The organism is Pseudotabrizicola sediminis (assembly GCF_004745575.1).
Lineage (GTDB): Bacteria > Pseudomonadota > Alphaproteobacteria > Rhodobacterales > Rhodobacteraceae > Pseudotabrizicola > Pseudotabrizicola sediminis.
Genome location: NZ_RPEM01000004.1, coordinates 114,531 through 171,329, shown reverse-complemented (window position 1 = coordinate 171,329; position 56,799 = coordinate 114,531). Strand labels below are relative to the sequence as shown.

53 protein-coding genes and 3 pseudogenes (2 of these 56 running past the window's edge) are annotated in these 56,799 nt (G+C 62.5%); 37 read left to right on the top strand and 19 right to left on the bottom strand.

Annotated elements, in window-relative coordinates; all coding sequences use genetic code 11:
* The 7 genes and pseudogenes from EEB11_RS07685 to EEB11_RS07660 all read left to right on the top strand — a co-directional run.
* On the top strand, nucleotides 1-665 hold the 3' portion of the coding sequence (locus tag EEB11_RS07685; protein ID WP_135429921.1) for a TonB-dependent receptor plug domain-containing protein. It extends 136 nt beyond the left edge of the window; the window shows 665 of its 801 coding nt (coding positions 137-801); the start codon falls outside the window, past its left edge; its stop codon occupies nucleotides 663-665.
* A 112-nt stretch (nucleotides 666-777) separates the two neighbouring features.
* The gene (locus EEB11_RS07680; protein WP_167852692.1) at nucleotides 778-942 is read left to right on the top strand and encodes a TonB-dependent receptor; all 165 of its coding nucleotides are present in this window, start codon (nucleotides 778-780) and stop codon (nucleotides 940-942) included.
* Nucleotides 943-967: 25 nt separating this feature from the next.
* Complete coding sequence (locus EEB11_RS20305; RefSeq protein ID WP_354002086.1) at nucleotides 968-1,165, top strand: hypothetical protein; 198 nt, start codon at nucleotides 968-970, stop codon at nucleotides 1,163-1,165.
* A gap of 142 nt (nucleotides 1,166-1,307) precedes the next feature.
* Complete coding sequence (locus EEB11_RS20300; RefSeq protein WP_354002085.1) at nucleotides 1,308-1,757, top strand: ABC transporter substrate-binding protein; 450 nt, start codon at nucleotides 1,308-1,310, stop codon at nucleotides 1,755-1,757.
* A complete protein-coding gene (locus EEB11_RS07670; protein ID WP_135429917.1) occupies nucleotides 1,754-2,740 on the top strand; it encodes a FecCD family ABC transporter permease in 987 nt (328 codons plus the stop codon). Before EEB11_RS20300 ends, EEB11_RS07670 begins: the two co-directional genes overlap by 4 nt.
* Nucleotides 2,737-3,472 (top strand): annotated as a pseudogene (locus tag EEB11_RS07665) (ABC transporter ATP-binding protein). The gene EEB11_RS07670 and the pseudogene EEB11_RS07665 overlap by 4 nt, the downstream one beginning before the upstream one ends.
* Complete coding sequence (locus EEB11_RS07660; RefSeq protein WP_135430173.1) at nucleotides 3,472-4,140, top strand: adenosylcobinamide amidohydrolase; 669 nt, start codon at nucleotides 3,472-3,474, stop codon at nucleotides 4,138-4,140. Before EEB11_RS07665 ends, EEB11_RS07660 begins: the two are co-directional and overlap by 1 nt.
* Here the strand turns inward: EEB11_RS07660 and EEB11_RS07655 are convergent.
* Together EEB11_RS07655 and EEB11_RS07650 are read right to left on the bottom strand one after the other, a co-directional pair.
* Nucleotides 4,123-5,154 carry a LacI family DNA-binding transcriptional regulator gene (locus EEB11_RS07655; protein ID WP_135429915.1) on the bottom strand — a complete coding sequence of 344 codons (1,032 nt, stop codon included), beginning with the start codon at nucleotides 5,152-5,154 and terminating at the stop codon, nucleotides 4,123-4,125. The two genes, EEB11_RS07660 and EEB11_RS07655, sit on opposite strands and share 18 nt — an antisense overlap.
* A 43-nt stretch (nucleotides 5,155-5,197) precedes the next feature.
* Nucleotides 5,198-6,100 (bottom strand): GntR family transcriptional regulator, encoded by a 903-nt coding sequence (locus EEB11_RS07650; RefSeq protein WP_135429913.1) that lies wholly within the window; start codon nucleotides 6,098-6,100, stop codon nucleotides 5,198-5,200.
* A 150-nt stretch (nucleotides 6,101-6,250) separates the two neighbouring features.
* On the opposite strand from EEB11_RS07650, the gene EEB11_RS07645 reads away from it, so the two are divergent.
* From EEB11_RS07645 to gnd, 9 genes are all read left to right on the top strand, one after another.
* Nucleotides 6,251-7,279: a zinc-binding alcohol dehydrogenase family protein gene (locus tag EEB11_RS07645; RefSeq protein WP_210134392.1), complete on the top strand. Its 1,029-nt coding sequence runs from the start codon at nucleotides 6,251-6,253 to the stop codon at nucleotides 7,277-7,279.
* Nucleotides 7,276-8,805 carry a sugar ABC transporter ATP-binding protein gene (locus tag EEB11_RS07640; protein ID WP_245298811.1) on the top strand — a complete coding sequence of 510 codons (1,530 nt, stop codon included), beginning with the start codon at nucleotides 7,276-7,278 and terminating at the stop codon, nucleotides 8,803-8,805. Before EEB11_RS07645 ends, EEB11_RS07640 begins: the two co-directional genes overlap by 4 nt.
* On the top strand, nucleotides 8,802-9,800 hold the full coding sequence (locus tag EEB11_RS07635; protein ID WP_135429911.1) for an ABC transporter permease: 999 nt from the start codon (nucleotides 8,802-8,804) through the stop codon (nucleotides 9,798-9,800). Before EEB11_RS07640 ends, EEB11_RS07635 begins: the two co-directional genes overlap by 4 nt.
* A 66-nt stretch (nucleotides 9,801-9,866) precedes the next feature.
* Nucleotides 9,867-10,814, top strand: a complete 948-nt coding sequence (locus EEB11_RS07630; RefSeq protein ID WP_135429909.1) for an ABC transporter substrate-binding protein — start codon at nucleotides 9,867-9,869, stop codon at nucleotides 10,812-10,814.
* A 71-nt stretch (nucleotides 10,815-10,885) separates the two neighbouring features.
* Nucleotides 10,886-11,680: an L-fucose dehydrogenase gene (locus tag EEB11_RS07625; RefSeq protein ID WP_135429907.1), complete on the top strand. Its 795-nt coding sequence runs from the start codon at nucleotides 10,886-10,888 to the stop codon at nucleotides 11,678-11,680.
* Between the two features lie 8 nt (nucleotides 11,681-11,688).
* Nucleotides 11,689-13,197 (top strand): UxaA family hydrolase, encoded by a 1,509-nt coding sequence (locus tag EEB11_RS07620; protein ID WP_245298810.1) that lies wholly within the window; start codon nucleotides 11,689-11,691, stop codon nucleotides 13,195-13,197.
* 63 nt (nucleotides 13,198-13,260) lie between these two features.
* On the top strand, nucleotides 13,261-13,998 hold the full coding sequence (locus EEB11_RS07615; RefSeq protein ID WP_135429903.1) for an SDR family oxidoreductase: 738 nt from the start codon (nucleotides 13,261-13,263) through the stop codon (nucleotides 13,996-13,998).
* A gap of 11 nt (nucleotides 13,999-14,009) precedes the next feature.
* Entirely contained in the window at nucleotides 14,010-14,855 is an 846-nt protein-coding gene (locus EEB11_RS07610; protein WP_135429901.1) for a fumarylacetoacetate hydrolase family protein, read from the top strand.
* 438 nt (nucleotides 14,856-15,293) lie between these two features.
* A complete protein-coding gene (gnd, locus tag EEB11_RS07605; RefSeq protein WP_135429899.1) occupies nucleotides 15,294-16,694 on the top strand; it encodes an NADP-dependent phosphogluconate dehydrogenase in 1,401 nt (466 codons plus the stop codon).
* Here the strand turns inward: gnd and EEB11_RS07600 are convergent.
* Nucleotides 16,691-17,623, bottom strand: coding sequence for a LysR family transcriptional regulator (locus tag EEB11_RS07600; protein WP_135429897.1), 933 nt, complete (start codon nucleotides 17,621-17,623; stop codon nucleotides 16,691-16,693). The genes gnd and EEB11_RS07600 overlap by 4 nt on opposite strands.
* 172 nt (nucleotides 17,624-17,795) lie before the next feature.
* On the opposite strand from EEB11_RS07600, the gene chvE reads away from it, so the two are divergent.
* The 13 genes and pseudogenes from chvE (at nucleotide 17,796) to EEB11_RS07545 (ending at nucleotide 31,951) form a co-directional block, all read left to right on the top strand.
* A complete protein-coding gene (chvE, locus tag EEB11_RS07595; protein WP_135429895.1) occupies nucleotides 17,796-18,863 on the top strand; it encodes a multiple monosaccharide ABC transporter substrate-binding protein in 1,068 nt (355 codons plus the stop codon).
* Between the two features lie 71 nt (nucleotides 18,864-18,934).
* Entirely contained in the window at nucleotides 18,935-20,464 is a 1,530-nt protein-coding gene (gene mmsA, locus EEB11_RS07590) for a multiple monosaccharide ABC transporter ATP-binding protein (protein WP_135430167.1), read from the top strand.
* On the top strand, nucleotides 20,465-21,655 hold the full coding sequence (gene mmsB, locus EEB11_RS07585) for a multiple monosaccharide ABC transporter permease (RefSeq protein WP_135429893.1): 1,191 nt from the start codon (nucleotides 20,465-20,467) through the stop codon (nucleotides 21,653-21,655).
* A gap of 8 nt (nucleotides 21,656-21,663) precedes the next feature.
* Nucleotides 21,664-22,644 (top strand): AraD1 family protein, encoded by a 981-nt coding sequence (gene araD1, locus EEB11_RS07580; RefSeq protein WP_135429891.1) that lies wholly within the window; start codon nucleotides 21,664-21,666, stop codon nucleotides 22,642-22,644.
* Nucleotides 22,645-22,651: 7 nt separating this feature from the next.
* Entirely contained in the window at nucleotides 22,652-24,394 is a 1,743-nt protein-coding gene (gene araD / locus EEB11_RS07575) for an L-arabinonate dehydratase (protein WP_135429889.1), read from the top strand.
* 11 nt (nucleotides 24,395-24,405) lie between these two features.
* Entirely contained in the window at nucleotides 24,406-25,317 is a 912-nt protein-coding gene (locus EEB11_RS07570) for a Gfo/Idh/MocA family protein (RefSeq protein ID WP_135430165.1), read from the top strand.
* A gap of 83 nt (nucleotides 25,318-25,400) precedes the next feature.
* Nucleotides 25,401-26,906, top strand: coding sequence for an aldehyde dehydrogenase (NADP(+)) (locus EEB11_RS07565; RefSeq protein WP_135429886.1), 1,506 nt, complete (start codon nucleotides 25,401-25,403; stop codon nucleotides 26,904-26,906).
* A gap of 98 nt (nucleotides 26,907-27,004) precedes the next feature.
* Complete coding sequence (locus EEB11_RS19955) at nucleotides 27,005-27,397, top strand: LysR family transcriptional regulator (RefSeq protein ID WP_245298808.1); 393 nt, start codon at nucleotides 27,005-27,007, stop codon at nucleotides 27,395-27,397.
* Between the two features lie 60 nt (nucleotides 27,398-27,457).
* A complete protein-coding gene (locus EEB11_RS07560; RefSeq protein WP_245298807.1) occupies nucleotides 27,458-28,102 on the top strand; it encodes a LysR substrate-binding domain-containing protein in 645 nt (214 codons plus the stop codon).
* 216 nt (nucleotides 28,103-28,318) lie between these two features.
* The gene (locus EEB11_RS07555; protein ID WP_135429884.1) at nucleotides 28,319-29,164 is read left to right on the top strand and encodes a shikimate dehydrogenase family protein; all 846 of its coding nucleotides are present in this window, start codon (nucleotides 28,319-28,321) and stop codon (nucleotides 29,162-29,164) included.
* Nucleotides 29,161-31,036, top strand: a pseudogene (locus tag EEB11_RS07550) (bifunctional sugar phosphate isomerase/epimerase/4-hydroxyphenylpyruvate dioxygenase family protein). The gene EEB11_RS07555 and the pseudogene EEB11_RS07550 overlap by 4 nt, the downstream one beginning before the upstream one ends.
* 96 nt (nucleotides 31,037-31,132) lie before the next feature.
* Nucleotides 31,133-31,225, top strand: a pseudogene (locus EEB11_RS19950) (protocatechuate 3,4-dioxygenase subunit alpha); the annotation flags it as partial.
* A gap of 42 nt (nucleotides 31,226-31,267) precedes the next feature.
* Nucleotides 31,268-31,951, top strand: coding sequence for a lyase family protein (locus tag EEB11_RS07545; protein WP_245298824.1), 684 nt, complete (start codon nucleotides 31,268-31,270; stop codon nucleotides 31,949-31,951).
* A gap of 363 nt (nucleotides 31,952-32,314) precedes the next feature.
* On the opposite strand, the gene cueR is transcribed toward EEB11_RS07545, so the two are convergent.
* Together cueR and EEB11_RS07535 are read right to left on the bottom strand one after the other, a co-directional pair.
* Nucleotides 32,315-32,731: a Cu(I)-responsive transcriptional regulator gene (gene cueR, locus EEB11_RS07540; protein ID WP_135429880.1), complete on the bottom strand. Its 417-nt coding sequence runs from the start codon at nucleotides 32,729-32,731 to the stop codon at nucleotides 32,315-32,317.
* A complete protein-coding gene (locus tag EEB11_RS07535; RefSeq protein WP_245298806.1) occupies nucleotides 32,728-35,223 on the bottom strand; it encodes a heavy metal translocating P-type ATPase in 2,496 nt (831 codons plus the stop codon). Before EEB11_RS07535 ends, cueR begins: the two co-directional genes overlap by 4 nt.
* A 169-nt stretch (nucleotides 35,224-35,392) precedes the next feature.
* Here EEB11_RS07535 and EEB11_RS07530 point away from each other — a divergent pair, with 169 nt between their 5' ends.
* Entirely contained in the window at nucleotides 35,393-35,581 is a 189-nt protein-coding gene (locus EEB11_RS07530; RefSeq protein WP_135429878.1) for a heavy-metal-associated domain-containing protein, read from the top strand.
* Between the two features lie 21 nt (nucleotides 35,582-35,602).
* Nucleotides 35,603-36,043 carry a CopM family metallochaperone gene (copM, locus tag EEB11_RS07525; RefSeq protein WP_435531099.1) on the top strand — a complete coding sequence of 147 codons (441 nt, stop codon included), beginning with the start codon at nucleotides 35,603-35,605 and terminating at the stop codon, nucleotides 36,041-36,043.
* An 80-nt stretch (nucleotides 36,044-36,123) separates the two neighbouring features.
* Here copM and EEB11_RS07520 read toward each other — a convergent pair whose 3' ends face one another.
* Entirely contained in the window at nucleotides 36,124-36,429 is a 306-nt protein-coding gene (locus tag EEB11_RS07520) for a hypothetical protein (protein ID WP_135429874.1), read from the bottom strand.
* Nucleotides 36,430-37,320: 891 nt separating this feature from the next.
* Between EEB11_RS07520 and EEB11_RS07515 the strand changes: the two genes are divergently transcribed.
* On the top strand, nucleotides 37,321-38,331 hold the full coding sequence (locus EEB11_RS07515) for a sensor histidine kinase (protein ID WP_135429872.1): 1,011 nt from the start codon (nucleotides 37,321-37,323) through the stop codon (nucleotides 38,329-38,331).
* 31 nt (nucleotides 38,332-38,362) lie between these two features.
* Here EEB11_RS07515 and EEB11_RS07510 read toward each other — a convergent pair whose 3' ends face one another.
* The 4 genes from EEB11_RS07510 to EEB11_RS07495 form a co-directional block, all read right to left on the bottom strand.
* Complete coding sequence (locus EEB11_RS07510) at nucleotides 38,363-39,892, bottom strand: sensor histidine kinase (protein ID WP_135429870.1); 1,530 nt, start codon at nucleotides 39,890-39,892, stop codon at nucleotides 38,363-38,365.
* Between the two features lie 190 nt (nucleotides 39,893-40,082).
* Nucleotides 40,083-41,267: an extracellular catalytic domain type 1 short-chain-length polyhydroxyalkanoate depolymerase gene (locus tag EEB11_RS07505; protein ID WP_135429868.1), complete on the bottom strand. Its 1,185-nt coding sequence runs from the start codon at nucleotides 41,265-41,267 to the stop codon at nucleotides 40,083-40,085.
* Between the two features lie 23 nt (nucleotides 41,268-41,290).
* The gene (locus EEB11_RS07500) at nucleotides 41,291-41,713 is read right to left on the bottom strand and encodes a CopG family transcriptional regulator (RefSeq protein ID WP_135429866.1); all 423 of its coding nucleotides are present in this window, start codon (nucleotides 41,711-41,713) and stop codon (nucleotides 41,291-41,293) included.
* Nucleotides 41,714-41,798: 85 nt separating this feature from the next.
* The gene (locus EEB11_RS07495) at nucleotides 41,799-43,892 is read right to left on the bottom strand and encodes a catalase (RefSeq protein ID WP_135429864.1); all 2,094 of its coding nucleotides are present in this window, start codon (nucleotides 43,890-43,892) and stop codon (nucleotides 41,799-41,801) included.
* Nucleotides 43,893-44,252: 360 nt separating this feature from the next.
* Here EEB11_RS07495 and EEB11_RS07490 point away from each other — a divergent pair, with 360 nt between their 5' ends.
* The 4 genes from EEB11_RS07490 to EEB11_RS20240 all read left to right on the top strand — a co-directional run bounded on the left by EEB11_RS07490 (nucleotide 44,253) and on the right by EEB11_RS20240 (nucleotide 46,679).
* The gene (locus tag EEB11_RS07490; protein WP_135429862.1) at nucleotides 44,253-44,759 is read left to right on the top strand and encodes a hypothetical protein; all 507 of its coding nucleotides are present in this window, start codon (nucleotides 44,253-44,255) and stop codon (nucleotides 44,757-44,759) included.
* Nucleotides 44,760-44,785: 26 nt separating this feature from the next.
* Entirely contained in the window at nucleotides 44,786-45,148 is a 363-nt protein-coding gene (locus EEB11_RS07485; protein WP_210134389.1) for a phage holin family protein, read from the top strand.
* A complete protein-coding gene (locus EEB11_RS07480; protein WP_135429858.1) occupies nucleotides 45,138-46,193 on the top strand; it encodes a DUF3618 domain-containing protein in 1,056 nt (351 codons plus the stop codon). The genes EEB11_RS07485 and EEB11_RS07480 overlap by 11 nt, the downstream gene beginning before the upstream one ends.
* A 222-nt stretch (nucleotides 46,194-46,415) precedes the next feature.
* Nucleotides 46,416-46,679, top strand: a complete 264-nt coding sequence (locus EEB11_RS20240; RefSeq protein ID WP_135429856.1) for a DUF2243 domain-containing protein — start codon at nucleotides 46,416-46,418, stop codon at nucleotides 46,677-46,679.
* Between the two features lie 154 nt (nucleotides 46,680-46,833).
* On the opposite strand, the gene EEB11_RS07470 is transcribed toward EEB11_RS20240, so the two are convergent.
* The 9 genes from EEB11_RS07470 to EEB11_RS19530 form a co-directional block, all read right to left on the bottom strand.
* Nucleotides 46,834-47,313, bottom strand: coding sequence for a hypothetical protein (locus EEB11_RS07470; protein WP_135429854.1), 480 nt, complete (start codon nucleotides 47,311-47,313; stop codon nucleotides 46,834-46,836).
* Nucleotides 47,314-47,702: 389 nt separating this feature from the next.
* A complete protein-coding gene (locus EEB11_RS07465; RefSeq protein ID WP_135429852.1) occupies nucleotides 47,703-49,478 on the bottom strand; it encodes a glycoside hydrolase family 1 protein in 1,776 nt (591 codons plus the stop codon).
* A 91-nt stretch (nucleotides 49,479-49,569) separates the two neighbouring features.
* Entirely contained in the window at nucleotides 49,570-50,694 is a 1,125-nt protein-coding gene (glf, locus tag EEB11_RS07460) for a UDP-galactopyranose mutase (RefSeq protein WP_135429850.1), read from the bottom strand.
* A 2-nt stretch (nucleotides 50,695-50,696) separates the two neighbouring features.
* Nucleotides 50,697-51,857 (bottom strand): glycosyltransferase family protein, encoded by a 1,161-nt coding sequence (locus tag EEB11_RS07455; RefSeq protein ID WP_210134388.1) that lies wholly within the window; start codon nucleotides 51,855-51,857, stop codon nucleotides 50,697-50,699.
* Nucleotides 51,858-52,192: 335 nt separating this feature from the next.
* Complete coding sequence (locus EEB11_RS07450) at nucleotides 52,193-52,789, bottom strand: sigma-70 family RNA polymerase sigma factor (protein WP_135429848.1); 597 nt, start codon at nucleotides 52,787-52,789, stop codon at nucleotides 52,193-52,195.
* A 150-nt stretch (nucleotides 52,790-52,939) separates the two neighbouring features.
* Nucleotides 52,940-53,431 carry a YciE/YciF ferroxidase family protein gene (locus EEB11_RS07445; protein ID WP_135429846.1) on the bottom strand — a complete coding sequence of 164 codons (492 nt, stop codon included), beginning with the start codon at nucleotides 53,429-53,431 and terminating at the stop codon, nucleotides 52,940-52,942.
* A gap of 46 nt (nucleotides 53,432-53,477) precedes the next feature.
* The gene (locus EEB11_RS07440; RefSeq protein ID WP_135429844.1) at nucleotides 53,478-53,705 is read right to left on the bottom strand and encodes a hypothetical protein; all 228 of its coding nucleotides are present in this window, start codon (nucleotides 53,703-53,705) and stop codon (nucleotides 53,478-53,480) included.
* Between the two features lie 146 nt (nucleotides 53,706-53,851).
* Complete coding sequence (locus tag EEB11_RS07435) at nucleotides 53,852-54,766, bottom strand: hypothetical protein (RefSeq protein WP_135429842.1); 915 nt, start codon at nucleotides 54,764-54,766, stop codon at nucleotides 53,852-53,854.
* Between the two features lie 31 nt (nucleotides 54,767-54,797).
* Nucleotides 54,798-54,956 carry a hypothetical protein gene (locus EEB11_RS19530; protein WP_167852683.1) on the bottom strand — a complete coding sequence of 53 codons (159 nt, stop codon included), beginning with the start codon at nucleotides 54,954-54,956 and terminating at the stop codon, nucleotides 54,798-54,800.
* Nucleotides 54,957-55,339: 383 nt separating this feature from the next.
* Here EEB11_RS19530 and EEB11_RS07430 point away from each other — a divergent pair, with 383 nt between their 5' ends.
* Nucleotides 55,340-56,799, top strand: the 5' end (the start) of a protein-coding gene (locus EEB11_RS07430) for a CheR family methyltransferase (protein ID WP_135429840.1). It continues 2,851 nt past the right edge of the window; only the first 1,460 of its 4,311 coding nucleotides appear in the window; its start codon is at nucleotides 55,340-55,342; the stop codon falls past the right edge of the window.

Here is a 56,799-nt window from a genome sequence, read left to right as displayed (position 1 = left end):
CGTTTCGCCAGCGAACAGAAGCCGAGTTTGATGGGTATGTTTATGTGGATCCTGACCCCAATGACGGTGTCTTTGGCAGCCATATCTTTCAGGATCTTCCCAACCTGAAATCTTCAGCTGAAACTGGCGTGCGTGCTTTTGCCGAGCTTTCACAGGGTAGTACCGAGCATGTCTTTGACCTGACCCGCTATCAGATTGGTCGCGACGTTTCCGATGAAAACGGCGTGGGCCAGTTTAAGGTAAGCCGCACCACTGCCAGTTGGCAAGCGACAACAGGGTTCGACGATACGCCGTCCCTAGTTTACGGTGCCGACACCATGTTGGAAAAGGCCGAGTTCACCAACCTTCCTGAGGATATCGCCGATATCCGTCTGTCCGGGGCGTTTGCTCAGGCGCTTTGGGCCGTGAACAGCCAGATCGACATTTCGGCGACGGCACGCATGGACTACAATTTCACTTTTGGGAACTTTGCGACAGGGCGCGTTGCCTTGGCCGTCCGTCCCGATGACGCGACGACCTTGCGCGCAGCGGTGGCGACGGGCTATCGCGCGCCGTCAATTGACGAAAGGTTCGGCAATTATCCTTCGCTGTATTTCGTTGGTAACCCCGCACTGACCCCAGAAGAAAGTCTCTCCTTCGAAAGGGGGCTGAACATGAATTCGTGAGTGGTGCAGTGGTGCCAGCCACGGTTTTCCGGCTGGAAGGGCCCTGTTGCAACAGAGCCGTCTTGCAGTCAAACACGCGGCGGGGCGAATGGATGATTTTGGCAACTCTAGAATGCCCAACTATACACTCGTCAATGCGCAGGCTACCTATCAGGTATCGAACAATGCCGAGGCCTATATTCGGTTCGAGAATGTGTTTGACGCTGATTTCCAGATCTCTGCTGGCTATGCTTCGGCTGGCCGCTCGGCTTATGTGGGGCTTCGTGCAAAGTTTTAGGGCAGCTCTGCTCGCGGGCCTCTTCTTGGGGGGGCCGGTCCTTGCCGCCTCCCCGCAACGCGTCGTCTCGATCAACCTGTGCACCGATCAGCTGGCCATGCTTCTGGCCGAGCCCGGCCAGCTTATCTCTGTGTCTTTCCTTGCGCAGGACCCGCGGTCTTCGGTCATGGTGGATGAGGCACTGGCCTGTCCGGCCAACCGCGCCCTTGCGGAAGAGGTATAGCTGCTGAAACCCGATCTGGTTCTGGCTGGTACATTTACTGCTGGTGCGACCGTGGCGATGCTGGAGCGGCTCGGCATTCCGGTGGCGACCTTTCCGCCTGCCGCCTCGCTGGCCGAGGTGCGGCAGGGCATGGTTGACATGGGTGCTGTCCTTTGACCAGCAAGGCCGCGCCGCAGCCATGCTGGCCCGCTTTGATGCCGGGCTGGCACAACTGGCCGACGCAGTGCCGGCGCATCGCCCTACAGCTGCCACCTATGCCGCCAATGGCTACACGCCGGGCGCGAACAGTCTGTCGGGCGATATCATCCGCGCTGCCGGGTTCAGTCACCTTGCGGCAGAGCTTGGTCTCACCCACGGTGGCTTTCTGCCGCTGGAGGCGCTTATTCTGGCCGCCCCCGATCTGGTGGTGGTGGGGGAGACCTACTCCGGCAACTCGCGCGCCGAAGAGATATTGTCACATCCGGCGCTGACGCAGCTGCGCGGGGGGCGCGAAACGCTGGAAGACCGCGACTGGGTTTGTGGTCTGCCCAGCGTGGTGGATGCTGTCACGCGGATGCGCGTGGCCCGGGATTCCATCGGGGTCGCACCATGAGCTTCCGCTTTTTGATCCTAAGTCTGACGGCCCTTGTCGCGTTGCTGTTCGCAGCATCGCTGGTCACCGGTGTCGCCCCGGTCGGACCGGGCGAGAGCCTTGTGGCCCTGATCAGCGATGATGGCGGGCCGCTGACCATGGTCATGCGCGAGATTCGGCTGCCGCGTGCCATTCTTGCGGTGATGATTGGTGTCAGCCTTGGCCTGTCGGGTGCCGCGATGCAGGGCTTTCTGCGCAATCCGCTTGCGGAACCGGGCCTGATCGGCGTGTCCTCCTCGGCCGCGCTGGGGGCGGTTCTGGCCTTGCAGTCCGGATTTGCGATGGCGTTCACGTTGGCCCTGCCCTTTGCCGCCCTGCTGGGGGCGGTCATCGGTGTGGCGATGATCCTGTTTCTGGCCGGGCCGGGGGGCGGGGCCTTTACCCTGATCCTTGCTGGTATTGCCCTTTCAGCCCTGACCGCTGCGCTGACATCGCTATTGCTAAACCTGTCGCCCAATCCTTTCGCCGCGAATGAGATTGTATTCTGGATGATGGGCTCGCTCGCTGATCGGTCGTTTGACCATGTGTGGATGGCGCTGCCGATCATGGCGTTCGGCTGGCTGGCGCTTGCCCGCACCGGGCGTGGGTTGGAAGCACTGACGCTGGGGGAGGATGCTGCGGCCTCGATGGGGTTTGACCTGTCGCGCCTGCGGTTGGTGCTGCTGGGCGGGGTGGCGGCCTCGGTCGGGGCGGCGACGGCGGTGGCGGGGGCGATCGGCTTTGTCGGGTTGGTGGTGCCCCATGTGCTGCGCCCGCTGGTGGGCGGCAGCTCGTCGCGGCTGTTGTTGGCCTCGGCGCTTGGTGGTGCTGCGCTGCTGCTGGCGGCGGATGTTGCCGTGCGGCTGGTTCTGCCGGGGCGAGATCTGAAGCTGGGGGTGGTGATGGCGCTGGTGGGGGCTCCGATCTCCCTGCACCTGATCTGGCGGATGCGGGGGCAGTCATGACCTTGCTGACGCTTGAAAACCTGACAGCCCGTCGCGGTCCTTGCGCCGTGTTGTCGGGCATTTCCCTGCAAGTGGGCACCGGGGAATGTATCGGCCTGATCGGCCCGAACGGTGCCGGGAAAACCACACTGATGCGCGCGGCGCTTGGCCTGATGCGGGCCGAGGGGCAGTCGTCGCTGGCCGTCCTGCCGCCTTCGGTGCGTGCCACACAGGCGGCGTGGCTGCCGCAGTCGCCCGAAATTGCCTGGCCGGTCACAGTGCGGCATCTGGTGGCACTTGGAGCCATGGCGCGGCGCGGATCATGAGAGCGTGGAGCGTGCCATTGACCGCATGGGTCTTGGTGCCTTTTGTAACCGCGCGGCGAGTGGCCTTTCTGGAGGTGAACAGGCGCGGGTTCTGATCGCGCGGGCGCTCGCGCAGGACACACCCTTGTTGCTGACGGACGAGTCGATTGCCGGGCTGGACCCTGCCCAGCAGATCCGCACCATGCGCGTATTCCGTGATCTGGCAGGCGAGGGGCGTTCGGTGATTGTTTCGCTGCACGATCTGGGGCTGGCCGCGCGCCATTGCACCCGCATCATCATGGTGGCAAAGGGCGGCATAGCCGCCGATGGCCCACCCGACAAGGTGCTGACCGATGACCTGATGGCCCGGGTGTTCGGCGTGACCGCGTTCCGCGCCGATACCGCGCAAGGCCTGGTCTTTCAGCCGATGGAGACTCTGGCACCGTGATGACGGTCACGCTGGACCGCCCCTGGCTTCTGGCCGATCTGCACCGCTCGCGGCGGGTCTTGTCCTTTGCGCTCTATCGCCCGGGTTTTGTGATGGCCCGGCATATTCTGTGGCGAGAGGTGCGCAATGCCGACCTGACAGCTGATTTTGATGTGTCAGACTGGTTTGCCCGCGATCTGGCGCGGCTGGGGCATGCAGAGGCTGTTGGCATGCTGACCTCGCGCAATGTTGGTCGGTTTGTCCAGACCCAAGCCCGGGTCGAGGGGTATGACGTGGCCTGTCTTGCGACCACCGGCTTGGGCAATGCCGAGGCGGTCGGGTCGCGCCTGCCGATGGCAGGTACGCAGGGCAGCTATGGTACCATCAACATTCTGATTAAGATCAACCCCGGTCTGACCGAGTCTGCCCAGATCGAGGCGCTGAGCATTGTTGCACAGGCCCGCACCGCTGCCATCATGGACTGTGGGCTGCGCCTGCCGGATCGGAACTGCGCCACATGCACCGGCACCGACTGCATCGCCATTGCAGCCGACCCGGGGGCCGCGGGTTTTGCCGGCCCACACACGGCCCTGGGTGAGGCAATAGGCCCGGCGGTTCGCGGGGCAGTGGCCCAAGGCGCGGCGGAATGGATCGCAGAAAACGGGCAGGCCTCAAACCGACTCGGGTAAATGCAGATCTGGCGTCAGAAAATGCTGCCCACCGGTTGAAGGCGGCCCGTTCTGCACTGCCTCTGCCGCAAGGGTCACCAGATCGGCGCAAAGCCGAGGTAGCGGCGTCGCGATCACCAATGTCACATGGCGCGAGATCAGCGCGGTCCTGCTTTCCGGGGTCAGTTCATTGACAATCAGCGCCACTTCCCCCGGCGCCCGGGTTTCGCGCAGGGCGGCAATCGCGCCCTCCATCCCGCCGCCCGCGCAATAGATGCCGCGCAGGTCGGCGTGACGCCCCAGCAGATCCAGCGTTGCCTCATAGGTCAGCTGCCGGGTTTCCAGATTGACCAGCGTATCGAGCACATGAAATGCCGGTGCATATTCACGGATGTAGCTGCGAAACCCCGTTTCCCGCAGCTCGTGCCCGTGCCAGCGGGTGCCGCCGATGAACACCGCAATCTTGCCGGGCTGGTGCGAGGCAAGGCTGATCATCTGCGCCGCGATCCGCCCGACCTTCATGTTGTTCATGCCGATATACTGTTGCCGCACCCCTTGGGCAAAATCGTTCAGGAGCGCAAAACAGGGGACTCCTGCCGCATTGATGCGCCGTACAGCTTCGGTCACCTCGGGGTGGGCGACGGCGGTGGCGGCGATGGCGTCGACCTTGCCCGCCATACCCTCCATCAGCGCCACAAAATCCGCCGGGGTCTGCGAGGTGGAAAATGCGATCTGCACGCTGGCGCGTACGCCGACGGCCGCTGACACTGCCTTTTCAATCTCGGACCGGAACTGCTGATAAAAGGATTGCCGCTCCTTGTGCAGCACGACACCCAGCCGCAACCGCGGCCGCGCGTCCTGCACCCGTTGCCCGATCAGCGGGGCCGCGTGATATCCGATCCGGCGTGCCGCCTCATATACCCGGTTGGCGGTGTCTTCGCGCACCTTTTCGCGGGCGTTCAACACCCGGTCAACTGTGGCCGGTGACAGGCCCGCCTCACGCGCGACATCATGTATGGTGGGGCGACGGGCCATGATCCTCCGGGGGTCTGAAATTGGTGTAGCCGGTTCGCGCAAGCTACACCAGATGATGGCCCCGCATCGACGACAGCAGCGTTTCTTTCGAGGTGGCCAGATGGTCCAGTGCCCGCGCCTCGGCGGTGGGGGTTTCGCGGGCCTGCAGAGCCGTGATGATGGTCAGGTGTTCCCGGATCGCCGCCTCGTTGCGATAGCGCTCCATCGTCTTGTCCCATTGATAATGATAATGAAAGATCAGCGAGATCACCTTCTGGAACTCGGCCACGAAGCGGTTGCTGACCACCGAATTGATCAGTGCGTGAAACCGCCCGTCCAGTCGCGAAAAGTCATGAAAGTCGCGCTCGATCCGGTCGAGCAGGCCCAGATGTTCGTCGCGGATCGCGGCCAGTGCCGCCCAAGCCGGGTGATCATCGGGCAGCGCTGCAAAGGCCCGTACGGCGTTCAGCTCCAGCACCTGCCGGAACTCCGACAGCTCGACCGCATAGTCGGCGGTGAACCCCAGCAACCGCCAGCCCCCGCGCGCGCGCCGCTCGATCAGCCCCGATTGGCCAAGGCTGGCCAGAAACTCCTGCAAGGCATGCGGCGGCACGGCAAACTGCCGCGCCAGTTGCGTGATGTTCAGCGCCGTCCCCGCAGGCACGTCAAACCGCAGCACCCAGTCCAGAAACCGCGCTTCCAGATCTTCCCGGCCGATGTAGTCCTCGCGCAGCGGCAGCAGGTCCTCGGCCCTTGGGGCCCGCACAAGCTGTTTGTCGCGGCCACTGCCCTGCAGGACGCCATCCGCCCCGAGCTTTTGCACCACGGCCCGGATCACCGTGCGCGACACCCCCAGCCTTGCCGCCAGTTGCACCTCGGACAGCAAACCTGTCCCGATGGCCATGCCGGACAGCATGTCCAGCAGCGCATTATGCGTCTGGCGAAAGCGGGTGTCAGTGCGTGCCATCGGGTCGTCTTTCTTCGATCCCTGTTTCTATGCATTATAAAATTAAAAACAGTTGGCAAGGCGAAATCGCCGCGTCATGGTGTCTTTAATGATAAAAACCATCGGTTGAGTCGGTGGTCCTGTCGAAGACCTTGGGAGGGGTTCCTGACAATGGATGCTGCGGGGGATGGTGCGGTCGGTCTGACCATGCTTTGCGGCACCTGCGCGAAACCTGGACAGTTCATGCTGGCCGAACGCCCGCTTCCGCAAGCAGCGCCTGATGGTTGGGTGCTTGTTGATATCGACGCGGTTGGTCTGTGTGGCACGGATTTCCATATCTTTGAAGGCAAGCATCCTTTTCTGGATTACCCACGCGTAATCGGCCATGAACTCTCGGGTCATGTCGCCACAGCAACAGGCGATTGGCCAAAAGGTCTGCCGGTCGTGATCAACCCCTACCTGTCCTGCGGTACTTGCATCGCGTGTCGCAAGGGTAAGCCCAATTGCTGCACCGATATTGCTGTTCTTGGGGTGCACCGCGACGGCGGCATGTGCGCGCGGATTGCGGTACCTTCGGGCAACCTTTACGACGCATCAAGCCTGCCGAAGGGTGCTGCGGTGCTGACCGAGTTTCTGGCCATCGGCGCGCATGCCGTCCGCCGCGCAGCGCCGCAAACCGGCGATACCGTGCTTGTCACGGGTGCGGGGCCCATCGGACTTGGCGTGGCGCTGTTTGCCAAGGCGCGCGGGGCCACTGTGCACCTGCGCGATGCCAGTTCTGCCCGCCTGAACGCGGCAGCAGGGTTCGGTTTTGTGCATTTGTATGGTGTCACCGACCCATTGCCGCAGGGCGGCTTTGACGTGGTGTTCGATGCCACCGGCAACGCGCGCGCCATTGAGGGTGGCTTTGCTCATGTCGCGCATGGCGGAAAGTATGTGTTGGTGTCTGTGGTCAAGGATGACATCACCTTTTCCGACCCCGAATTCCACAAGCGCGAGATGACCCTGATGGGCAGCCGCAACGCCACAGCGACGGATTTCGCCACCGTCATGCAGGCACTGAGCGACGGCACCATCGACGTCGCCCGCATCATCTCGGAAACCCTGCCGCTGGCCGATCTGCCCGCGCGTTTTCCTGCGCTTGTCGCCAACCGTGAGGCGCTGATCAAGGTTGTCGTGCAAATCGGGGGCCAGACGTGACGCCAGCCGCAACCCTTGTCCGCATGACCGGCATCGACAAGCATTTCCCTGGGGTGCACGCGCTGCGCTCAGCACAATTCGACCTTCACCCCGGCGAAGTGCATGCCCTGATGGGTGAAAACGGCGCGGGGAAATCGACGCTGATGAAGGTGTTGTCAGGCATCTACCAGCCCGATGGCGGCACGGTCGAGGTGTCGGGCGAACCCGCCACCATCAACGGCCCTCGCGCGGCACAGGCGCTTGGCATCGGCATCATCCATCAGGAACTGGCCCTGATGAACGACCTGACCGTGGCGCAGAACATCTTCATCGGCCGCGAACCCCGCCGCAGCTTTGGCCGCCTCGACGAGGCGAAGCTGAACGCGGATGCGCAAACCATCTTTGCCCAGATGAAGGTGCGCATCGACCCACGCGCGGAGGTGCGTACCCTGTCGGTCGCCCGTCAGCAGATGGTAGAAATCGCCAAGGCGCTGTCCTTCCGGTCCCGCATCCTAATCATGGATGAGCCCACCGCCGCCCTGAACGATGCCGAGACAAATGAGCTGTTCGCCATCATCCGCGGGTTGAAGGCCGAAGGCGTCGGCATTGTCTACATCAGCCACAAGATGGACGAGATCCGCCGTATTTCAGACCGTGTCACCATCATGCGTGACGGGGCCTATGTCGGCACCGTCAGCGCTGCCGATACGCCGATCGAGACAATCATCAGCATGATGGTCGGGCGCGCGCTTGAAAGCGTGCATGTCGACATTCCCGACCTGACCTCTGCGCCAGTGGCGCTGGAGGTGCGGGGGCTGAACCGGGGCCGGATCATCCGCGATGTGGGGTTCAGCGTAAAACAGGGCGAGATCCTTGGCTTTGCCGGGTTGATGGGGGCCGGGCGCACCGAAGTCGCCCGCGCCATCTTTGGTGCCGACCCGCGCGACAGCGGCGAGATCATCGTGCACGGCAAACCCGCCACCATCCGCAGCCCGCAAGATGCCGTCGCCGCAGGCATCGGTTATCTGTCCGAAGATCGCAAACACTTCGGCCTTGCCCTTGGCCTTGATGTGCGTGCCAATGTCGGCATGACCAGCCTTGCCCGCTTTTCCAACGCCATGGGTGTGCTGGATGAGGCGGCATTGCAGAAAACCGCGCAAGATTACATTGCACAACTGGCCATACGCACCCCGTCCGACCGGCAGGAGGTTCGGCTGCTGTCCGGCGGCAATCAGCAAAAGATCGTCATCGCCAAATGGCTTTTGCGCAATTGTGACATCCTGATCTTTGATGAACCCACCCGAGGCATCGACGTCGGCGCAAAGGCGGAAATCTACCGCCTGATGCAGGCACTGGCGGCTGACGGCAAGGCCATCATCGTCATCAGTTCCGAACTGCCCGAGGTGCTGCGCCTGTCCCACCGGATCGCCGTGATGTGTGAAGGCCGCTTGACCGGTATCCTGCCCGGCGGCCCCGGCACCCGTCAGGAAGACATCATGCGCCTTGCCACCCAGAAACACGGCGCGCCTGAGGAGGCCCTTGCATGACCACCCTACCCGCAGCCACCCCGGCCCGCAAACCCGCCTCCGGCGCACAACAAAAGTTGCTGGCCTTTGCCAGCCTGATAGCACTTCTGGTGTTCTTCTCGGTGGCGTCGCCGAACTTCCTGCAAACATCGAACATGCTGGCCATTCTGCAGGCCACATCGGTCAACGGAGTTCTGGCGATTGCGGCCACGCTGGTGATCATCACCGGTGGCATTGACTTGTCAGTCGGTACGCTGATGACATTCTGCGCCGTCATGGCGGGTGTGATCCTGACCAATGCAGGCATGCCGCTACCGCTTGGTGTTCTGGGCGCGATCGCGGCTGGTGCGGTCTGCGGCACCATTTCCGGCACGCTGGTCGCCAAGATGAAGATCCCGCCCTTCATCGCCACCCTTGGCATGATGTTGATCCTGAAGGGGCTGTCGCTGATCATCTCGGGCACCAAGCCGATCTATTTCAACGACACGCCGGGATTTTCCGAAATCTCCACCGGATCGTTGATTGGCCGGATCATCCCATCCGTACCGGTGCCAAACGGCGTGCTGATCCTGTTCGTGTTGGCGCTGGTCATCGGCTATGTCCTGAACCGCACCGTGCTGGGCCGCTACTGCTTTGCGCTTGGCTCGAACGAAGAGGCGGTGCGCCTGTCCGGGGTCAACACCGATGCGTGGAAAATCGCGATCTACGCGCTTGCGGGCAGCATCTGCGGGATTGCCGGGCTGATCATCGCTTCGCGATTGAACTCCGCGCAACCTGCGCTGGGGCTTGGGTATGAGCTTGACGCCATCGCCGCCGTGGTCATCGGGGGCACATCGCTTGCGGGCGGGCGCGGGTCGATCCTGGGTACCATGATCGGTGCGCTGATCATGGCGGTGCTGCTGAACGGATTGCGCGTCATGTCGGTGGCGCAAGAATGGCAAACCGTCGTGACCGGCGGCATCATCATCGCTGCCGTCTATGCCGATATGCTGCGCCGCCGTCGCGCGGCCAGCTGACCGAACCAACCGACGGGCGACGAACGCCCCGCATGTATCAACATCGACACCATGGGAGGATACCCGATGTTCACCAGACGCACCCTGCTTGCCGCCGCATCCGCCACCGCGCTGATGCTGTCTGCCAGCCTCGCCTCGGCGCAGGACAAGATCTACATACCGCTCGTCTCCAAAGGCTTCCAGCACCAGTTCTGGCAGGCCGTGAAGGCGGGGGCCGATCAGGCTGCCGCCGAATTCGGCGTTGAGGTCACGTTTGAAGGCCCGGACACCGAAGCCCAGGTCGACAAGCAGATGGATATGCTGTCGGCCGCACTGGCCAAAAAGCCTGCCGCACTTGGCTTTGCCGCGCTGGACAGCCAGGCCGCCACCCCGCTGCTGCGTCAGGCACAAGAGGCGGGTATTCCGGTCATCGCCTTCGACTCCGGCGTCGACAGCGACATTCCGGCCACGACCGTCACCACCAACAACCTTGCCGCCGCCGCACTGGCTGCCGACAAGATGGCCGAACTGATTGGTGGTGCCGGCAAGGTGGCGCTGGTCGTTCACGACCAGACCTCGCGCACCGGGATTGACCGCCGCGACGGCTTTGTGAACCGCATGGCCGAGGCCTATCCGGATATCGAGATTGTCGATATCCAGTATGGCGGCGGTGATCAGCTGATGTCGACCGAGATCACCAAGGCGATGCTGACTGCGCATCCGGATATGAAGGGCGTGTTCGGTGCGAACGAAGGCTCGGCGTTGGGGGTGATCAACGCGGTGCGGGAAACCAACACCCAAGGGCTGGTCGTGATCGGCTACGACTCGGGGGCCGCACAGAAGGCCGCGATCAAAGAGGGTCTGATGGCTGGCGCGATCACCCAAAGCCCGGTCGGCATGGGCTATGAAACGGTCAAGGCCGCCATTGCCGCGACCAAGGGCGAAACCCTGCCAACCACCATCGACTCCGGCTTTGCATGGTATGATGCCACCAACATGGATGCGCCGGAAATCGCCGCCGTTCTGTACGACTGATCCCTGTACAAGGGGAAATCCGGGTGGCTCCGCATCAGATGGGGCCACCCAGACATGTTAAGGAAGACAAGATGGATCTCGGCCTGAAAGACAAGATCGTGGTGGTCACCGGGGGTGGGTCCGGCATTGGGGCCGCGATCAGCATGACGCTGGCAGAAGAAGGGGCAATCCCCGTGATCTATGCCCGCCGCGCGCCTGAGGACAGCTTTCTGGATGCCCTGATGGCGAAATCTCCCAGGGCCGGCTGGATCAAGGCGGATCTGTCGCAAGATGACGCGTGCCGCCGCGCTGTGGAGCAAACCCATGAGCATTGGGGCCGGGTCTATGGTCTGGTCAACAACGCCGGGGCAAATGATGGTGTTGGCCTCGATGCCGGGCCAGAGGCGTTTCGCGCCTCGCTCAACCAGAACCTGATTCACTATTATACGCTTGTTCACCTGCTGATGGACGATCTCAAAGCATCCAAGGGCGCGATTGTGAACATCAGTTCAAAAACTGCCGTCACCGGGCAGGGCGGCACCTCTGCCTATGTCGCAGCCAAGGCCGCACAACTGGGGCTGACCCGCGAATGGGCCGCCGCCCTTGCCGGTGACGGCGTCCGCGTCAATGCCGTGATCCCGGCCGAGGTGATGACCCCGCTCTACCGGCGCTGGCTGGACACGATGGATGACCCCGAGGCGCAGCTGGCCGAAATCACTGCCCGCATCCCTCTGGGTCAGCGCATGACTTTGGATACCGAAATGGCCGCCACCACCGTATTTGCCCTGTCGGAACGGGCCGCCCATACCACCGGGCAATGGCTGTTTGTCGATGGCGGCTATACCCACCTCGACCGCGCGCTTTCCACCCTTGCCCCAACGACCTGAGGCCCAAATTGCCCATCAGCATCCGCCTGAACTCCGATGACAATGTCGATATTGCCCTGACCGATCTGGCTCCGGGGGCGGAAGCGCTTGGTGTGACGATCACCACACCTGTCGCGCGTGGCCACAAGCTCGCGAATCGTGCGATCAGCATGGGCGAAAACATCCGCCGCTACGGTCAGATCATCGGAGCGGCCACGCAAGCCATCCCCGCAGGCGCGCATGTGCATGTGCACAACATCGCCATGTCTGACCACGCGCAGGACTACGCCTTTGCCGCCGAGGCGCGGGCCTTGCCTGCCGCAAATGAAGACCGCACCTTCTTGGGCTTCCGCCGCCCCGACGGCAAGGCAGGTACCCGCAACTACCTTGGTGTGCTGACCTCCGTAAACTGCTCCGGTTCAGTCGCTCGCTTTATCGCGGAAGAGGCGGAAAAGTCCGACTGGTTCAAGTTGCTTGGCAATGTTGATGGCATTGTGCCCATTGCCCATGCCTCCGGCTGCGGCATGTCCGGCTCGGACGAGGGTTACGCCACCCTGATGCGCACGCTGCAGGGCTATGCTCAGAACCCCAACTTTGGCGGTATCCTTCTGGTGGGTCTGGGTTGTGAAGTGCTCCAGATCCCCGATCTGGTGGGCCGGGGCCGGATGCGCGCCGACAACAATTTCCGTCACATGACTATCCAGCAGGTCGGCGGCACCCGCAAGACGGTGGAGCGTGGGGTCGAGGCGCTGCGCGAAATGGCCGACATTGCCAACGCCTATACCCGCGAGCCGATTCCGGTATCGGAACTGGTGATCGGCATGCAATGCGGCGGATCGGATGGCTATTCCGGCATCACCGCCAATCCGGCGCTTGGCGTGGCATCAGACCTGCTGGTGCAGCATGGCGGCACCACCATCCTGTCGGAAACGTCCGAGATCTACGGGGCAGAACACCTGCTCACCCGCCGCGCCGTCAGCGTCGAGGTTGGTGAGAAGTTGATCGAACGCATCCGCTGGTGGGAAGATTACACGGCCCGCAACAAGGGCGAGATGAACAACAACCCCAGCCCCGGCAACAAACGCGGCGGGTTGACCACCATTCTGGAAAAGTCCCTTGGCGCGGTTGCAAAGGGCGGCACAGCACCGATGGAAGACGTGTATCTTTTCGCCGAACCGATCACCAAAAAGGGCTTCGTCTTCATGGACAGCCCCGGCTATGACCCCTGTTCCGTCACCGGGCAGATCGCATCAGGGGCAAACCTGATCGTCTTCACCACCGGACGCGGGTCGGTTTCGGGCTACAAGCCCGTGCCTTGCATCAAGGTCGCCACCAACTCCGAAATGTTCCGCCACATGGAAGAAGATATGGACCTGAACACCGGCGATATCATTGACGGCGGGGTGTCGCTTGCGGACAAAGGGCGCGAAATGTTCGAGCAGTTCATCCGGGTCGCCAGCGGCGAGGTCACCAAATCCGAGGCCCTGGGCTTTGGCGGCGCGGAATTCGTGCCTTGGCAGATCGGGGCCGTGATGTAACACCGTTGGAAGCAGATTGGCGCGGCAACGCGAAGACATGACCGGCAGAAGACAGGAAGTTTCATGGGACGGCTGAACGGAAAAACCGCACTTGTCACCGCGGCGGGGCAGGGCATCGGCCGCGCCTCTGCGCTTGCAATGGCGCGTGAAGGGGCACGGGTTATTGCGACCGATATCAACGAGGCGGCATTGGCGGACCTCGCCGCACAGGGCGTTGAAACCTGCGTGCTGAACGTGCGCGATCCCGCTGCAATCACCGCGCTTGCAGCCGATTTGGGCCGCGTGGACGTGCTGTTCAACTGTGCGGGCTTTGTCGCCAACGGCAGCATTCTGGAGTGTGACGAGGATCAATGGGCGTTCAGCTTTGATCTGAACGTCACCGCCGCCTACCGCATGTGCCGGGCGTTTCTGCCCGCCATGATCGAGGGCGGGGCCGGGTCGATCATCAACATGGCCTCGGTCGCATCATCGGTCATCGCCGTGCCCAACCGCTTTGTCTATTCCAGCACAAAGGCCGCCGTGATCGGGCTGACCAAAAGCATCGCCGCCGATTTCATCACCAAGGGCATCCGCTGCAACGCGGTCTGCCCCGGCACCGTGGATACCCCATCCTTGCAAGAGCGGATGGCGGCATCCGGCGATTATGAGGCCGCGCGCAAGGCGTTTCTGGCCCGCCAGCCGACGGGCAAGCTAGCGCAAGCCGAAGATATTGCAGGGCTTGTCGTCTTCCTTGCATCCGACGAATCTGCTTTCGTTACCGGAACCGCCAACGTCATTGACGGTGGCTGGTCGAATACCTGAAAGGATCTGATATGAAACTCCTCCGTCATGGCGCTGCGGGCGCTGAACGCCCCGGTCTGCTGCATACGGACGGCACCATCCGCGACCTGACCGGCATCGTGCCCGACATCGCGGGCGATGTGCTGTCCGATGCCGGCCTATCGGCCCTGCGCGATGCCGATGTGGCCAGCCTGCCGGTCGTGGCGGCGGACACCCGCCTTGGCCCCTGCGTGGCGGGCACCGGTAAATTCATCTGCATCGGGCTGAACTACGCCGATCATGCCGCCGAATCCGGCCTCGCAGTGCCGCCCGAGCCGGTGATCTTCATGAAGGCCACCAGCGCCATCGTCGGCCCGAACGACCCCATCATCATCCCTCGCACCTCGGAGAAAACCGACTGGGAGGTGGAACTGGGTGTGATCATCGGGACGCGCGCGAAGTATGCGTCTGAAGCCGACGCGCTGAAACATGTCGCGGGCTATGCCGTGACCAATGATGTCAGCGAGCGAGCGTTTCAGACCGAGCGGGCCGGGCAGTGGACCAAGGGCAAAAGCTGCGACAACTTTGGACAACTGGGCCCCTGGCTGGTGACGCGCGATGAGGTGGAAGACCCGCAGAACCTTGCGATGTGGCTGAAGGTCAACGGCCAGACCATGCAGAACGGCGCGACCCGGACCATGGTCTACGGGGTGGCGCATGTGATCAGCTATCTGTCGCAGTTCATGACCCTGCATCCGGGCGACGTTATCTCGACCGGCACCCCGCCGGGCGTGGGGATGGGGATGAAGCCACCGCGCTATCTGAAGCCGGGCGATGTGGTGGAACTGGGCATCGAGGGCCTGGGCCAGCAGCGGCAGGATGTGATAGCTGACGCCTGAGGGCGGTTGGCGCAGGAGCCGGATCTGAGAGGGTCCGGTTTTGGCTGTGGCTTGCCCCTGTGTTACGGATAGTGATATCCTTCTATATCAAAGGTTAGGCCTGTCTTCTTAAAGTGGCTTTAACCACTTCCGGCAGATGGGTACGTCTGTGGCGGATCAAGCAGGGGGCCAGCCCCCCCGTCGCTTCGCCACTCCCCCGGGATATTTTTGGACTGAAAATGGGCTTGGGGCAGTGTGTGGGCAATTGCCTTGAGGAGTCTGGCATGGGGGGCTTTGTCCCATGGCCGGGGAAGAGCGGGGCGGTGTTTCGGTTTGACGCGTCAGGGGCGTGGGGGTAGCGCTAGGCGGCAGGACGAGGGGCCGGGACGCCATTGTGTGCAGTCCCGCTGCCCCCGGCACACTGGATGATTATCTGAACTGCAAAGGACTGCGACAGCCATGACACAGACTCATACCGGCCTGATCGGCCTTGGCACGATGGGCGCGGCGCTGGCGCTGAACATTGCCGAGAAGGGGTTTCCGATTGCCGTGTGGAACCGGACCGGATCTGTCACGCAGGCCTTTTACGACGGGGCGGGCGAACTGGCAGCGCGGATTACCCCGGCCGATACACTGGAGACGCTGGTGCAGGCGATTGTGCCGCCGCGTGCCATCATTCTGATGGTGCCGGCGGGGCAGGCGGTGGATGATCAGCTGGCCTCCCTGACCGCGCTACTGGGGCCGGAGGATCTGGTGATTGATGCGGGTAATGCCAATTTTCGCGACACCGACCGGCGGGATGCGGAGGAACTGCCGTTCCGGTTCATGGGCATCGGGGTATCGGGTGGCGAGGAGGGCGCGCGGAACGGCCCGGCGATCATGGCGGGCGGGTCGCAGGCGGCCTGGAGCCAGATGCAAGACCTGTTGCAGGCCATCGCGGCTCGGGCCGAGGATGGCACCCCCTGTGCCGATCACATGGGGCCGTCCGGCGCAGGGCATTTCGTCAAGACGGTGCACAACGGCATTGAATATGCCGATATGCAGATGATCTCCGAGGTTTACGGCATGATGCGCGACGGGTTAGCGATGGAGGCCCCGGACATTGCGCCGGTGTTTGCGCGCTGGAACGAGGGCGTGCTGCAATCCTATCTGATCGAGATTTCCGGCAAGGTGGCGGCAGCCACCGACCCGCTGGACGGCGGGCCGATGCTGGACATGATCGTGGATGCGGCGGGGCAAAAGGGCACCGGGCGCTGGACGGCGGTGGAGGCGCAGCATTTGGCCGCCCCTGTGCCGGTGATCGAGGCGGCGGTGATGGCGCGCAACGTCTCGGCCCGACGCGACGAGCGGGTCGCGGGCGAGGCGCGGTTTGGTCAGGCGGGCGGCCCGGTGGATGTCTCGCTGGATGATCTGGAAGCCGCGATGATCGCTGGCAAAATCTTGTGCTATGCGCAGGGCTTTTCGATGATGACGTCGGCGGCGCGCGACTTTGATTGGGCGCTGGACTTGCCCGCGATTGCGCGGGTCTGGCGGGCGGGCTGCATCATCCGGTCATCGATGCTGAACGATATGGCTCAGGCCTTGGCCGAAGATCCTGCGCGCAACCTGATTTTGGCACCGTTCTTTGCGGGGCTGCTGGAGGGCAGCCTGCCCGCGCTGCGCCGGGTGGTGGCAGCGGGGGCGTTGCAGGGCCTGCCCTTGCCCGCGCTGTCGGCGGGGCTGGCGTGGTTTGATCTGATGCGGCAAGCGCGGGGCACCGCCAACATGATCCAAGGTCAGCGCGACTTCTTTGGCGCGCATGGCTTTGGCCGGCTGGATGGCAAGGATCTGCGGCATGGGCCATGGGGGAACGGGGCCTAAGCCCCGGGGTTCAGCTGACCCTGCCGGGTGATCTGGTCGATCAGGCGGCTGAGGGCGGGCGGGACCGCCTGCCCCTTGCGCGTCATCAGCCCGTAGGAGCCGACATTGATCTGCAAGGCCGAGTCCAGCGTGACATAGCCGCTGCCGGGGGTGCAGAATACATCGGTGACGGCGCGGGCCAAGGGTGCGATCGCGTTGGTCTGGCGCACCATCGTCAGGGTCAGCAGGAAGGACGCCGTAGTCAGGCTTTGCCGGGGCGGCGGCAGGTCGTGCTGCGCAAAGGCGCAGATCATGGCGCGGCCCAGCGGTGAGGGGGCGGCTGGCATCACCCAGTCAAAGCGCATCAGATCGGGCAGGGCGACGGGGTTCGGCCCAGCCAGCGGATGATCCTGCCGCACCAGCAGGGCCACCGGTTCAGTGCCCAAGGGTTGGATGGCGAAATCCTCGGCGTCTTGGGGGTCGGTCGGGCGACCCAGCACCAGATCCAGCCTTCCTGCGCGCAACTCCTGACACAACAGCGCAGAGGGGGCGACGCTGACATCAGCGGTGATGTTGGGATGGGTTAGGCGCAGGGTGCGCAGCGCGGGCAGCATCAGCGACAGCGCCGGGGCGGTGACCGAGCCGAGCTGCAGATGACCGGAATCGCCCGAGGCGAGGCCCGAAATTTCGGTGGTGGCCTCTTGCAGCTCGGTCAGGATGCGGCGGGCGCGGGTGGCCAGTGCCGTGCCCACTACAGTCAGGGCGATGCCCCGGCCAGACCGTTCGTGGATGGGTTGGCCCAGGATATCCTCGATCTCGACGATCAGCCTTGAGGCGGTGGGTTGCGACACGCCGGTCAGCTCGGCGGCAGACGTGATCCGGCGGGTGTCGGCCAGATGGGCAAGCAGGCGCAGATGGGTCATTTTCAGATGATGCAGGGGCAGGGTCACGGGCGTGTATCCATATCAGATATGAAGTATATACTTCAGGTAATCTCATTTGACGCAGATGTATGGCTCGGTCAATGTGCCGCCTGATCGCGGTCCATGTGCGCAAAACGCACTGGAACGGACAAACCGCCGCGACATTGCCGTGTTTCACGGCATTTGGGAGGAGAAAGATATGCAATTCACAAAACGTGCGATTCTGAAACTGGCGGTCGCCGCCACGCTGCTGGGAAGCCCAGCCTTCGCGCAGGACAAGGGCACCGTTGGCATCGCGATGCCGACCAAATCCTCGGCCCGCTGGATCTCGGACGGCGAGTCGATGGTGAAGCAGTTCACCGAAGCAGGCTACGCCACCGATCTGCAATATGCCGAAGATGACATCCCGAACCAGCTGGCGCAGATCGAGAACATGATCACCAAGGGTGTGAACGTTCTGGTGATCGCGGCGATTGATGGCACTACGTTGTCGAACGCGCTGGAAAACGCCGCCGCATCAGGCATCAAGGTCATCGCCTATGACCGACTGATCCGCGAAAGCGGTGATGTCAGCTATTACGCGACGTTTGACAACTTCAAGGTCGGCGTGCAGCAAGCGGAAAGCCTTGTCAAAGGGTTGAACGAGCGCTTCCCCGATGCCAAGCCGCACAATGTGGAACTGTTCGGCGGGTCGCCCGACGACAACAACGCGTTCTTCTTCTACAACGGCGCGATGTCGGTGCTGCAGCCGCTGATCGATTCCGGCGATATCGTTGTGCCATCGGGTCAGATGGGCATGGATGTGGTCGGCACGCTGCGTTGGGACGGGGCCGTGGCGCAGTCGCGCATGGATAACCTGCTGTCGGCCAATTATGGCGACAAGGTTCTGCACGGCGCTTTGTCGCCGTATGACGGGCTGTCGATCGGCATCTTGTCGTCGCTCAAGGGCGTAGGCTATGGCTCGGGCGACTTGCCGATGCCGATCGTGTCCGGGCAGGATGCGGAAGTGCCAAGCGTGAAGTCGATGATCGCCGGCGAGCAGTATTCGACCGTGTTCAAGGACACCCGCGAACTGGCCCGCGTGACCGTGGGTATGGTCGAGGCGCTGCTGACCGGGTCGGAGCCGGAAATCAACGACACCGAAACCTATGACAACGGTGTGAAAGTCATCCCGTCCTACCTGCTGGAGCCGGTTTCGGTGGATGCGTCGAACTATGAGGAAATCCTTGTCGGTTCGGGCTATTACACCGCTGACCAGATCAAGTAAGACCACGCGACCAGTCCGGGCCTGTCTGCCAATGCTCCCGGCAGGCAGGCCCGGTTTCCTTGGGAGGAATGATGACGACGCTTCTGGAAATGCGCGGGATCAGCAAGCTGTTCCCCGGCGTGCGCGCGCTTGACCACGTGAACCTGTCGGTCGAGGCCGGTGAGATCCATGCGATCTGTGGTGAGAATGGTGCGGGCAAATCCACGCTGATGAAAGTGCTGTCAGGGGTGTACCCGCATGGCAGCTATGAAGGCGATATCGTCTATGACGGTGAGACGCTGGCGATGAAGTCCATCACGGATTCTGAGGCCAAGGGTATCATCATTATCCATCAGGAACTGGCACTGGTGCCACTCCTGTCGATTGCCGAGAACCTGTTTCTGGGCAATGAGGTGGCGAAGGCAGGTGTGATCAACTGGCCGCTGGCATTTCAGAAAACCAGTGCGCTGCTGCAAAAGGTGGGCCTGAACGAGGCCCCCACCACGATTGTGGGCAAGCTGGGTGTGGGCAAGCAGCAACTGATCGAGATTGCCAAGGCGCTGGCCAAGGATGTGCGGCTGCTGATTTTGGACGAACCCACCGCCGCCTTGCAGGAAAATGACAGCCAGAAGCTGCTGGACCTGATGCTGGAGCTGAAGGCGCAGGGCGTCACGCAGATCATCATCAGCCACAAGTTGAACGAAATCGGCCGGGTCGCGGACCGCATCACCATCATCCGCGACGGCAGCACGGTATCGACGCTGAACCGCGCCGACATCTCCGAGGACCGCATCATCCGCGACATGGTGGGCCGCGACATGGCGCACCGTTACCCAGACCGCACGCCGAACCCTGGCGAGGTGCTGATGGAGGTCAAGGATTGGAACGTGTTCCACCCCGACCAGAAAGACCGCCAGACGATCCGCAATGCCGCGTTAACCGTGCGCAAGGGCGAGATTGTGGGCATTGCCGGGCTGATGGGGGCCGGGCGCACCGAATTGGCGATGAGCCTGTTTGGTCACAGCTATGGCCGCAACATCAGCGGCGAGATCGCAATGGGCGGCAAGCCTGTGGATACATCGACCGTGACAAAGGCGGTTGCGGCGGGGCTGGCTTATGTCACCGAGGACCGCAAGGCGCTGGGCCTGATCCTGGACGAACCCATTTTGCGCAACATCAGCCTTGCCAACCTTGCCGGGATCGCCCGTCGTGGTGTGCTGAACCAGCGGCGCGAGGCGCAGGTGGCCGAAGACTATCGCCGTGCCATGAACATCCGCACCCCGAACGTGCAGCAAAAGGTGGTCAACCTGTCTGGCGGCAACCAGCAAAAGGTGGTGCTGTCGAAATGGCTATTCACCGATCCGCAGGTTCTGATCCTTGACGAACCGACGCGCGGCATCGACGTGGGCGCGAAGTTCGAGATTTACAACATCATGAACCAGTTGGCTGCCGATGGCCGGGGGATCGTGATGATCAGCTCGGAAATGCCCGAGCTGCTGGGCATGTGCGACCGCATCTATGTGATGAACGAAGGCCGGATCGTTGGGGAGCTTTCCCGTGCTGAGGCCAGTCAGGAACGCATCATGGCCATGATACTGAATTCTGTCGGGAAGGCGGCGTAAATGTCGGAAAAGACTTATCTGAGCAGTCATCTGCGCGAATACGGGATGATCATGGCGCTGGTCGCCATCGTGTTCTTCTTCACCGTGATCGTGCGCGCCAGCATCGACGTGGATTTCCTGTCGGCGCAGAACATCACCAACCTGTTCTTGCAGAACTCTTACGTCATCATCATGGCGCTGGGGATGCTTCTGGTGATCGTGGCCGGGCATATCGACCTGTCGATCGGGTCGGTCGTGGGCTTTACCGGCGCTGTGGCGGCGGTGCTGACCGTAAACCTGGGCTGGCCGGTGTTTGCTGTCATCCCGGCCTGCCTGATCGTGGGCGGGCTGATCGGGGCTGCACAAGGCTACTGGGTGGCCTATTGGAAAATCCCATCGTTCATCGTCACGCTTGCAGGCATGCTGGTGTTTCGCGGGTCCACCCTGTGGCTGCTGAACGGCCAGAACATCGGGCCGTTCCCGCGCTCTTTCCAGTCACTGTCCACCGGGTTCATTCCCGACATCTTTGGCGATGCCGATCAGGTGCTGCTCGGAATGGAGCGGCTGAACGGCACGGCGCTGCTGATCGTGGTGGTGGCGGCCTGTCTGGTGGTGTGGCTGGGCCTGCGCAAACGGGCGCAGGATGCGGGCTTTGGCGTGACGCCGGAACCGGCCGTGGTGTTCTGGATCCGCAATGCCATTGTCTGTGGCGCGCTGATCTTTGTCGGCTACAAGCTGGCGATCTTCCGGGGCCTGCCGAATGTGGTGATGGTGCTGGCGGTTCTGACGGTGATCTATGCGTTCTTTACCGAGCAGACCACCAGCGGGCGGCGGATCTATGCGCTGGGTGGCAACGAAAAGGCGGCCAAGCTGTCTGGGATCAAGACCGAACGGCTGGTGTTCTTCTGCTTTGTGAACATGGGCGTTCTGGCAGCGCTTGCGGGCATGATCGTGGCCGCGCGGTTGAACTCCTCCACCCCCAAGGCCGGGGCCGGGTTCGAGCTGGACGTGATTGCCGCGGTGTTCATCGGGGGCGCGTCGATGACCGGCGGGTCGGGCAAGATTGTGGGCGTTGTGGTCGGCGCGCTGATCATGGGCGTGATGAACAATGGCATGTCGATCATGGGCATCGGCATTGACTATCAGCAGGTGATCAAGGGGCTAGTATTGCTGGCTGCTGTCATCTTCGACGTTTACAATAAAAACAAGTGAGGACTGCCATGCTGTTGTCGCAGATCAAAACGGAAACGGGCATCGCCGTGGTTGCCCGCGAGGGATCAGAGGCCGCCATCGTTCAGGGGGCTGTCAGCACCTATGCGCTGGCACTGGAGGCGGCGGAAGCCGGCCGGTCTTTGGCGGCGGTGGTCGCCGGGTATGGGCTTGGCCCGGCGGTTGATCTGTTGCGCGCGGCGGCGGAGGGGCGGATGCTGTCCCCGATCACCCACCCCGATCCGGCGCATCTGCACCTGACCGGCACCGGGCTGACCCATCTGGGCAGTGCATCCACCCGCAACGCAATGCACGCCAAGCTGGCCACGGCAGATGAGACGGATTCGATGAAGATGTTCCGCATGGGGGTTGAGGGCGGAAAGCCTGCCTCTGGCGCGGGCGTGCAGCCCGAATGGTTCTACAAGGGCAACGGCGTGCATCTGGTGGCCCCCGGTGCGCCGCTCACCTCGCCCGGGTTTGCGCTGGATGGCGGGGAAGAGCCCGAATTGGCGGGGATCTATGTGATCGCGGCAGATGGCACGCCCTGCCGGGTGGGCTGGGCACTGGCGAACGAGTTTTCCGACCATGTGACGGAACGGATCAACTATCTGTATCTGGCGCATTCCAAGCTGCGGCAGGCGTCGATTGGCCCGGAGATTCTTGTGGGCGAGCTGCCCCATGATGTGCGCGGCACCAGCCGGATCCGCCGCGCCGGTGCGGTGATCTGGGAAAAGCCGTTCCTATCGGGCGAGGCGAACATGTCCCACAGCTTTGCCAATCTGGAGCATCACCATTTCAAGTATGACGTGTTCCGCCAGCCCGGCGATCTGCACGTGCATATGTTCGGCACCGCCACCCTTTCGTTTGCCGACGGCATCAAGGCCGAGCCGGGCGATGTGTTCGAGATCGAAGTGGCCGATTTCGGTCTGCCGCTGACCAACCCGCTTGCCGTTGCGCCCGATACCGGGATGACAACGGTCCACGCCCTGTGAGGATAACATGAGCTTCAAACCCGCACAATGGCCCCGCCACTTACGCTCGCAGGAATGGTTCGGCGGCACTGGCCGCGACCAAATCTATCACCGGGGCTGGATGAAAAATCAGGGCTTCCCGCATGATCTGTTTGATGGCCGCCCGGTGATCGGGATCCTCAACACCTGGTCGGAACTGACACCTTGCAACGCCCACCTGAATGACCTTGCGCAGCGGGTGAAGAACGGGATTTACGAGGCGGGCGGCTTCCCGGTCGAAGTGCCGGTGTTTTCGGCAAGCGAGTCCGCCTTCCGCCCCACCGCGATGATGTTCCGCAATCTGGCGGCGATGGCGGTGGAGGAGGCGATGCGCGGCCAGCCGATGGATGGCTGTGTGCTGCTGGTGGGCTGCGACAAGACCACGCCATCGCTCTTGATGGCCGCCGCCTCCACCGACCTGCCGTCGATTGTTGTCACCGGCGGTCCGATGCTGAACGGCTATTATCGCAATGAACGGGTGGGGTCGGGCACCCACCTGTGGAAGTTCTCCGAAGCGGTGAAGGCCGGAGAGATGACGCAGGAAGAATTTGCCGAGGCTGAGGCGGGCATGTCCCGCTCGCCCGGGTCATGCAACACAATGGGCACCGCCAGCACGATGGCGTCGATGGCCGAGGCGCTTGGCATGGCGCTGTCGGGCAATGCCGCCATTCCGGCGGTGGACAGCCGCCGCCGCGTGATGGCACAGCTGACCGGGCGGCGCATCGTGCAGATGGTCAAGGATGACCTGAAGCCATCCGATATCCTGAAGAAAGAGGCATTTGAAAACGCCATCCGCACCAATGCCGCCATCGGGGGCAGCACAAATGCGGTGATCCACATTCTCGCCATCGCCGGCCGCGTGGGCATCGACCTGAGCCTTGATGACTGGGACCGTTGCGGCCGAGATGTGCCCACAATCGTCAACCTGATGCCATCGGGCAAATACCTGATGGAGGAGTTCTTCTACGCCGGCGGTCTGCCCGTCGTGATCAAGCGGCTGGGCGAGGCGGGGCTTTTGCACAAGGATGCGCTGACCGTATCGGGTTCTTCGATGTGGGATCAGGTCAAGGATGTGCGCAACCACAACGAAGACGTGATCCTGCCCACCGACAAGGCGCTGACCCAGTCGGGCGGCGTGGTGGTGGTCAAGGGCAACCTTGCGCCCAATGGCGCGGTGCTCAAACCCTCGGCCGCCAGCCCGCACCTGATGGTGCACCGGGGCCGCGCCGTGGTGTTCGAGGATATCGACGACTACAAGGCCAAGATCGCCGACCCTGATCTCGACATCGACGAGACATGCGTGATGGTGCTGAAACATTGCGGGCCAAAGGGCTATCCCGGTATGGCCGAGGTCGGCAACATGGGCCTGCCGCCAAAGGTGCTGAAAAAAGGGATCACCGATATGGTCCGCATCTCGGACGCGCGCATGTCGGGCACCGCTTATGGCACCGTTGTGCTGCACACCTCGCCCGAGGCCGCGGCCGGTGGCCCCTTGGCCGTGGTGCGCAACGGCGATTTCATCGAATTGGATGTGCCGAACCGCCGCTTGCATCTGGATATTCCGGATGACGAACTGGCAGCCCGTCTGGCGGCATGGGTTCCCACGCATCAGACCTACGAGTCGGGCTATGGCTGGCTGCATCAGCAGCATGTGATGGGCGCCGATACCGGGGCCGATCTGGCCTTTCTCAAGGGCTGCCGCGGCGCGCCCGTCGGCAAGGATTCGCACTGATGCCGGATGTGATGAAGGTCGCCCTCGTGGGCATCGGCAAGATCGCGGTCGATCAGCATGTGCCCGCGCTTGCCGCCAGCCCGGACTGGGAGCTTGCGGCGACGGTGTCGCGGTCGGGCACGGTCGACGGGGTCGAAGCGTTCACCGACATCGCGAGCATGCTGGCGGCGCGGCCTGACATTGGGATGGTGTCGCTCGCCCTGCCACCCGTGCCGCGTTACGCCTATGCCCAAGCCGCGTTGCGGGCTGGGCGCCATGTGATGCTGGAAAAACCGCCGGGGGCGACCTTGGCGGAAATCCATGCGCTGCAAGACCTTGCAGCGGCCCATGGCGTCACACTTTATGCCACATGGCACAGCCGCATGGCGCATGCGGTCGCCCCCGCCAAGGCCTGGCTTTCGGACAAGACCATCACTCGCGCCCATATCACCTGGCGCGAGGATGTGCGCAAATGGCACCCGGGGCAGGACTGGGTGTTCGAGCCGGGCGGCATGGGCGTGTTCGACCCCGGCATAAATGCGCTGTCGATCCTGACCGAGATTCTGCCTGCGCCTGTGCATCTGCAAGCGGCAGAGCTGGAGTTTCCCGCCAACCGCCAGACCCCGATCGCCGCCCGACTGACCTTCACCGGCAATGTTACCGCTGATTTCGATTGGCGGCAAACCGGGCCGCAAACCTGGGACATCGAGATTGAGACCACCGCGGGCCGCATGGCCCTGCGGATGGGCGGCAATGTGCTGGAGCTCGACGGCCAGCCGTCACAGGGGGAAAATACGATTATGGACGAATACCCCGCGCTTTATGCCCGCATGGCCGATCTTGTGGTTCAAGGGCAGTCTGAGGTTGACCTTGCCCCGATGGTGCATGTGGCCGACGCCATGACCCTTGGCAAACGCATCGTGACTGACCATTTCAACTTCTGACCCCATCATCTGTTCTTAAATATCCCACGGGGGTCCGGGGGGGTGAAACCCCTCGTTCCGCCGGCAAACAATCGGAGACTGACATGCTGACAGGCAAGCACCTTATCGCGGGCGACTGGGTTTCGGGGGCGACCACCTTCGCCTCTGCCCCGGCCCATGGCCCATCGCATGACTTCGCCGTGGGCACGCCCGCGCTGGTGGCGCAGGCAGTGGAAGCGGCCGAAGCTGCCTTCCCGTCCTTTGCAGCCACCTCACGCGAAGACCGTGCCCGGTTTCTGGACGCGATTGCCGATGAGATTGATGCGCGTGGCGATGCCATCACCGAAGTCGGTACGCAGGAAACCGGGCTGCCTGCCGCACGCCTTCAGGGTGAACGGGGGCGCACAACCGGCCAACTGCGGCTGTTCGCGTCGCATATCCGCGACGGCACCTATCTGGACCGCCGCCATGACGCTGCACTGCCTGACCGCCAGCCCCTGCCGCGCCCGGACCTGAAGATGATCCAGCGCCCGATCGGCCCGGTGGCGGTGTTCGGCGCGTCGAACTTTCCGCTGGCGTTTTCGGTCGCGGGCGGTGACACCGCCAGTGCCTTGGCGGCTGGCTGCCCGGTGGTGGTCAAGGGCCATTCGGCCCATCCAGGCACCGGCGAGATTGTGGCGCAGGCCATTGATGCGGCGCGTAAGTCCTGCAACCTGCATCCGGGCGTGTTCAGTCTGGTACAGGGCGGCAAGCGCGATGTCGGAGAGGCGCTGGTGAAGCACCCGCTGATCCGTGCCGTGGGCTTTACCGGCTCGCTCGGCGGGGGCCGTGCGCTGTATGATCTGTGCGTCGCGCGTCCCGATCCGATCCCGTTCTTTGGCGAGCTGGGCAGTGTGAACCCGATGTTCCTGCTGCTCGCTGCCATGGCCGCGCGGGGAGAGGCGCTTGCCAAGGGTTGGGCGGGCAGCCTGACCATGGGCGCAGGGCAGTTTTGCACGAATCCCGGCATTGCCGTGGTGATCGACGGGCCGGATGCCGATGCCTTTGCGACCGCCGCTGCCGCCGCATTGGAGCCGGTGGCCGCGCAGACCATGCTGACCGATGGCATGGCTGACGCCTACCGCTCGGGCCGTGACCGGGTGGCGGGGGCCACCGGCGTGCGCGCCTTGCTTGCCACGCAAAGCCAGGCGCGCACCGCGACGCCGAACCTGTTCGAGGTGTCTGGCACCGACTGGCTGGCCGATCACATGCTGGCCGAAGAGGTGTTCGGCCCGCTAGGCCTGATTATCCGGGTGAAGGATGCTGCCGAAATGGCAAACATTGCCGCCAGCCTGCAGGGCCAGCTGACCTGTACCCTGCATCTGGACGGTGGCGACACCGATCTGGGGCGAACGCTGCTGCCAATCCTTGAGCGCAAGGCGGGACGCGTGCTGGCCAACGGCTTTCCTACCGGGGTCGAGGTGGCCGATACCATGGTGCATGGCGGGCCGTACCCGGCCAGCACCAACTTTGGGGCCACATCGGTCGGCACCCTGTCGATCCGCCGCTGGCTGCGCCCGGTCTGCTATCAGAACCTGCCGGACGCCCTGTTGCCGGACGACCTGCGCTAAGGGCGGGACACAGGCACCACGTCAGCCGAAGGGTGTCGCCTGCCTGCGTCGGCCGGTGCATTCTGGCGCACCTTGCGCCCCCGTTGATGCGCTGACCGATGTGGTCCGCGAGAAGCGGGCGGCAGCGGCGTGATCATCGCCGCTGCCACTTTGGCGACAGCTTTTCGATACGGCGCTTTGCCGAGGTGATCGCTGTTCCGGCACGGCTTGCGCCACGGACACGCAATTCGCTTTCCGCCCCCACCGGCTTTGCTATCATTGGCTGCATGAAAGAACTGACGCTCAGGCAGATGGAAGTGGTGCGCGCGGTGATGATTGCGGGCTCCATTCAGGGGGCCGCAAATCTGTTGCATGTCTCTGCCCCCAGGATCAGCCGGTTGAGCAAGTACACCGAAGACGGACTGGGCTTTCGCCTGTTCGATCGGCGGGCAGGAGTGTTTGTGCCCGCGCCCGAAGCGCATGCGATTTTTGCGATGCTGAATCAGGTCTAACATCAGGTTGAAAATCTGAATGCGGCCGTGTCTTCGGTGCAGAAGGGGCAAAACTTTGCATTGTCCTTTGCTTCGGCCCCGTCGATTGCGCAATTCATAGCGGCGCGTGCCATCCGGTCGATCCGCGCGCGCTTTCCCGATCTGATGATTGATCTGGACATCCTCAAGATCGAGGAGACGCTGGACTATCTGCTGCTGGAGCGTGGCGAGGTGGTGTTCATGTCGTCCCCGGTTGAAAACTCGGCACTGGAGTCGACGGCTTTGGTGAAGGGCCGCATCGTGGCCATTCTGCCAGAGGGGCATGAGCTTGCCGCAAAGGATAGGGTTTCGGTGCATGATCTGATGCGGTTCCCGTTCATCGGCGTTGATCCTGATGATCCTTATGGCGACACATTGGCGCGACCGTTTCGGGACGCGGGTCTCACGCCGCATCACGCGATCCGGGGACGATTCGCGCAGACCATGGTCAGTCTTGTGCGGCATGGGCTGGGGGTTGCGGCGATAGACGAGTTTTCTGTGGCCGAGGTGTACATGCCCGGGCTGGTCCGCAGGCCCTTGTTGGAAACGGCGGAAATCACCGTCTATGTGGTGCAAAAGCGTGGGCGCCATCTGTCGAGCTTTGCAGAGTTTACCATTGACCGGTTTAGGCATGAACTGACGGAAGCGACATTGCGATCACAATGGGATCCGCCTGCCCGGACATAACATCATGTTACGATATCGGTTATATCGATATTTGCTGTTAGCCTCAGGTCGGGCAATAGTAACCACGTACGCGCCGATGAGTGTCTCGGGTCAGGAAGGCTGTGGATGTTGCCGCGGGGGATACTGTCCACTGTCTTTGGTGATATTTGTGCCGGTGATCCTGATTTTCGTTTCAAGAACCCCGCTATGGGGAATGTTTTTCCGCAAGAGGACTGCATGAGCGACCCGATCCATCTGGGCCTGATCGGCGACAACATCGCCAAATCGCAATCTCCTCGGCTGCATCGTCTGGCCGGGGCGCAGAACGGGCGGAGGGTGATATATGATCAGTTGGTACCGGCAGAACGGGGCCTGCCGTTCGACGCGCTGTTCGAATGGGTGCGCGACAATGGCTATCGCGGAGTCAATGTCACCTATCCTTACAAAGAGCGCGCGGCGGCCAAGGTGACGGTCGATGATCCGCTGGTGCGTGGGATCGGTGCGGTGAATACTGTGGTGTTTGCTGAGGGCGGGCCGCATGGCTTCAACACCGATTATTCGGGGTTCATCGCGGCATATCGCCGGGTGCGCGGAACGGCTGCGCCCGGCCCGGTGCTGATGATCGGCGCGGGGGGCGTGGGCAAGGCGGTGGCCTTCGGGCTGGTGGCACTTGGTCTGACCGAGATCCGCATTGCCGACCGCGATCTGCCCAAGGCGCAGGCCCTGGCCGAGGCTTTGGCTGCCGCGAGTCCCGGTCTTACGACCCGGACTGGCACCGATGCTGCGGCCATGGCGGCCGGGGTCAGCGGCATTATCAACTGCACGCCTGTGGGCATGGTCGGATATGATGGCACACCTTTGCCGAGCGAAAATCTTTCCGGTGCGGAATGGGTCTTTGATGCGGTCTACACCCCGGTGGATACCCAGTTCCTGCAAGACGCGATGACCGCCGGTTTGCAGGTGATCTCAGGCTATGAGCTGTTCTTTGGTCAGGGCGTCGATGCCTGGGCCATCTTCACCGGGCTGCTGTTGGACGAGGCACAAATGCGCCGCGAGCTGGCTGAAGGAAAAGACGTGTCATGAAGACTTCGATCGCCACGGTTTCCATCTCGGGCGGGTTTGCCGAAAAGCTGGCCGCCATTGCAGGCGCGGGCTTTGACGGCATTGAAATTTTTGAGCAGGACTTCATCGCGTCTGACTTTACCCCGGCAGAAGTGGGAACGATGGTGCGCGATCACGGGCTGACCATCACTCTGTTCCAGCCCTTCCGCGATTTTGAAGGCCTGCCAGAGCCGCTGCGCAGCCGGGCCTTTGCCGCGCCGCGCGCAAGTTTGATCTGATGAACCAGCTGGGCACCGATCTGGTGCTGGTTTGTTCCTTGGTGCATCCGGCGGCGATGGGGGGCATCGACCGCATGGCGCAGGATTTTTACGATGTGGGCGACCTGGCGGCCCGTCATGGCGTTCGCGTGGGGTTCGAGGCGCTGGCTTGGGGCCGTCATGTCAACGATCACCGCGACGCGTGGGAGGTGGTGCGCCGTGCCGATCATGCCCATGTCGGGCTGATCCTTGACAGCTTTCACACGCTGGGCCGCAAGATCGACCCGGACACCATCCGCCGCATTCCCGGCGACAAGATCTTTTTCGTGCAATTGGCCGATGCGCCTGCCATCGAAATGGACCTGCTGTATTGGTCGCGCCACTTTCGCAACATTCCGAGTGAAGGCGATCTGGATGTCACCGGCTTCATGCGCGCGGTGACGGCGACGGGCTATGCAGGCCCGATCAGTCTTGAGATCTTCAACGATCAGTTCCGCGCGGGTGTGCCGCGTCTTGTGGCGACTGACGGCCGCCGCAGCCTGATCTCGCTGATGGACAGTGTGCGCCGTACGGACCCTAGTCTGACGGTGGATCTGCCGCCCTTTCCTGCATCCGCCGCCGTACAGCGATCGAGTTTCTGGAATTTGCCACTTCGGCTGCCGAGGCCCCGGCGCTTGAATCCTTGCTGAAAGCAACCGGATTCACGCAGACCGGCACGCATGTCTCGCGTCCGGTGACCCTTTGGCGGCAGGGCGCAATCAACATTCTGGTCAATACCGATGCCGAAGGCTTTTCGCGCACATCCTACGTCGCGCATGGCACCACGGTGTCAGAAGTGGCGCTGATGGTGCCGGATGCGCGTGCCGCTTATGCCCGGGCCCTCGCGCTGTTGGCGCAAGACCATGATCAGCCCGCACGGGCTGGTGAGCTGGACATTCCGGCGATCCGCGGGGTGGGTGGCAGCATGATCCGCTTGCTGGATCCTGCATCTGACCTCGCCCGGATCTGGGAGATGGATTTCCGCACCAAAGGCCCGGGCTCCGGTGCCGGACTGCTCGGGATTGATCACCTTGGCCAGACCATGGCCTATGATGAGATGCTGTCCTGGGCGCTGTATTACACGTCAATCTTTGGCGCGACCAAGGCCCCAATGGTTGATGTGGCAGACCCCGATGGTCTAGTGCGCAGCCAGGCGGTGCAGTCCGGCGGCCTGCGCGTCACGCTGAACGGGGCCGAGGCGCGCCGCACGTTGGCGGGCCGGTTTGTCGAAGACACCTTTGGCGCATCGGTGCAGCACATCGCCTTTGGCACCGCTGATATCTTTGCCACGGCGGTAGATCTTGCAAGCCGGGGCTTTCCGGTGCTGGAGATCGGCGCGAATTACTATGAGGATGTCGAGGCGCGGTTTGGGCTTGATCCCGCGCTCGTCGCCCGGATGAAGGCCGCGAACGTTCTCTATGATGAAGACGCGGGCGGGCAGTTCTTTCAGCTGTATTCCGCGTCACGTTCCGATGGGCTGTTTTTTGAGATTGTGCAGCGGCAGAGCAATTATCTGGGCTATGGCGCGCCGAATGCCCCGTTCCGCATCGCCGCCCAAAAGCGCAATACGCGGCCATCGGGGATGCCCCGGGCTTAGGGTTGGCGGGCGCAAATGCGCCTGCGCTGCACCCGGTTTGAAAGGGAGTTTCCATGACTGATCTGACCACCAGGGCCATGACCACCCGACGCTGACATGGCACAAGCCCTGGGCTACTTGAAAGAGTCCGCGTCGCAGACCGCCGGACCCTATGTACACATTGGCCTTGCGCCGGGGACGGCAGGGTTTGCCAAGGTGTCGCTGTCCGGGGCGGCAGGCACATTGTCCGCCATGGGGGAGTTGGGGCCGCAGGTGCGTGCGGCGCTCGCGCGCGAGTTGGCACTGGCCGATCCTGGCCACAGCTGGCACAGCGACCGCAGCGCGCCGGGCCAGCTTGCCGGTTTCGCTGCCGGTCTGGCAGGAAGTCTGGGCAAGCTGGGCGAAGATGTGCTGGCCCTGTCGCAATCGGGCTTGGGTGAGGTGGGCTTTCGTGGCGGATCGGGGGCGTCTTCGACCATGCCGCAAAAGCAGAACCCGGTGGCGGCTTCGGCGCTGGTTGCCTTGGCGCGGCAGGTGATCGGCTTGGCCGGACTGGTGCAGGGCGCGGCGCTGCACCGGCAGCAACGCGATGGTGCCGCGTGGTTCAGCGAATGGCTGAACTTGCCGCACCTGTGCATAAGCACCAGCCGGAAGCTGTCACTGGCGAATGAAATTGCGGAAAGCCTTGTGCCGGATGGCGCGGCCATGTCCCGGCTGCTGGATGACAGTCAAGGTCTGATCCATGCCGAGGCGCTGACCTTTGCCTTGGCCGAGCAGATGCCCCGCCCAGAGGCGATGGCTGCGGTGAAAGAGATGTGCCGCGAGGCGCAGGCGTCGCAACCCCCCCCCCCTGACCGAGCTTGCGAGGCTGCGGTTTCCGGGCACCGATTGGGCAGAGCGGTTGGCCTCAGGTGGGCCGGGTCAGGCACCGGTTGAGACGATGGCCTTTGTCGCGCGGGTGTGGGCGAGCTGATCTGTGATCATGGGGCCATTGGTTGCCCCAGCCAAAGAGGGAACCTTTCAAACAGTGACGCGTTAAGAGCGCACGCAACCCGCCTCAAAGGCGCATTCTTCTGAAGGTTATCATGAACGGAATTATCTACATTGTCGGCCTCGTCGTTGTTGTCCTTGTGATCCTTTCCTTCTTCGGTCTGCGCTGATTGCGCGGACACGCGGCAAAGCAAAGACTGGACCCACCCTGTGAATCAGGCTTGAGCTCCTGGGTGGTTGGTGCTTTGGCGGGTGTCCGTTTGATTCAGTAGAGCAATAAATGCGGAACGGCATCGCGGCCGCTGGGCCTTATCTGTGCATAATCCGCAACAGGCTCGGCCCGTTGCCAAGATCTGCCAGTATCGGACAGTCTGGCCTGTGATCGCCGCAGCATGCATCTGCAAGGTGCTGAAGGGTCTCTTTCATCGCCTGCATCTCGGCGATCTTGCGCTCCAGCCCGTCGATCTGGTCTTGAGCCAGACGCTTGACGTCGGCGCTGTGCCGCGACCGGTCCCGCCAAAGCGCCAGCAACTCGGCGATCCTTTCGACCGGGAAGCCCAGATCGCGTGACCGGCGGATAAAGCGCAGCATCTGCACGTCGCTGTCCGAATACACCCGGTATCCCGCGCCGGTCCGTCCCGGCGCCGGGATCAGGCCGGTGGATTCGTAATAGCGGATCATCTTTGCCGACACGCCCGAGGCTTTGGCGGCGTCACCGATGTTCATGGCTTTGCTCCTTCAGACACAACAGGGGGATAGCGGCGCAGGCGCAGCGCATTGCCAAGCACAAAGACCGACGACAGCGCCATCGCACCCGCCGCAAAGACCGGCGACAGCAGGATGCCGAATCCGGGCCACAGCACCCCCGCCGCCACCGGGATCAGCGCCGCGTTATAGGCGAAGGCCCAGAATAGGTTCTGCCGGATGTTGCGCATCGTGGCCTTTGACAGCGCGATGGCGTCGGGCACTGCCGTCAGCCGCCCGGTCATAAGCACCACATCCGCCGCCTCGATCGCGATGTCGGTGCCGGTGCCCACGGCAAGCCCCACATCCGCCGCCGCCAGTGCCGGGGCATCGTTGATGCCGTCGCCGACATAGGCCAGCGGCCCCAGCGCCCGCAACCGTTCGACCGCCGCCACCTTGCCATCTGGGAGCACCTCGGCCACCACCTCGTCAATCCCCAGCTGTCGCGCGATCGCCTGCGCGGTGCGGGCGTTGTCGCCCGTGATCATCGCCACCTTCAGGCCAAGCGCATGCAGCGCGCGAATGGCTTGCGGCGTGCTGTCCTTTATCGGGTCGGCCACGGCCAGAATTGCGGCCAGTTTTCCGTTGATGGCTGCGTAAAGCGGCGACTTGCCTTCATCCGCCAACTGCGCCGCGACCCCGGCAAAGGGCGCCACATCCAGACCCAGCTGTGCCATATAGCGGTCAGCCCCGATCTCTACCCGCTGGCCCCCGGCCAGCGCCAAAACGCCATAACCGGTGACTGAGGCAAAGCCGCTGACTTCTGGCAGTGTCAGGCCCTCTTCCTCTGCCGCCGCAGCGATGGCGCGGGCAATCGGGTGTTCCGACTTTGCCTCTACCGCCGCGACCGCCGCCAGCACCGGTGCACGCGCGAACCCTACGGCAAGATGCAGGTCGGTCAGGCGGGGTTTGCCCATCGTCAGGGTCCCGGTCTTGTCAAAGGCCACGACACGCACATCCTGAAGGGCCTGCAAGGCCTCGCCCTTGCGGAACAGCACCCCCAGTTCCGCACCCCGCCCGGTGCCGACCATGATCGAGGTCGGCGTGGCAAGCCCCATCGCACAGGGGCAGGCAATGATCAGGACGGCCACGGCATTGACCAGACCAAAGGTCAGCGCAGGATCGGGGCCAAAGATCAGCCAGACCGCAAAGGTCAGTGCGGCCAGTGCCATGACGGCGGGCACGAACCACATTGTCACCCGGTCGACCAGGGCCTGAATTGGCAATTTGCCCCCCTGCGCCGCTTCGACCATGCGGATGATCTGCGCCAGCATCGTCGCCTCGCCCACCGCCGTGGCGCGGAAGGTGAATGCGCCGGTCTGGTTGACGGTGCCGCCGGTGACCGCGCTGCCGGAGGTCTTTTCCACGGGCACAGGTTCCCCCGAGATCATGCTTTCGTCGATCCAGCTTTGGCCTTCGGTCACCGCACCATCCACCGGCACCCGCTCGCCGGGGCGTATGTCGACAAGGTCTCCGGGCCGCACCTCGGCAATCGGTACCTCACGCAGCGCGCCATCGCGGATTACGCGCGCAGTCTTGGCCTGCAATCCCACAAGCCGCTTGATCGCTTCCGAGGTACGCCCCTTGGCGCGAGATTCCAGATACCGGCCCAGAAGGATCAGGGTCACGATCACCGCCGCCGCCTCGTAATACACGTTCACCGTACCGGCTGGCAGCAGGCCGGGGGCAAAGGTGGCCACCAGCGAATAGCCATAGGCAGCAGAGGTGCCGACGGCGACAAGGCTGTTCATGTCCGGCGCAAACCGGGCCAGCGCGGGAAAGCCCTTGGCATAGAACCGCCGGCCGGGGCCAAGCAGAACTGCCGAAGTCAGCGCGAACTGCAGATACCAGCTGGCCTGCATGCCGATGGTGTTCATCACCGCCATGTGTACCGCCATGAACAGGTGTGAGCCCATTTCGAGGACGAAGACCGGCAAGGACAGCGCTGCCGCAATCCACAGATCGCGCTTCAACGCGGCTTCCTCGGCCAGCTTGCGAGCTGATGCCTCGTCTGACCCGGCAGAGGCTGGCACTGCCTGCCGTGCGTCATAGCCTGCGGTCTCGATGGCGCGGATCAGGGCGGTCGCATCTGCCTGCCCTGTCACATGCGCCCGTTCCGTCGCAAGGTTGACACTGGCCTCAGTCACGCCGGGCACGGCTTTCAGCGCGCGTTCCACCCGGGCGACGCAGGAGGCACACGTCATCCCCTCAATCACAAGATCAACCGGGGCAGAGGCCACATCGTAGCCCACATCCTCCACCGCCTTCACCAGCGCCGCGCGGTCCAGATCGGTGCCCGCAATCTCGGCCCGCTCGGTCGCCAGATTGACCGAGGCCGCCTTGACCCCCGGAACCGCCCGCAACGCACGCTCCACCCGCCCGACGCAGGAGGCGCAGGTCATGCCTTCGACATCGAGGACGATCCTTGCCGCGTCGCCACCCGGAGGCACCATGTTTTTTGGGCTGATTGTCATGGCGGATCACCTTTGCTGCCTCGTTCCGCTGTGTCAGATAGGCCTTCCCATGATGGTAAGGTCAAGCGCTTTGGCAAAAGAATGCAATCACGGCCATGTGCTCTTGACCTTACCACCGTTGGAAGCCCTATCTGTAATTGCGTGAGGCGACATCCAGAAAGAGCTACTCATGCAGTTCCATATCGAAACCATGACCTGCGGCGGTTGCGTGCGCAGCGTGACCAAGGTCATCCAGTCTGTCGATCCCACGGCCGAAGTTGCGGCAGACCCGGCGACCCGCAAGGTTGACGTAACCTCCACTGCCCCGCGTGAAAAACTGGCAGCCGTGCTGGCCGACGCCGGCTTTGCGCCTGCGTAACGGATAACAAAAAGGAAGATGATGATGAAAAAGCGCAACCTCGCCGTGATTGCAGGTGCAATTGCCATTGTGGGCGGGCTGGCACTCGCCCAGACATCCACCATGGAAGGGATGGACCATTCTGCGATGGGCCACTCTGGCATGGCCGGGATGGAGGGCATGGGCATGATGAACCACGCCAGCATGATCCCGCCCGAACTGGCTGACAACCCTGCGGTACAGGCCTATGCGGCAGCGATGGACGTGATGATGGCGGATATGATGATCCCCTACACCGGGGATGCAGATGTTGACTTCATCAAAGGTATGATCCCGCATCACGAAGCTGCGGTGGCCATGGCGCGGGTGCAGTTGGAATTCGGCACAGACCCCGAAATACGTGCTTTGTCCGAAGCTGTTATCGCGGCGCAGGAAACCGAGATCGCACAAATGAACGCCTGGCTTGCGGCCCGCGGTCTCTGAGTGCCATCAGCACGGGCGGGTGCGCGTTGCGCTCGCCCGTGCGCCGAAAGGGCATGTCTGGCACGCGGGGTGCGGGTGTTTTAAACCCCGATCATCGTCGACATGTATTGCCCGAACGGCGTGTTCAACGCCGCAGCAAACAAGCCAGTCAGCACAACCATGCGGCCCGAAAACCGCGTGCTCTCGCCCCTGACCAGCGAATAGGCCATCACACCCGCCCCAAGCGGTGCCCAGACCATGATGAGCGAGGCATTCAGCGCATGCGTGGTGAGGCGCAGCGGCGTGCTGAGCCGCGGGGAGGGCGCTTCAGGCTCTACATAGTTGAATGCGCTGCGGACACGGGCAAATTCGACATCGTGCGAGACAGACAAAGAGGGTTCGTCCACGATCCTGGGGAACGGACCTGAAGAACTGGCTGACGTGGTAAAATAAGCTCCGCCCCGCGCGCGTGCGGTGGCTGCCCGCGTCCGTGCTCCGGTTCTTCCCGATCTGGCGAAAGAGGCGCGTATGGGGTGTTGTGAGGTGTTCGGACCTTCGCCCCGATGTGCGCGCAACACTTCAGCGCTTTTGGCGGGATGCAGCATCCCGGATGCCCCTGCCAAGGAAACGTTATCAAGTGCCGGACTGCCGGGTGGTTCCGGCAGGGATGGCACTGCGGCGATCCGACGAGCTTGCAGACGGTGCGCGACGGGTTCGGTTTGCCGATGTTGCATGGTGGTCACCCCGGGATACCGTCGTTGCAGGTGGTCAATCACGCTGGCACAGGTTTTCTCGCAGACTGTGCCGAGACCGGGGTCTGATCCGTTTGGCGACAATTCAACCGCGACCGTAAGGCATGTCAAAGAGTCACCGTTGCAGTCATCTGTCCTCAACAAGATCCGGACTCCGGAAACGTTGAAAACTGCAGTGGCTGCACCCTCCCACCCGAACGACACATTTGTGCCGTCCAGTTGCGACAAAGTGTGATGCAGATCTTCCGCAACCTGCACGAAATCCCACGGCTGCGCGTCCGCGTACACCACCCGAGCCGTCCTGCCGAACATTGATTTGTTCACCGTCCCACTCCAATAGGTTGCCTAGCCTGACACTGTAGGCAAATCTGGAAACAAATGTGGCGATCTCGTGCAATGAATCATGGATATTGCCACTATTCCGCCATGTTTCAGCACGCCCCCGCCAACACCGGGCGGAGTCGGGCATTTGGCGATTGACCCCCGGACCAGAAAATGTTTGTCAGGCTCGCCACCCGTCCGTTTGGAACTTTCGAAAGAAGTGTCATGGTCACAACGGCTGCCACGCTGAGTCCCCTGCTTTGGGAACAAAAGAACCTGAGGCGCGCCGTCCAAGCGGCTGGTGTCACGCTGTGGTCTTGGAATGTCGACACCGACGCGCTGGCCATGGACGACGCCGCCTACGATCTGTGGGGGGTGGCGCGGAGCACGGACGTTACATTCGAAGACCTGTCCGCCCATATCCACCCGGCAGACCGTGATCGGGTGCGGGCCGCGTTCAATGCTACACGGGCGATCATCGGACCTTACGAGATCGACTTCCGAATTATGATCGGCGACGAGTTGCGGTGGATTTCAGCGCGCGGTCAGGGTGACGATGAAGGCATCGTCCAGCGGATCATGTTTGGTATCTTTCTGGATGTGACCGGACGCAAACAAGCCGAAGAGGGGCGCGAGTTGCTTGCGGGCGAGATGAGCCACCGCGTCAAGAACCTCCTGAGCATTGCTTCCGGACTGACATCCATCACATCGCGGTCAACCTCGACCACCAAGGACATGGCGCGTGAACTGACCCAGCGGCTGACAGCGCTTGGCCGCGCGCATGATCTGGTGCGCCCGCTGCCCGGTCAGACTGCAACGGCTTCGGCCTTGCTTGGCGATTTGCTGACCGTTCTGCTAGCTCCCTATGATGATCTGGGGGCCTTCAGCGGGCGGATCCGGGTTTCGGTACCCCGCATGCGGGTCGGGGATTCCTCGACCACCATCCTGGCGATGATCATCCACGAACTGGCCACAAACTCATTGAAGTACGGTGCCTTGTCGGTCGAGAATGGGCTGCTGGACGTGTCCTGTTCTGCGCGGGATGAAGCGGTGACCATCATGTGGACCGAACGCGGGGGGCCAGTTGTCACGCAGCCCACACAACCGCCGGGCTACGGCAGCCGGTTGATAGAACGCAGCGTGACTGGGCATCTGGGCGGGGCCATATCCTATCATTGGGCACCCGAGGGCCTGGTGGTGACGCTGAATGTCAGTCCGGATCGCCTCGCGCAGTAAGGGACGCAGTTGATCGGTTCCGAACCGTGTTTCAGACAGCGCGGGCCTTGATCTCATCAGGATAGGGAATATCCAGCCGGATGTTGAAATGCGGCGCACTTCCTATCGTGACCGCACCCCTCCACTTTTGCTCGATCAGCGCCTGAACCAGCTTTGACCCGAACCCCGTGCCTTGCGACGCCGCAGGCACGGAAGACCCGGGATCGCTCCAGTCAAAGCTGAACATCCGCGTCCCTTCGTTGTCGGCGCGGTACGCCCAATTGAGATAGATGACGCCGTCAGTCCGTCCCAAGGTGCCGTATTTCATCGAATTCGTGGCCAACTCGTGCAGGACAAGGCCCATGTCGAAACACAGGTCCGGATGCAGCAGGACATCCCTGCCAGAGGCGACAATCCGGTCGCCAAACGGCTTCAGAGCCTCGGTGACCAGTTCGGCGAAGCGGGTAGAGCTCCACCCTCCACGCGACACGATGTAATTGGACCGGGCAAGCGCGCTGAGCCGTTCGCTGAACGAATGCCGGGCGGCCTTTGGATCGGTGGCGTTGTTCAGGGTCTGACCGGCGATACTGTTCACCAGTTGCAGCATGTTGCCTGCACGGTGGGCCATTTCGCGCACCAGCAGGGTCTGATGCGTCATCGCCGCCACCTGCCGCGCCGCGCCTGCAACGATGTTGGCCAGTGACAACAGAAAGTCGGCGTCGGTCAGGTCGAAGTCTCGCAACGCGCGCGCATGGATGCCGAACACGCCAAAAGGCCGGATGCCGGACCCCGGAATGATGACCGAAATCCCGCTGATCACCCCGTGGTCATGCAAGAGTTGCGGACCATCGAACCTTGTTTCGCTGCGCAGATCGCTGACCAGTACGGGGCTGTCGGACATCAGCGTGAACCCCGCCTGCGATTCACGTTCGATGCCAACCTTGCCGTGTCCGACCAACCCGTCCTGCCAGCCGATACCTGACCGCAGGACAAGATGATCTGCCGTATCGGAAAACTGCAGGATTTTGGTCAGCGGAACCTTCAGAACATCGGCTGCAAGCTGCACGGCACGGTCCATGACCTTTTGCAGATCAGGCTGGTTCAGAGCAAAGGACCCAAAGCTGGCGATGGCAGACTGCTGTTCAAGACGGCGCTTGAGTTGTTGCTCGCTTCGGATACGGGCAGACACATCGAAACAGATACCCGTCAGGTAGCGTGTCCCGTCCGGTGCCACCACGACCCCACCCGAGGCTTCGACCCAGACATCGGGCGCATCGGGGCGCGGCGCGCTTCGGTAGACCGCTCGATAGGGCTTGCCCGTGTCGATGCTTGATTTGATGTGCTGCCAAACATGTTCGGCGTCATCGGGATGCAGATCATTCTGAAAACTGGCCAGCGTCCCGTCAAACGACCCTGCGGGAAGTGCGTGCACCGTTTCCAGATTTCGCGTCCATTCAAGAGCGTTGCTGTTGATTTTCCAGCGCCAGACCCCGGCACCTCCCAGACGCAGGCCTTCGGACAAAGCATCGCCGTCCGTCAGAAAGACGGGCGCAGATGCTTCAACGGTGGGGTCTGCTGCCATGATATCGACACTGCCTTCTTTGGGGGCCACCAGCCAGCTTTGTCACGCCGCGCGCAGCTGAATTCCATGCTTAGCGGCCATGCCCCGCGCGTCAACCTTGTCCTGCCGAACGCATGGGTCTTCCATTCGGCGTGACGCATGCGGACAACATTCACCTCCGGGCGCGCGCCCAATGCGCCCGGAAAGGGCTTTAGCCCTGCCTGTGTTGCGCAAAGAACCGCAGCATCTCGCGTGAGGCATCGGGGCCTGTCGGGTCGGTATAGCTGCCACCCGCTTGCCCGCCGGACCAGGCATGGCCTGCGCCGTCAATCTCCCAATGCTCGGCAATGCTGCGCCCCGTCTTGTCGTCATGGCGCGTGTGGCGATAGCTGCGCCCACCATCCGACGTACCAGAGCTGCGTACCTTTTTCAGCCCCTTGTGTGGCTTGATGGCCTGCGCGATCACCGCCGTGCCGTTGTCCGGGTGCACCGTGCTGTCGGCAAGACCATGGAGCACGATCGTCGGAACCGCATTGGCTTGCTTTTTGCCAGCTGAACCGCTGCGCATTGCGGAAAACGCCGACATCATGTCCTGCGCCCCCCCAACGGGCAAGCCGGAATGCACCCCGACAGCTGCGACCAGGTCGGGATAGGCGGCCCCCATGATCGCTGCCGCCGCCCCGCCCGCCGACAGGCCGGCGACATAGACCCGGCCCGCATCCGCCGGATGGTCGCGCAGGATGTCGCGGATGATACCCGCAAGCACGGCAGGTTCCCCGCGGTCGCGCTCCTGATCATCTGGGCGGAACCAGTTCCAGCATTTCTGTGCATTCGCACCCTGCGGCTGGGCAGGCCACGCGACCAGATACCCCGCCTCTTCGGCCAGTGCATTCATGTCAGTCCCGGTCGCGAAATCTTCGGGCGACTGGGTACAGCCGTGCAGCATCACGATCAGCGGCATCGGCGTCTTGGTCTTTTTCGCAGGTACGTAGAGCAGGTAGTCGCGGCTGCCTTGCGTGCCGGTGTGGGACAGCAACAAAAGCTGCGCGCCCTCTGGCACATCAGGCGGCGCGGACTGCGCGTTTCCCATCTGCGGCATTCCGCCCATCGCAATGGTGCGCAGGGTTTCGCTCAGGCTTTTGCCGCGGCTGCGCGCGGCGCGTTTGGGAGCCGGTTTGGCAGCGGGCTTGGGCGCTGCCTCACCGACAGGGGTAAAGGTGCCCTCGATCACGTCCTTGTCGGCGAGGTTGGCCTGTCCGCTGCCCTCGCCCGGCGGATCGGCGGGCGCGGCATTGCCGTGCATCAGCGACTGGATGAGCGCCGTCGCCTCGGTCAGCTTGCCGGACCTTGTCAGCGCCGAGGCGCGGGACATGCCGCGCATGAAGGATTTTGTCATGGTGTTGCCTTTGGGGTTAAGTCTCAGGTGATGCGGTCGGCAAGGGCTGCCTTGACCGCAGCAGGGGCGTGGAGTGTGCCCAGAATTGACAGGGCGGAAATCGTGTCGTGCGCCAGATCGGCAGTGACATCCGGGGCGACGACGACCAGACCCAGAACACGGATATCCAGCATCTGACCCGCCGCCTGTGCCGTGACCAGTTCGTCGCGGGTGATGTGCCGCAACCCGAGATCGACGCTTTTGCGGATAACAATCTGGCGGACGGTATCCGCATGACGCTCGATCTGATTGCGGATCGCGGTGCGGATAAAGTCGCTGCGGTTGGAGTAGAATCCTTCCTGCACCAGAAGTTCGATCTGCCCCAGATCGATAAAGCCCAGATTGATCGTGATCTTCTCGGACTCCGGCGTTTTTGTCGGGGTCTGTATTGCAGTAGGTCCGTCCATAGGTCATCCATATGCCATCCATGTGGATGGTATATGGATGCCGGTACCCTTGCACACAAGTCTTGCGTGCAAGGCTTTTGATGTTTCACCCAGAAAACAGGGTTTCTCGGCCCCACACACGCAGGCCCTTGCAGGCGCTGAGGAAAGAATGAGCAGAGTCGGAATCTCGCAGCGAGTGCAGGCCTTCGTCTGCCGCCCCCTTCAGACCACATTCCATGACCAGGTCTGCCGCACTTTCGCTCAGGCCGATGTGTTTGCAATGCACATGGGCGTCTTTGAGGAAATCAACCGCGGCCGGGGTCGATGCCAGATCATCCACCCCCGGCAGCACCGCGATGGCATCAAACAACACCGACGGCGCGCCGCCGATCTGATCGGTCACGGCATGCAGATTGTTATTGCTGCACATGGCACCACCGATCCTCGGGGCCACAATCCTGATCACGCCCCCTGCTTCGGACACGGCTTGTTCAAGGGCTGCCAGTAGCGCCCCGTCAAACCCATCACTCAGCATCACGCCCATGATCCGGCCCTTGAAACTGGCAGGCGGGTTCGCCTGAATGCTCAGAGACGGGGCAGGCGCGAGGTCCATTTGCGTCGCTTGCGATGCAGGGGCCGCTTTTGGGGTTTCGACAAGCCCCAGACGGTCGGCAGCAGCCTGCGCCAGCCCAAGGTCGATGTTCAGAAGGTGACTGACCATGCGACTGCGGATCGCCGGTTCAACACATTTTGACAGTTCGAACACCAGCGCGGAAAGGATGTGTTCCTGCTCGGACGGGGTCTGGCTGATATAGAACTGCCGCGCCTGGCTGTAATGGTCGGCAAAGCTTTCCGGGCGCAGCCGTGCCTTCGGGCCAGTGACCGGGGCGCGGTAGCTGACATATCCTTCCAGCGGATGTGCGCGCGGACCTTCACCCCAGCCATTTGGCTCATAGTTCACCCGGCCTTTGCGGGCGGCGGTCTGCATATGGCCGTCCTGCTGATAATTGCTGACCGGGCAGCCCCGGGGCGCATTGACCGGCAGTTTGGTAAAGTTCGGCCCGCCAAGGCGTTTCAGTTGGGTATCAAGATAGGAAAAGTTCCGCCCCTGCAGCAACGGGTCATCGGTAAAGTCGATGCCGGGGATGACATTGGCGGTGCAGAACGCCACCTGTTCGGTTTCGGCAAAGAAATTGTCCACCGCGCGGTCCAACCGTAGGGTTCCGATGATCTCGACCGGGCAGTCCTCTTCGGGGATCAGCTTGGTCGGGTCCAGCACGTCAAAGGCAAAGCTGTCGGCAAAAGCCTGATCGAACATCTGTACGCCCAGATCCCATTCCGGGAAATCGCCCCGGTCGATTGCATCCCACAGATCGCGGCGATGGCGGTCAGGGTCGGCACCGTTGCTTTTCACAGCTTCATCCCACAGCACTGATTGCAGGCCCATCCGGGGCTTCCAGTGGAATTTGACGAAGGTGGACACACCCTCGACGGTCACAAAGCGGAACGTGTGGACCCCGAACCCCTCCATCGTGGTAAAAGACCTCGGGATGGTGCGGTCAGACATTTGCCACATCACCATATGCATGGCTTCGGGCGTAAGTGAGATGAAATCCCAGAAATTGTCATGCGCCGACTGGGCCTGCGGAAAGGCGCGGTCGGGCGCGGGTTTTACTGCATGGACCAGATCGGGAAACTTGATGGCATCCTGTATGAAGAACACCGGGATGTTGTTGCCAACCAGATCCCAGTTGCCTTCATCGGTGTAGAACTTCACCGAAAATCCCCGCACATCGCGTGCCAGATCGGCCGAGCCCTTGCTGCCCGCCACGGTCGAGAACCGCACGAAAACCTCGGTCTCCTTCCCGCTGCTGGCAAAGGGTGCGGCGCGGGTGATGTCGGTCAGAGCGCGGGTGCAGGTGAATGTACCATGGGCACCATACCCGCGGGCATGGACCACACGTTCGGGAATCCGCTCGTGGTCAAAGTGAAAGATCTTTTCGCGCATGGCGAAATCTTCTAGCAGCGTCGGGCCGGGTGCACCTGCCCGCAGAGAATTCTGATTGTCTGCAATCACCACGCCCTGCGCGGTGGTCAGGCGCTCGTCTTTGCCGGTGGCATGCTGATGGATTTCTCCACCGGCACCCCTTTCTGACGTCAAAGTCTCGATGCTGGCAGTCTGGCGAGGTGTCTCGGTCATGGTGATATCCTTGGCTACAGATGCACGCTCGCAACCGGCACAGAACTGGCCAGCGAAAGGGGCATCAGATGGTCCGGGCAGTTTTCGCGCCGCGGTCTGCGTATGCCAAGACAACACTTCCGGCACCGGGTTGTTCCGTATCTTCTTGTCTGTCGGCAAGATAACTCGGGAAGCCGCCAAGCCTCTGCGCGTCGTACAGTTCACGGCTGCAAGTCGCCGGCAAAGAACAAAGTGCGGAACGAATGGGTGAACTATTGGTTGTATCGGCAGCGAAGGACGGCGGCAGGCTTCCACCGCTTGGATCTGCCGCGTCGTGTCCGACCAACACAATTGGCGATTTGTGCCAGAAAGGCCGATGCAATGAACGAGCCCCACACCCCCCAAGCCGGCATGGAAAAGGATGATGTGTCGACGATTGGCAGTGTCGCATCCGACATCAAGAATGCGGCAACCCAAAAGTTTGGCGAGGCGATGACGGAAGTCCGGTCCAGAACCGGCGATGCCAAGGACAGTGTCGCCAATGAAGTGAATGATGTGGCGCAGGCCCTGCGCCGCGCATCCGAAGAACTGCGCGGCGGCTCTGCACAGGAACGCACGCTTGGCACGCTAGCCAGCAGCCTTGCCGATGCTTCGGATCAGATCCGCGACAAGGATCTGGGTCAGATCGCGCAGATGGTCAGCAAGGTTGCGCGCGAACATCCGGTGATGTTTCTGGGCGGTGCTGCGCTGCTGGGCTTTGCCGCCAGCCGCTATGCCAAAGCCAGCGGCGCGGGCAATGGCACCTCGTCGGAGCAGCACGATACCCGCCCGGCGGCTTCCTTTGTGCGTGGGGGCAATCCGGACACTCAGACCCCGGGTGCGCCGTGACCGGCCCCAAATCCACGGGCGAGATGATGGCAGACATCATGGGCAATGTCAGCAATCTGGTCCGCAATGAAACCGACCTGGCCCGGGCCGAGATTGGCGAAAGTCTGACCAAGGCAGGGGCCTCGCTGGGGTCGATGGCCGTAGCGCTGCTGCTGGCCATTACTGCCCTCAATGTGCTTGCCGCAGCGTTGGTCGCTTTGGTGGTCGACATGGGTCTGGAACCGCATTGGGCGAGTGCGCTTGTCGGGTTTGGTTTGCTTGCGATTGCCTTTGCCGTCTTTGCCTCTGCCAAATCCGCCCTCAAACAGATCGGCTTTGTGCCGACCCGCACCGCGCAGAATGTGTCGCGCGATGTTGCAGCCATAAAGGATTCTTTCAATGACCAGTGACACCCGAAGCTCCGACGACATTGAGCGCGACATCCGCGAAGAACGCGCACGGATGAGCGACTCCATCAACAATCTGCAACAGAAGTTCTCGGTCGATGCCATCGTGAATGACATCGGGTCGATGTTCCGCATGCAAGGCGGTGACATCGGCCGCGTTGTCACCCAGACCGTCGGGCGCAACCCGGCTGCAGTGGCGCTGGTCGGGGTCGGCCTTGCCTGGCTGTTCCTTGGCCAGAACCGGTCCACCGACCGCAACGACGAGCAATGGGGCAATGCGTCGGCGCATGACCGTGCCCGTGGGCGGCATGACCCATGGCAGGGCGAGGTTGGGCCGACCATCCGATCCGGCAATGAAGACACTGACGCGTCAGACCAGCATTGGTATGGCACGCATCAAATGGACCGGGGCCGCACCCAAGGGCGCAGGACCGGCGGCTACCGGCAGGGTGAAGTTTCTGGCGGCATGCACGGCGCTGCCAGTTCCATGCGGTCTGCCGTGTCGGATATGGCCGACGATGTCGGCACCGCCGCATCTGACCTGACGGACCGGCTATCCCATGGTCTGGATGATCTGTCGGAAGAGGCGCGTGCCCGCGTGGTTGCCGCCCGTCGTGCTGCGCATGACGCGCGGGTTGCATCGGGTGAAGCCATGCAAAAAGGCGCACAGGCCGCAACCGGCTTCTTTGAAGATCAGCCTTTGGTGGTCGGTGCTCTTGCCGTAGCCCTGGGCGCTGCGATCGGTGGGGTTCTGCCGCACAGCAAGCTGGAAGACGATGCCATGGGCGACAGCAGCGACCGGCTGTTTGCCGAGGCGCAGGACCTGTTCTACGTCGAGCGGGAAAAGGCCATGGCAATGGCCAGAACTGCAGCGGCGGATGTGAAGGACGAACTCAAGGAGGCAGGATCGGATCTTGCCAACTTGCTGCCCGAGGGAAAATCTGCCGGAGAAGTCATCGTTGACCGCGCCGCCGGAGCTGCCACACGGATCTATGACCACGCGACGGGTGATGGCGAGCGTCAGGCAACAGACAAATCTGCGACCTGAACGAAACTCAGGGCGGTCTGTATGCCCCCGCCCGTTACCCCACCAAGATAGACGCGGCCCTGCGCCTCAGGGCCGCGTCGACCTGCCTGGCGAGAGCCGACCCAAACCATGGTGCCTGCCGCTGCTAGGCCAAATTTCCAGTAGCCCGCTCGGTCGGCCGAGAGCGTCTTGCGCCGATCGACATGAGGTGCAACGCAACAGACTGCCGATGTCCCGCGGGCATTGCCTTTTTCCTCGGACCCCGGTCCACCGAAAAAGCGGTGCATATTCCCTGCCGGATCTAGCGCTCGCTGGTTCTGCCCCAGGCATTTTGTCGGCAGATTGCGGACCAGGTTCGCGGTGTGCAACCTGATTGAAGGGCTGATCAACCATCATCTGCTGCAAGGTCATCAGATGCTGAAACGGTTCCTGCAGAACTGGAAATGGTGGGATTTCGGCTTTTTCGCCACAGGCGGCCGTGATGCCAGAGTACGGGTGCTGGCATAATACGGACCGCGCGCCCGAAAAGAGCTGAAGGGTACATTGAACGCAGATCTGAATCAGATGTGCCCATTGCTGCGTGGCAGGCAAATCTCACGGGTTGTCAACGCCTGCATCCGGGTTGAATGGGAAGGCGCACGCAAGAGCGCCTTCCTTTGTTTCACATGTCGCTGGTTGCAGCGCAGATTTCTTCCATCTGATCCATCGACACGGTGATCGGGATGCCTGCCGTTGTCGTATCCGTGGCCGTGCCGGCGGTGGTGTCCATGCTGGTCCCGGCAGTGCCCGTCGTGCCAGCGCCTTCAGCTGTCCCGGTGGTTCCAGCGGCAGCACCGTCGGTTGTGCCTGTTGCGGCCCCGGTGGCATCAGTAGACCCTTCGGATTGCTGCATATACGCCGCGCAGTCGCGCTGGAGCATGCCTTTGTCTTCTTCCGACAGGGTGGCCCACTGCGAGGACAGCTCAGCCGATGGACGGACAGAGGTTCCATCTTCGCCGAACATTGCCAACCCAAGCGATGTTGACCAGTCACTGCCGAAGCTGGACGAGGATGCCATGTCGGACGTGCCGGTGGTTTGTGCGAAGGCACCGAAAGCGAGCAGTTGGGAAGCAATGGAAAGGGTGATGATCGTGCGGTTCATGTTTGTCTCCAAGGGGAAGGGGGTTGCGATGTCCAGCCCGGCAAAGTGCCCGCAGCTGGTGGGTGCGCGACTGATGCGAAAGGTTTTTTTCTGGGTTGCCCCCAGTCTCAGGGGCTTGTCGCATTGTCGTTTTCACAGGCCACCGGAACATTATTTTCTGGCCAGTGCCGGGGATCTGAATTTGACCCGGCCCACATGGATACAACCGTTCGCATCCCGCCGTGTTCCTTGGCAGAAGGGCTGCTTTACCGGCAGTCGGCGAAAGATCGCCCGAAAGCCGCACAGGGCCTGCCAGGCGCAGCACCCCTGGCATGGAACGGTCGATGACGGCGATTATCGTCGGCGGCGCACCAAGCTTGGTGCTTTGCGGATGCCTCCGCCTCCAAGGATCACCGGGGCAGCGCAAAATCCGTGACGGCCTTTGCGACGGCCACCGACAGGGGTGCGTCAACCCCACGCTGGCCCCCGATGAACTGTTGGGTCAGAAGGCCGTTCTGGCAAGCGCGGTCATCGTCCCAGCCGGGGTGGTTCATCACCGGATACAGGCACAGGCCATCGACGGGAACACCCCGCGCCCGGGCACGGGACACTTCACCCGCCACATAGCGCAGCCAGGGCGCACGCCTGTTATCTTCGACCCCGGTTTCCGCAATGAACAACGGCCGATGGTAACGCGCATAGGTGGCGAACAGCAGGTCCGACAGCGGGCGATAGGTCGGGTGATCCACGTCGATGCCGGTCCCGGTGCCCGGACCGCCATGCAGCCACTGATTGCGCGGATAATAATTGACCCCGATGATATCAAGCAAAGACGGATCGCCGCCGATCTGTGGCCAGATCTGCCCCGACAGCAGATCGAACGCCTCGAACTGGGCCTGATCCAGACGTTCCGCCACGGATCGCGGAAGGTCAGCCCCCGGATCGGGGTGAATGGCGATCAACGGTTCACAATGGACGAACCGCGCCCGGGGGTCCACGTCGCGCAAGGCATGCATTGCGGCAATGCTCGCGCGCGCCAGTTGTACTTTGAGCTCCATCCCCCGGCCTGTAGCAAAGGGATTTAGATAGCGCACATCGCCCCCCGCCCAGGCAAAGAATGATATTTCATTGACCGGGCACCAGAACGGCACCTCATCCGAAACAGTGCGCAGAGCCTGTGCTATGGCCCGGGCAAAACCCGCAAACCGGATGACGAATTCCGGATGCCAGATGTCGATATCATCGGGCCAGCCATAGTGCAGCAGATCCCACAGCACCTGCGTCCCGGCCTGATTTGCGGCATGGGCCATGGGCAGAAAGCTGCTGAAGTCATAAACTCCCGGCTGGCGTTCAATCAGGTGCCAGCGTGCCCCATCCCGCACAGTGCGCAGGCCCATCTGCGCCAACTGGGAATAGTCGCCACCGGCATGCGTATCATGTCGGGTCGCCGCGATCACATCCAGCCGCCGCCCGGTCTGCAGTCTTTGGCTGGCGCATTCGAACCCGCCTTGCACAAAGCTGCGAAACAGGCGCGGCGGGGGGGCGGCCGTTTCGGCCAGCACCTCGTCGAACAGCGATTGCCATAGCGGCAGGACGGGGTCTGAGGGCGGCACCGCCGGTGCAATCCCCAGTCTGGTGCGGAGCCAATTCCACAATCGCCTACATCGCTGCGCAGACATTTCTGGCAGCGGAATGGTGCGCGCGTGTTGCGCGCGGCCCGGCATGCGGTCTGCGGCAGCTGTCCGCACATCTTCCGATGCACCGACATAACGCGTGGTCAGGTGCTTTGGCCCGACCATCGCCTCGGGCACGCTGCGGCCCCGTTCGATCAGCGGCGGGTGATGCTGCAGCCGGTCCAGTGCCGGGTAGATGTCGGCAACATCCTGACAGGAGATGATGATCTCATACCCGGTGATCTTCTTGGCCAAATAGGTCACCGTGTCGGCGAACGCATAGTCCAGCGCTGTGTCATCGACATTGACACCGGTGTTCCGGAGCGACCGGAATGCCGGATCATGCACCGTCGCCGACCGCGCGCAAGGCAGCGCGTCAATGCGAAAGCGGGCAGGGTCCAGCGATTGCGCCAAGAGCCGGATTTCGGCCTCTTCCTCCCCCCCTGCCAGCCACGCAAAGACAAACAGAATCCGCACCGGGCGGTCATCCGGATGGGGCAGGGCGAAGGGCATCAGCCGACAGCGTGCGGTTCGCGATCACGCGCGGCCACGCTGACCGCTTGGTGGTAGGGCAGATGCCACAGCGCCGCTGGGGTGTGCGGGGTCATTCGGCAGCACGCACCATCGCGGTCGGCGCGCGATCAGAGTTGATCCGAGCGAATGTCGCAAGCGCCTGACCGATCACCTGATCCATGTTCAGGTATTGATAGGCCCCCAGCCTGCCCACGAACCACACGTCCGACAAGCCTTCTGCCACCGTGCGATACTGTTTGTAGAGCGCCTGATTTTCCGGTCGGGGGATCGGGTAATAAGGATCGCCTTCGTTGGTGGGGTATTCATAGGTCAGGCTGGTTTTGGGATGGGTCTGGCCGGTCAGGTGCTTGTATTCGGTGATCCGCGTGTACTCTTCGGTCTGTGGATAGTTGATGGTTGCAACGGGCTGTGCCCATTCGACGTCCAATGTTTCGTGCGCGAAACGCAAGGACCGATATGGCAGCGCCCCGAAGCGGTGATCAAAGTACTCGTCGATCGGACCGGTGAAAATCAGGCGGCGGGCGCGTGGCCGGTCGCGTGCGGGGTTCCATTTCTGGCCAAGCTCCAGACGGATATTGGGATGATCCAGAATATTGGCAAACATCGCCGTGTACCCGTCAGAAGGCATCTTCTGAAACGTATCGGTGAAGTAGCGGTCATCCCGGTTTGTCCGCGTGGGAATGCGGGCCGTCACGATCCGCGACAGCTGCGACGGATCAAGGCCCCATTGCTTGCGGGTGTAGCCTTGAAAGAACTTTTCATAGAGATCACGGCCAACCGTCGAGACCACCACATCTTCCGATGTCTGAATGTTGTCGATCGCCTCTCGCCGGGTGGCCAGAAAGGCCTCCATCCCGGCCGAGTCGAGGTCGAGCCCGTACAGCCGATTTACCGTATCCAGATTGATGGGAATGGGCAGCAACATGCCGTCGACATTTGCGAGAACCCGGTGCTCGTAGGGCCGCCAGCCGGTGAACTGTGACAGATAGTCGACAACCGACGCGGCATTGGTGTGAAAGATATGGGGGCCGTAGCGGTGCACCAGAATGCCGGCCTCATCCTTGTAGTCATGGGCGTTGCCACCAATGTGGTCGCGCGTATCCATCACCAGCACAGATTCATTGCGCTGCGAGGCAATCCGTTCGGCCAGCACAGACCCGGCAAACCCTGCGCCAACGATCATCCAGTCGAACATGTCTAGGCCTCCTGTCCGACGCGCAGCCGCGCCTGAATCAGGCTTTGCATCGCATCCCATGTGCCCTCCCATGACATCAGGGCAAGATGCTGGTCGACCGCCTGGCGCCAGCCTTCGGGGGGAATGCCAAGGGTGGTTTTCAGGGTGGGCACAATGGTCTGGGCATCGGCAATCGAGACCAGACCCTTTTTGCCGTAGGTTTCCACAACGTCAACCACCGCTGTCGCCGTGACCCGCAGACCGGCGGCCAGATATTCGGGAGTCTTGGTCGGGCTGATGAACCGGGTCGCATCGTTCAGCGCAAAGGGCATCCAGGCGGCCTGCCAATTGGCCATATAGCCGGGCAACTGGTCATAGGTCTTGCGCCCCAGCCAGTGGATGTTGGGCGCTTGTGGCAGATCGTCCGGGCTGATCTTGGCAATCGGGCCAATCATCACGAACTGGATCAACGGCAGCGCCTTAGCGGCGGCGGCGATCAGATCCAGATCGATGCGTTCGTCGATCACACCCACATAGCCAATGCGTGGCTCAGGGATCCACGCCTGATCCAGCGGATCTTCGCTGTGCACCCGGGCGCTGGCAAAATGTTTAGTGTCAACACTGCTGGGAAAGCAGTGAACATCCGCGTGCAACCGGCGCTTCGCCGCGAAAAGGCTTTGGCCGCCAGTAAACACAAGCTGGGCGCGTTCCAAAAGCTCGGCCTCCAACGCGGCAAGCTCGGCCGGGGCAAAGCGGAAGGCCGACAGCTCATCCATGCAGTCATAGACGCACAGGTCACAGGGCAGATTGCGGGTAAACTGCAAGGCCATCGGTGTGTAGTACCAGTGAACAACCGGCGACCCGTCCAGCAAGGCCTGCAACTCTTCCACCAACAGGCGCTGTTCGCGCAGAGAGTCGCAGGCGGCGTCAAAAACTGGTGTCAGCACCGTGACCCCCGATGCCACGGTCCGTATCCGGAAATGCGCAGCGCCTTGAGCGAACTCCGGCTCTTCAACAAAGTAGATCCGGTAGTCGCTGGCCGCCTCGTTCAGCAGGTGTTGCGGTCGCTGATGCACAAACTCCCACCGCAGATGCGAAAAACACAGCAGTGCAGGGCGGCGGGCGGCGGGCTTTTCGGTCTTTGGGCGGAGGCTGGTCCGAAAAAGGGATGACTGCGTGTTCATGGGGTGCCTCCAAGGGCGGGGTTATTACCAGTTAAACAATTGATTTGCCGCTTCGTTCCGTGGGGTGTGAAACGGAGGTGACGCGCCGGTCACGAGTGATGGCAGACCTTGGCCGGCAAGCGGGGCACCCGCCTGCTTCAACGCCACATGGGGTTGCAAATCGCGGTGCCGCGCCTTTGCGCGACAACGGCCAATGCGTTCTATCGGGGTGTCGGCTGCACAGGGCATAGAGGCCATGGCAGTGCCGCCATTGGGAAGACCGGCCGCGCGGGAGCACGCCCGGACCTTAGTGATGTCATCAAGCGGGGTGGTGTTCAGCGCAGTGCCGGGGCAGGTCAGTCCACACTGGCGGGCTCATTCATCTTTGCAGCGATATACGCGGGCGGTATTGTTGACCCCTGCAGGGTTACGCCTGTATGCGGCACCCGGTTCAAACGCATCATATCGTCTTGCGTCATCAACCGTTCCAGCGCGGCTCTGCTGCGGCTCACCCTGCTTTTGATTGTGCCGACCGTGCAGCCGCAGGCCTGTGCCGCCTGCAGTTGCGAAAACCCAAGCACCCCCATCAACACCAGCGGGCGACGCTGGTCATGGGGCAGCCGGGCAATCACCGCCAGCAATTCGTTCAGCGCCACTGCGTGTTCCTGTCTGGGCTCTTCAAACAGGGCTTCGGCGCGCAACCCGTCAACATCTTCGACTTCCCGGCGGAATTTCCGGATCTCGGAAAAGAAGGTGTTGCGCAGGATGGTGAACAACCAGGCCCGCAGGTTCGTTTCAGGCCGGAAGCTGTCACGGCTGCTCCAGGCCTTGAGAAGGGTTGTCTGCACCAGATCTTCGGCGCGATGCGGGTTCGAGGTCAGCTTGAGCGCGCGGCGGCGCAGGGACACCGCTTGCAGGGGCAAAAGTTCGTGGAAAGGATGTTGCTGTGTCATGGATGCGTCTCGCTTTCGGTAAGACCAGGCATGCCTTCGTCCTTGTCCAAGGAACGGCAGGCTGCGGCGTCTGATGTCTGTGTGATCGCATTGGTCCGGACCGGGTCCGGGCGGGCATGGAAAGGGAGGGGAGGTGCCCCCTTTCCGGCGCTATGCCGCAGCGGCGGCGTTCAGGCGCTGTTCTGCCAGCTTGGAAAGGGCTTTGTCGGCCCCGTATTCTTCGTCCAGAGTTGATTTGAGCAGGCTCGCCGCCTGCGGATGGCCCAGCTGTTTTGCCCATGCGATCAGCGTGCCATAGCGCGCGATTTCATAGTGTTCGACCGCTTGGGCCAGCGAGATCAACGCGGCATCCATTGTCTCTGGATCATTGATGTCTGCCATAAGGCCCTCGGCTTCTTCGATCAGCCCGACCATCGCGTCGCATTTCGCGCCGCGGGCCGGTTTTCCAAGGCTGTCGAAAACCTCTTCCAGCCGCACAATATGCTCTTCGGTCTCGTCACGGTGCGATGACAGGGCCGCCTTGAGCTTCGGATCGGTCGCCTTTCGCTCCATCTTTGGCAGCGCCTTCAGGATCTTTCGCTCGGCGTACAGCACGTCTTTCAACGTGTGAAGGAACAGATCGTCTAGGGTTTCGATGGTCATCGGGGATACTCCTTAAAATGGTACGGTCGGGCTACAAGGAAGAGTCTCAGTCGGCCCAGGTCTGGCCCTGCAATCCGCTTTCGCCCTGGCGCCTTTCCTGCGTCCAGCTCAGCGGTTGCAATTCACCGTCCGGACCGGCCCGGTAGGTCTGCAGGAACCGTTCGGCCTGGGCCTTGTGCTGACGGCGCATTCGGACCGTGCGGCGTTCGCGCTGGCTTTCCAGCATCTCGGCGAGGGTCTTGATGAAGACGTTGACTGTGGGTTCGCTGGACATGGGGTCCTCCTGTGCAGTCGGGAGCAGGGTGGGCTCAGAGCAGTAGTGCGATGATGATGACGACGAGGAGCGGCGCTCCGAGCAGCCAAGCGATAAGTGCGGCCATGATCTTTCCTTTCTGTATCGGGGGAACGGGCGGCGCTGCCTCAGCGGCGCGCCACCAGAACGTCCAGCCCCAGTCCTTCGTCACGATGACGTCCACCGGCTGCAGCGGCAAAGAAGGCCGCGACAGCGCCAATCAACAGGGTGGCTGCGGCAATGAAGCCAAAGACCACTCCGGTCACACGGGCTGTTTCGACGGCGGCAACAGCCTCGGCACGGGCCTGGGCAATCTCGGCATTGACCTCGTCGACCCGCGTGCGTGCGGCACCTTCGTCAAGGTCACTGTTGGCCGCCACGATCTGGGCCAGATAGGCGCTGTCACGTTCGGCCATTTCTCCGTCCATCGCACTCTGTGCCAGGATGGCGGCAACCTGCCGCTGAAGGGCGGGGTCGGTGGTTATGGCAGCGGTTCCGGTGGCTTCCGTGGCAGTGGTGTCTGCAGGTGGCGCCACCGGCGTGTCGCGCAGCATGAGGTCCGCGAAGTAATCCGACGATGTCGCTTCGCTGGCTGCCTCTACCGCTGTGACGGTTGTCGCTGCACCGGCGTTCAACAATCCGCCAACGCCAAACGTCGCCAGAATGGTGCTGATCAGCGCGCCTGTCGCCCAGACCAGTAGCCCGTGCATACCGTCGCGCGCTTCTACCTCTGATGCTGTGGCGTCGCCTGCCTTGCGGCGCATGCGGCCAGCAATATAGCCGCCAGCCCCGAAGCCGGTCACCATGACCCAGGCAAACCAGATGCCCGCCGCGATGGCGACCCAGGCCGCTGATACACCTTCACCACTGTAGGGAGAGGTCAGCGAAAGCCCCAGGCCGGCCCCGAAGGTGAGCAGCAAAAGCGAAATTGCGAGCGCAAAGATACCTCCGGCAAGAATGGCGGCCCAGTCCACATAAGACCCTTCGGCGGGTGCGGGTGTTGTGCTGGCGACCTGACGGGGGGGCACGGTGTCTGACATCATTTATTCGGTTTCCTTTTATTATTGCGCGTAATCAGCGCAGGCCCACAAAGCTGAGCAGTGCCAGCACGATCACAACTGCGCCGACGATGTAGATGATCTGGTTCATAAGGTTTTTCCTTCGGTTGGTCGTAAAGCACGCCCCCAAAGGGGCGATGCAGGTTTGCCATCGGCAAGGCAGGTCACGCCGCAAACGGACGCCGTCCGCGGGGGACGTGAAACCTTGGGGACATGCGAAAAACCGGGAAGCCAGAATTTCCAGCACAAAACGGTTCGGTTCGGCAGGGGACTTGCGCACCGCCCCGTCGTGGCTACACCCAGCCGCCCGGTTTTTCGCAACACTCACTATTCGCAACAGGTCGTGGTCTCTTTTTGCCTGACCGGGCGCGATCTGTGCAGCGTCGGAATCTACGCAGTCTCAGGACATAGGCGGCGACCGACCCGGGGCGGAAAAAGTCGTATCGGGCCGCATCAATCTTTGGTAAGACCTGTTAACTTTATGGTGAAGATCATCGTGGCCCGCCGGAGCTGCGACCGATCCAGCCGCCGACAGTCAGACCAATTTCGGAGGTGACCATGTCGGACCAAGGATCAGGCACCGTATTGCCGGTCATTGCCATCGGGGCCTCTGCCGGTGGGCTGGAGGCCTGTCGCGCGCTGCTGAAAACCATGCCGGATGCAATGCCCGCGGCGTTCATCCTGATCCTGCATCTTGATCCGTCGCATGACAGCATGATGGTCGAGCTGCTGGCACATCATACCGGGTTGAAGGTGGTTCAGGCCACCGAAGGGCTGGCCCTGCGGGCCGGGGTGGTCCATGTGATTCCGCCGGGCGTGTTTCTGACGGTGTCGCTGGGTGTCATACACCTTCAAGAGCCGGGGGGCGGCAAAGCGGTGCGGATGCCGTTTGACAGGCTGCTGTCTTCCATAGCCGAAGAGGGGGGGCCTGCATCGGCTTGTATCGTCCTGTCAGGCACCGGAACCGACGGCAGCCATGGTCTGGCCCATATTCATGCCGCAGGCGGCCTGGTCATCGCGCAGGACCCGGCCGAGGCGGGGCAGGCCGGGATGCCGGACAGTGCCATCAGGACCGGGTTTGTGGCGCACGTTCTGCCAACGGGGGCCATGCGGGGCGTGCTGGAAGCCTTTCTGGCCGAACATTTGTCAGCACCAGACACCGCCATTGCCCCGACAGAGAGTCGCAAAACCGGGGTTGCGCGTGCGGATGATCAATCCGCCATCGGCTATGATGCGATCCTGTCCTTTGTGGGCGAGCATTCCGCGCAGGACATTTCGCTTTACAAGCGCGGAACGCTGGAGCGGCGGATCGCCCGCAGAATGGCGCGCATTGGTCTTGGGGCAGACAAGACAGCGCAATATCTTGCCATTCTGCGGTCTGACCCTGACGAACGCAGCCAGCTGTCCGCCGATCTGTTGATCCACGTCACCAGCTTTTTCCGCGATCCGTTGGTGTTTGAGCATCTGTCTGCAAAAGCCATTCCCGATCTGTTGGCGGCCATGCCGGCTGACCGGCCCTTGCGGGTCTGGGTTGCCGGGTGCAGCACAGGGGAAGAGGCGTATAGTCTGGCCATAACCTGTCTTGAGGAAATGGAGGCCGCAGGGTCGGGCGCGCGGTTGCAGATCCTGGCATCGGATGTTGACCCGGAATCGATCGCCACGGCGCGGGCGGGGTTCTATGCGCGGGACATCGAAGACTCGGTGTCGCCGGAACGTCTGGCCCGATTCTTTGTGCCTGCAGACGGCGGTTGGCGCGTGACGTCGGCGCTGCGAGATCTGATCGTGTTCACCGTGGCAGATCTGCTGTCTGACCCGCCGTTTTCAAAAATCGATCTGGTGTCCTGCCGCAATGTCCTGATCTATCTGGGCCCCGAAGCGCAAAAGCGGGTGATCGCGCGCTGCTGCTTTGCCCTGCGGCCCGGCGGGCTGTTGTTGCTGGGGGCGGCTGAAATGCCGGGCCACAGCGACGGGAGCTTTGCCGTGGAGGACAAGGCCGCGCGTCTGTGGCGCAGGGTTGG

What these genes read in the sequence shown, in the direction of transcription:
- EEB11_RS07555 (WP_135429884.1), top strand. Translation starts at nt 28,319, where the DNA reads ATGAGCGACCCGATCCATCTGGGCCTGATCGGCGACAACATCGCCAAA.
- EEB11_RS07610 (WP_135429901.1), top strand. Translation starts at nt 14,010, where the DNA reads ATGAAACTCCTCCGTCATGGCGCTGCGGGCGCTGAACGCCCCGGTCTG.
- EEB11_RS07615 (WP_135429903.1), top strand. Translation starts at nt 13,261, where the DNA reads ATGGGACGGCTGAACGGAAAAACCGCACTTGTCACCGCGGCGGGGCAG.
- EEB11_RS07670 (WP_135429917.1), top strand. Translation starts at nt 1,754, where the DNA reads ATGAGCTTCCGCTTTTTGATCCTAAGTCTGACGGCCCTTGTCGCGTTG.
- mmsB (WP_135429893.1), top strand. Translation starts at nt 20,465, where the DNA reads ATGTCGGAAAAGACTTATCTGAGCAGTCATCTGCGCGAATACGGGATG.
- EEB11_RS07455 (WP_210134388.1), bottom strand. Translation starts at nt 51,857, where the DNA reads ATGAACACGCAGTCATCCCTTTTTCGGACCAGCCTCCGCCCAAAGACC.
- EEB11_RS07660 (WP_135430173.1), top strand. Translation starts at nt 3,472, where the DNA reads ATGACGGTCACGCTGGACCGCCCCTGGCTTCTGGCCGATCTGCACCGC.
- EEB11_RS07470 (WP_135429854.1), bottom strand. Translation starts at nt 47,313, where the DNA reads ATGAACCGCACGATCATCACCCTTTCCATTGCTTCCCAACTGCTCGCT.
- cueR (WP_135429880.1), bottom strand. Translation starts at nt 32,731, where the DNA reads ATGAACATCGGTGACGCCGCCAAAGCCTCGGGCGTGTCGGCAAAGATG.
- EEB11_RS07545 (WP_245298824.1), top strand. Translation starts at nt 31,268, where the DNA reads ATGGGGGAGTTGGGGCCGCAGGTGCGTGCGGCGCTCGCGCGCGAGTTG.
- EEB11_RS07680 (WP_167852692.1), top strand. Translation starts at nt 778, where the DNA reads ATGCCCAACTATACACTCGTCAATGCGCAGGCTACCTATCAGGTATCG.
- EEB11_RS07565 (WP_135429886.1), top strand. Translation starts at nt 25,401, where the DNA reads ATGCTGACAGGCAAGCACCTTATCGCGGGCGACTGGGTTTCGGGGGCG.
- mmsA (WP_135430167.1), top strand. Translation starts at nt 18,935, where the DNA reads ATGACGACGCTTCTGGAAATGCGCGGGATCAGCAAGCTGTTCCCCGGC.
- EEB11_RS07485 (WP_210134389.1), top strand. Translation starts at nt 44,786, where the DNA reads ATGGCAGACATCATGGGCAATGTCAGCAATCTGGTCCGCAATGAAACC.
- EEB11_RS07635 (WP_135429911.1), top strand. Translation starts at nt 8,802, where the DNA reads ATGACCACCCTACCCGCAGCCACCCCGGCCCGCAAACCCGCCTCCGGC.
- EEB11_RS07505 (WP_135429868.1), bottom strand. Translation starts at nt 41,267, where the DNA reads ATGACAAAATCCTTCATGCGCGGCATGTCCCGCGCCTCGGCGCTGACA.
- EEB11_RS07440 (WP_135429844.1), bottom strand. Translation starts at nt 53,705, where the DNA reads ATGTCCAGCGAACCCACAGTCAACGTCTTCATCAAGACCCTCGCCGAG.
- EEB11_RS07500 (WP_135429866.1), bottom strand. Translation starts at nt 41,713, where the DNA reads ATGGACGGACCTACTGCAATACAGACCCCGACAAAAACGCCGGAGTCC.
- EEB11_RS07630 (WP_135429909.1), top strand. Translation starts at nt 9,867, where the DNA reads ATGTTCACCAGACGCACCCTGCTTGCCGCCGCATCCGCCACCGCGCTG.
- EEB11_RS07570 (WP_135430165.1), top strand. Translation starts at nt 24,406, where the DNA reads ATGAAGGTCGCCCTCGTGGGCATCGGCAAGATCGCGGTCGATCAGCAT.
- EEB11_RS07650 (WP_135429913.1), bottom strand. Translation starts at nt 6,100, where the DNA reads ATGGCACGCACTGACACCCGCTTTCGCCAGACGCATAATGCGCTGCTG.
- EEB11_RS19955 (WP_245298808.1), top strand. Translation starts at nt 27,005, where the DNA reads ATGTGGTCCGCGAGAAGCGGGCGGCAGCGGCGTGATCATCGCCGCTGC.
- araD1 (WP_135429891.1), top strand. Translation starts at nt 21,664, where the DNA reads ATGCTGTTGTCGCAGATCAAAACGGAAACGGGCATCGCCGTGGTTGCC.
- copM (WP_435531099.1), top strand. Translation starts at nt 35,603, where the DNA reads ATGATGAAAAAGCGCAACCTCGCCGTGATTGCAGGTGCAATTGCCATT.
- EEB11_RS07465 (WP_135429852.1), bottom strand. Translation starts at nt 49,478, where the DNA reads ATGCCCTTCGCCCTGCCCCATCCGGATGACCGCCCGGTGCGGATTCTG.
- gnd (WP_135429899.1), top strand. Translation starts at nt 15,294, where the DNA reads ATGACACAGACTCATACCGGCCTGATCGGCCTTGGCACGATGGGCGCG.
- EEB11_RS07625 (WP_135429907.1), top strand. Translation starts at nt 10,886, where the DNA reads ATGGATCTCGGCCTGAAAGACAAGATCGTGGTGGTCACCGGGGGTGGG.
- EEB11_RS07435 (WP_135429842.1), bottom strand. Translation starts at nt 54,766, where the DNA reads ATGATGTCAGACACCGTGCCCCCCCGTCAGGTCGCCAGCACAACACCC.
- EEB11_RS07480 (WP_135429858.1), top strand. Translation starts at nt 45,138, where the DNA reads ATGACCAGTGACACCCGAAGCTCCGACGACATTGAGCGCGACATCCGC.
- EEB11_RS07655 (WP_135429915.1), bottom strand. Translation starts at nt 5,154, where the DNA reads ATGGCCCGTCGCCCCACCATACATGATGTCGCGCGTGAGGCGGGCCTG.
- EEB11_RS07490 (WP_135429862.1), top strand. Translation starts at nt 44,253, where the DNA reads ATGAACGAGCCCCACACCCCCCAAGCCGGCATGGAAAAGGATGATGTG.
- EEB11_RS07535 (WP_245298806.1), bottom strand. Translation starts at nt 35,223, where the DNA reads ATGACAATCAGCCCAAAAAACATGGTGCCTCCGGGTGGCGACGCGGCA.
- EEB11_RS07510 (WP_135429870.1), bottom strand. Translation starts at nt 39,892, where the DNA reads ATGGCAGCAGACCCCACCGTTGAAGCATCTGCGCCCGTCTTTCTGACG.
- EEB11_RS07445 (WP_135429846.1), bottom strand. Translation starts at nt 53,431, where the DNA reads ATGACCATCGAAACCCTAGACGATCTGTTCCTTCACACGTTGAAAGAC.
- EEB11_RS07515 (WP_135429872.1), top strand. Translation starts at nt 37,321, where the DNA reads ATGGTCACAACGGCTGCCACGCTGAGTCCCCTGCTTTGGGAACAAAAG.
- EEB11_RS07450 (WP_135429848.1), bottom strand. Translation starts at nt 52,789, where the DNA reads ATGACACAGCAACATCCTTTCCACGAACTTTTGCCCCTGCAAGCGGTG.
- chvE (WP_135429895.1), top strand. Translation starts at nt 17,796, where the DNA reads ATGCAATTCACAAAACGTGCGATTCTGAAACTGGCGGTCGCCGCCACG.
- EEB11_RS07645 (WP_210134392.1), top strand. Translation starts at nt 6,251, where the DNA reads ATGGATGCTGCGGGGGATGGTGCGGTCGGTCTGACCATGCTTTGCGGC.
- araD (WP_135429889.1), top strand. Translation starts at nt 22,652, where the DNA reads ATGAGCTTCAAACCCGCACAATGGCCCCGCCACTTACGCTCGCAGGAA.
- EEB11_RS07495 (WP_135429864.1), bottom strand. Translation starts at nt 43,892, where the DNA reads ATGACCGAGACACCTCGCCAGACTGCCAGCATCGAGACTTTGACGTCA.
- EEB11_RS07530 (WP_135429878.1), top strand. Translation starts at nt 35,393, where the DNA reads ATGCAGTTCCATATCGAAACCATGACCTGCGGCGGTTGCGTGCGCAGC.
- glf (WP_135429850.1), bottom strand. Translation starts at nt 50,694, where the DNA reads ATGTTCGACTGGATGATCGTTGGCGCAGGGTTTGCCGGGTCTGTGCTG.